The sequence below is a fragment of the Streptomyces sp. NPDC107562 genome (assembly GCF_055657325.1).
This window is the reverse complement of sequence record NZ_JBVKBE010000002.1, coordinates 735,071-792,016: the sequence shown is the minus strand read 5'-3', so window position 1 is coordinate 792,016 and position 56,946 is coordinate 735,071. Positions and strand designations below refer to the sequence as shown.

At 73.0% G+C, this 56,946-nt stretch carries 45 protein-coding genes (1 of these 45 running past the window's edge); 14 read left to right on the top strand and 31 right to left on the bottom strand.

From position 1 onward, the window contains the following. The 3 genes from ACZ7LV_RS09365 to ACZ7LV_RS09355 all read right to left on the bottom strand — a co-directional run. A protein-coding gene (locus ACZ7LV_RS09365) for a polyprenyl synthetase family protein (protein WP_471937393.1) crosses the window boundary here: on the bottom strand, positions 1–519 show its 5' portion. It extends 741 nt beyond the left edge of the window; 519 of the gene's 1,260 nt are visible here — the first part of the coding sequence; its start codon is at positions 517–519; its stop codon lies off the left edge, out of view. A gap of 115 nt (positions 520–634) precedes the next feature. Further along, positions 635–2,014, bottom strand: coding sequence for a cryptochrome/photolyase family protein (locus tag ACZ7LV_RS09360; protein ID WP_471937391.1), 1,380 nt, complete (start codon positions 2,012–2,014; stop codon positions 635–637). Between the two features lie 544 nt (positions 2,015–2,558). Then, positions 2,559–4,103, bottom strand: coding sequence for an SDR family oxidoreductase (locus ACZ7LV_RS09355; RefSeq protein ID WP_471937389.1), 1,545 nt, complete (start codon positions 4,101–4,103; stop codon positions 2,559–2,561). Positions 4,104–4,190: 87 nt separating this feature from the next. On the opposite strand from ACZ7LV_RS09355, the gene ACZ7LV_RS09350 reads away from it, so the two are divergent. Together ACZ7LV_RS09350 and ACZ7LV_RS09345 are read left to right on the top strand one after the other, a co-directional pair. Further along, positions 4,191–4,703, top strand: coding sequence for a MarR family winged helix-turn-helix transcriptional regulator (locus ACZ7LV_RS09350; RefSeq protein WP_471937387.1), 513 nt, complete (start codon positions 4,191–4,193; stop codon positions 4,701–4,703). 140 nt (positions 4,704–4,843) lie between these two features. Further along, complete coding sequence (locus ACZ7LV_RS09345; protein ID WP_471937385.1) at positions 4,844–6,931, top strand: MMPL family transporter; 2,088 nt, start codon at positions 4,844–4,846, stop codon at positions 6,929–6,931. 321 nt (positions 6,932–7,252) lie between these two features. On the opposite strand, the gene ACZ7LV_RS09340 is transcribed toward ACZ7LV_RS09345, so the two are convergent. The 8 genes from ACZ7LV_RS09340 to ACZ7LV_RS09305 form a co-directional block, all read right to left on the bottom strand. Continuing rightward, entirely contained in the window at positions 7,253–8,827 is a 1,575-nt protein-coding gene (locus tag ACZ7LV_RS09340; protein WP_471937383.1) for an FAD-dependent oxidoreductase, read from the bottom strand. Next, complete coding sequence (locus ACZ7LV_RS09335; protein ID WP_471937381.1) at positions 8,824–9,552, bottom strand: class I SAM-dependent methyltransferase; 729 nt, start codon at positions 9,550–9,552, stop codon at positions 8,824–8,826. The genes ACZ7LV_RS09340 and ACZ7LV_RS09335 overlap by 4 nt, the downstream gene beginning before the upstream one ends. Before the next feature lie 35 nt (positions 9,553–9,587). Further along, the gene (locus ACZ7LV_RS09330) at positions 9,588–10,811 is read right to left on the bottom strand and encodes a lycopene cyclase family protein (protein WP_471937379.1); all 1,224 of its coding nucleotides are present in this window, start codon (positions 10,809–10,811) and stop codon (positions 9,588–9,590) included. A gap of 111 nt (positions 10,812–10,922) precedes the next feature. Further along, positions 10,923–11,492 (bottom strand): sigma-70 family RNA polymerase sigma factor, encoded by a 570-nt coding sequence (locus ACZ7LV_RS09325; RefSeq protein WP_471937377.1) that lies wholly within the window; start codon positions 11,490–11,492, stop codon positions 10,923–10,925. Positions 11,493–11,672: 180 nt separating this feature from the next. Further along, a complete protein-coding gene (locus ACZ7LV_RS09320; RefSeq protein WP_471937375.1) occupies positions 11,673–15,953 on the bottom strand; it encodes an nSTAND1 domain-containing NTPase in 4,281 nt (1,426 codons plus the stop codon). A gap of 25 nt (positions 15,954–15,978) precedes the next feature. Then, on the bottom strand, positions 15,979–16,341 hold the full coding sequence (locus tag ACZ7LV_RS09315; protein ID WP_471937373.1) for a CU044_2847 family protein: 363 nt from the start codon (positions 16,339–16,341) through the stop codon (positions 15,979–15,981). Positions 16,342–16,412: 71 nt separating this feature from the next. Continuing rightward, positions 16,413–16,610 (bottom strand): DUF397 domain-containing protein, encoded by a 198-nt coding sequence (locus ACZ7LV_RS09310; RefSeq protein ID WP_471937371.1) that lies wholly within the window; start codon positions 16,608–16,610, stop codon positions 16,413–16,415. After that, positions 16,607–17,449 (bottom strand): helix-turn-helix domain-containing protein, encoded by an 843-nt coding sequence (locus ACZ7LV_RS09305; protein ID WP_471937369.1) that lies wholly within the window; start codon positions 17,447–17,449, stop codon positions 16,607–16,609. Before ACZ7LV_RS09305 ends, ACZ7LV_RS09310 begins: the two co-directional genes overlap by 4 nt. Positions 17,450–17,577: 128 nt before the next feature. On the opposite strand from ACZ7LV_RS09305, the gene ACZ7LV_RS09300 reads away from it, so the two are divergent. After that, positions 17,578–18,048 (top strand): ATP-binding protein, encoded by a 471-nt coding sequence (locus ACZ7LV_RS09300; protein ID WP_471937367.1) that lies wholly within the window; start codon positions 17,578–17,580, stop codon positions 18,046–18,048. Positions 18,049–18,071: 23 nt separating this feature from the next. Here ACZ7LV_RS09300 and ACZ7LV_RS09295 read toward each other — a convergent pair whose 3' ends face one another. The 8 genes from ACZ7LV_RS09295 to ACZ7LV_RS09260 form a co-directional block, all read right to left on the bottom strand. Further along, positions 18,072–19,784 (bottom strand): pyridoxal phosphate-dependent aminotransferase, encoded by a 1,713-nt coding sequence (locus ACZ7LV_RS09295; RefSeq protein WP_471937365.1) that lies wholly within the window; start codon positions 19,782–19,784, stop codon positions 18,072–18,074. A 155-nt stretch (positions 19,785–19,939) separates the two neighbouring features. Then, complete coding sequence (locus tag ACZ7LV_RS09290; protein ID WP_471937363.1) at positions 19,940–21,088, bottom strand: aldose epimerase family protein; 1,149 nt, start codon at positions 21,086–21,088, stop codon at positions 19,940–19,942. Between the two features lie 52 nt (positions 21,089–21,140). Then, positions 21,141–22,385 (bottom strand): multiple monosaccharide ABC transporter permease, encoded by a 1,245-nt coding sequence (gene mmsB / locus ACZ7LV_RS09285; protein WP_365451164.1) that lies wholly within the window; start codon positions 22,383–22,385, stop codon positions 21,141–21,143. Further along, entirely contained in the window at positions 22,382–23,932 is a 1,551-nt protein-coding gene (mmsA, locus tag ACZ7LV_RS09280; protein ID WP_471937361.1) for a multiple monosaccharide ABC transporter ATP-binding protein, read from the bottom strand. Before mmsA ends, mmsB begins: the two co-directional genes overlap by 4 nt. Before the next feature lie 35 nt (positions 23,933–23,967). Further along, the gene (gene chvE, locus ACZ7LV_RS09275) at positions 23,968–25,077 is read right to left on the bottom strand and encodes a multiple monosaccharide ABC transporter substrate-binding protein (protein WP_471937359.1); all 1,110 of its coding nucleotides are present in this window, start codon (positions 25,075–25,077) and stop codon (positions 23,968–23,970) included. 96 nt (positions 25,078–25,173) lie between these two features. Beyond that, entirely contained in the window at positions 25,174–26,142 is a 969-nt protein-coding gene (locus tag ACZ7LV_RS09270; protein ID WP_471937357.1) for a hypothetical protein, read from the bottom strand. A 109-nt stretch (positions 26,143–26,251) separates the two neighbouring features. Further along, positions 26,252–27,256, bottom strand: coding sequence for a zinc-dependent alcohol dehydrogenase (locus tag ACZ7LV_RS09265; protein WP_471937355.1), 1,005 nt, complete (start codon positions 27,254–27,256; stop codon positions 26,252–26,254). After that, a complete protein-coding gene (locus ACZ7LV_RS09260; RefSeq protein WP_471937353.1) occupies positions 27,253–28,416 on the bottom strand; it encodes a mandelate racemase/muconate lactonizing enzyme family protein in 1,164 nt (387 codons plus the stop codon). The genes ACZ7LV_RS09265 and ACZ7LV_RS09260 overlap by 4 nt, the downstream gene beginning before the upstream one ends. A 257-nt stretch (positions 28,417–28,673) precedes the next feature. On the opposite strand from ACZ7LV_RS09260, the gene ACZ7LV_RS09255 reads away from it, so the two are divergent. After that, a complete protein-coding gene (locus ACZ7LV_RS09255; protein WP_471937351.1) occupies positions 28,674–29,483 on the top strand; it encodes an SCO2400 family protein in 810 nt (269 codons plus the stop codon). 590 nt (positions 29,484–30,073) lie between these two features. Here ACZ7LV_RS09255 and ACZ7LV_RS09250 read toward each other — a convergent pair. From ACZ7LV_RS09250 to ACZ7LV_RS09240, 3 genes are all read right to left on the bottom strand, one after another. Continuing rightward, on the bottom strand, positions 30,074–31,246 hold the full coding sequence (locus ACZ7LV_RS09250) for a glycosyltransferase (protein WP_471937349.1): 1,173 nt from the start codon (positions 31,244–31,246) through the stop codon (positions 30,074–30,076). Between the two features lie 32 nt (positions 31,247–31,278). Further along, positions 31,279–32,547 carry a nucleotide sugar dehydrogenase gene (locus ACZ7LV_RS09245; protein WP_471937803.1) on the bottom strand — a complete coding sequence of 423 codons (1,269 nt, stop codon included), beginning with the start codon at positions 32,545–32,547 and terminating at the stop codon, positions 31,279–31,281. A 164-nt stretch (positions 32,548–32,711) separates the two neighbouring features. After that, on the bottom strand, positions 32,712–34,163 hold the full coding sequence (locus ACZ7LV_RS09240; protein WP_471937347.1) for a glycosyltransferase family 4 protein: 1,452 nt from the start codon (positions 34,161–34,163) through the stop codon (positions 32,712–32,714). Between the two features lie 38 nt (positions 34,164–34,201). Between ACZ7LV_RS09240 and wecB the strand changes: the two genes are divergently transcribed. From wecB to ACZ7LV_RS09220, 4 genes are read left to right on the top strand one after another with little or no spacing between them, the layout of a single operon-like run. Next, positions 34,202–35,290: a non-hydrolyzing UDP-N-acetylglucosamine 2-epimerase gene (gene wecB / locus ACZ7LV_RS09235; RefSeq protein WP_471937345.1), complete on the top strand. Its 1,089-nt coding sequence runs from the start codon at positions 34,202–34,204 to the stop codon at positions 35,288–35,290. Then, positions 35,283–35,912, top strand: a complete 630-nt coding sequence (locus tag ACZ7LV_RS09230; RefSeq protein ID WP_471937343.1) for a class I SAM-dependent methyltransferase — start codon at positions 35,283–35,285, stop codon at positions 35,910–35,912. The genes wecB and ACZ7LV_RS09230 overlap by 8 nt, the downstream gene beginning before the upstream one ends. Continuing rightward, on the top strand, positions 35,912–37,825 hold the full coding sequence (locus tag ACZ7LV_RS09225) for a hypothetical protein (protein WP_471937341.1): 1,914 nt from the start codon (positions 35,912–35,914) through the stop codon (positions 37,823–37,825). Before ACZ7LV_RS09230 ends, ACZ7LV_RS09225 begins: the two co-directional genes overlap by 1 nt. Further along, a complete protein-coding gene (locus ACZ7LV_RS09220; RefSeq protein ID WP_471937339.1) occupies positions 37,822–40,005 on the top strand; it encodes a glycosyltransferase in 2,184 nt (727 codons plus the stop codon). Before ACZ7LV_RS09225 ends, ACZ7LV_RS09220 begins: the two co-directional genes overlap by 4 nt. 5 nt (positions 40,006–40,010) lie before the next feature. On the opposite strand, the gene ACZ7LV_RS09215 is transcribed toward ACZ7LV_RS09220, so the two are convergent. Both ACZ7LV_RS09215 and ACZ7LV_RS09210 read right to left on the bottom strand, forming a co-directional pair. Further along, a complete protein-coding gene (locus tag ACZ7LV_RS09215; RefSeq protein ID WP_471937337.1) occupies positions 40,011–40,730 on the bottom strand; it encodes a class I SAM-dependent methyltransferase in 720 nt (239 codons plus the stop codon). A 106-nt stretch (positions 40,731–40,836) separates the two neighbouring features. Beyond that, the gene (locus tag ACZ7LV_RS09210; protein WP_401676826.1) at positions 40,837–41,277 is read right to left on the bottom strand and encodes a MarR family winged helix-turn-helix transcriptional regulator; all 441 of its coding nucleotides are present in this window, start codon (positions 41,275–41,277) and stop codon (positions 40,837–40,839) included. 122 nt (positions 41,278–41,399) lie between these two features. On the opposite strand from ACZ7LV_RS09210, the gene ACZ7LV_RS09205 reads away from it, so the two are divergent. Then, positions 41,400–42,422, top strand: a complete 1,023-nt coding sequence (locus ACZ7LV_RS09205) for an NADP-dependent oxidoreductase (RefSeq protein ID WP_471937335.1) — start codon at positions 41,400–41,402, stop codon at positions 42,420–42,422. A gap of 114 nt (positions 42,423–42,536) precedes the next feature. Further along, complete coding sequence (locus ACZ7LV_RS09200; RefSeq protein WP_471937332.1) at positions 42,537–42,956, top strand: organic hydroperoxide resistance protein; 420 nt, start codon at positions 42,537–42,539, stop codon at positions 42,954–42,956. A gap of 70 nt (positions 42,957–43,026) precedes the next feature. Here the strand turns inward: ACZ7LV_RS09200 and ACZ7LV_RS09195 are convergent, their stop codons facing one another. Both ACZ7LV_RS09195 and ACZ7LV_RS09190 read right to left on the bottom strand, forming a co-directional pair. After that, positions 43,027–44,175, bottom strand: coding sequence for a serine hydrolase domain-containing protein (locus tag ACZ7LV_RS09195; protein ID WP_471937330.1), 1,149 nt, complete (start codon positions 44,173–44,175; stop codon positions 43,027–43,029). Positions 44,176–44,225: 50 nt separating this feature from the next. Further along, on the bottom strand, positions 44,226–46,778 hold the full coding sequence (locus ACZ7LV_RS09190) for a M14 family zinc carboxypeptidase (RefSeq protein WP_471937328.1): 2,553 nt from the start codon (positions 46,776–46,778) through the stop codon (positions 44,226–44,228). 195 nt (positions 46,779–46,973) lie between these two features. Here ACZ7LV_RS09190 and ACZ7LV_RS09185 point away from each other — a divergent pair, with 195 nt between their 5' ends. Further along, complete coding sequence (locus ACZ7LV_RS09185) at positions 46,974–47,768, top strand: EI24 domain-containing protein (protein ID WP_471937326.1); 795 nt, start codon at positions 46,974–46,976, stop codon at positions 47,766–47,768. Next, positions 47,765–48,379, top strand: coding sequence for a LysE family transporter (locus ACZ7LV_RS09180; RefSeq protein ID WP_471937324.1), 615 nt, complete (start codon positions 47,765–47,767; stop codon positions 48,377–48,379). The genes ACZ7LV_RS09185 and ACZ7LV_RS09180 overlap by 4 nt, the downstream gene beginning before the upstream one ends. Here ACZ7LV_RS09180 and ACZ7LV_RS09175 read toward each other — a convergent pair. Further along, on the bottom strand, positions 48,351–49,604 hold the full coding sequence (locus ACZ7LV_RS09175) for a pyroglutamyl-peptidase I (protein WP_471937322.1): 1,254 nt from the start codon (positions 49,602–49,604) through the stop codon (positions 48,351–48,353). The genes ACZ7LV_RS09180 and ACZ7LV_RS09175 overlap by 29 nt on opposite strands. Before the next feature lie 96 nt (positions 49,605–49,700). Beyond that, the gene (locus ACZ7LV_RS09170) at positions 49,701–50,276 is read right to left on the bottom strand and encodes a TetR/AcrR family transcriptional regulator (protein WP_471937320.1); all 576 of its coding nucleotides are present in this window, start codon (positions 50,274–50,276) and stop codon (positions 49,701–49,703) included. A gap of 120 nt (positions 50,277–50,396) precedes the next feature. Here ACZ7LV_RS09170 and ACZ7LV_RS09165 point away from each other — a divergent pair, with 120 nt between their 5' ends. Beyond that, a complete protein-coding gene (locus ACZ7LV_RS09165) occupies positions 50,397–52,850 on the top strand; it encodes a glycoside hydrolase family 3 protein (protein ID WP_471937318.1) in 2,454 nt (817 codons plus the stop codon). A 77-nt stretch (positions 52,851–52,927) separates the two neighbouring features. Here the strand turns inward: ACZ7LV_RS09165 and ACZ7LV_RS09160 are convergent, their stop codons facing one another. After that, positions 52,928–53,896, bottom strand: a complete 969-nt coding sequence (locus ACZ7LV_RS09160) for an aldose epimerase family protein (RefSeq protein WP_471937316.1) — start codon at positions 53,894–53,896, stop codon at positions 52,928–52,930. A 10-nt stretch (positions 53,897–53,906) separates the two neighbouring features. Then, the gene (locus tag ACZ7LV_RS09155; protein ID WP_471937314.1) at positions 53,907–54,797 is read right to left on the bottom strand and encodes an SGNH/GDSL hydrolase family protein; all 891 of its coding nucleotides are present in this window, start codon (positions 54,795–54,797) and stop codon (positions 53,907–53,909) included. A 247-nt stretch (positions 54,798–55,044) separates the two neighbouring features. Between ACZ7LV_RS09155 and ACZ7LV_RS09150 the strand changes: the two genes are divergently transcribed. After that, positions 55,045–55,539, top strand: coding sequence for a DUF3145 domain-containing protein (locus tag ACZ7LV_RS09150; protein ID WP_401676804.1), 495 nt, complete (start codon positions 55,045–55,047; stop codon positions 55,537–55,539). 73 nt (positions 55,540–55,612) lie between these two features. Here the strand turns inward: ACZ7LV_RS09150 and fabF are convergent, their stop codons facing one another. After that, positions 55,613–56,884, bottom strand: a complete 1,272-nt coding sequence (gene fabF, locus ACZ7LV_RS09145) for a beta-ketoacyl-ACP synthase II (RefSeq protein WP_471937312.1) — start codon at positions 56,882–56,884, stop codon at positions 55,613–55,615. Positions 56,885–56,946 lie beyond the last annotated feature (62 nt).

Below are 56,946 nucleotides of genomic sequence, written 5' to 3'. Positions count from 1 at the left end.
GAGCATCGCGGCGGCCTCGCCGAGCCGTTCGGACCTGCCGTCCGGAGCGGTGCGCCGGTACTCGGCGGCGACGGCGGCGTGCAGGGCGGGACGGCCGCGCCGGGTGCGGGCGCCGTCCATCAGGTCGTCATGGGCCAGCGCGCAGGTCTGGATGAGTTCGAGGGCGGCCCCGGTACGCAGCGCCGCACGTGCGCAGAGGTCGTCGCGGCCACCGCAGGCGCGCAGCGTCCACCACACGATCCGGGAGCGCAGCCGCTTGCCGCCGTCCAGGGTGAAGCGGGCGACCCGGTCGGCGACGTCGCGGGCGAAGAGCGGGTCCAGTGCGCGGGCGCGGGCGAGGTGCTCGGACAGGACCTGCCCGAGCACCCGTCCGACGGCGGCGGAGACGTCCCGGTCGACGACGGCCGGCCGCAACCCGTCCGCCGGGCACGGCTCCTGCCGGTCGGCCGGGGCCGCGGGGGGCCGGTCGGCCGGGTCCGCCGCGTCGGCACGGTGGTCCGTGGGGTGGCTGGCACGCATGCCGGGGTCCTCTCCTCGGTGGCGCGGCACTGTGTCCATGCCTTCCGCGCGAGCGACCGGAACGGATGCGCCAATGGGGTACGTCCGCACCCGCGCCCCGCTCGGCACGTGCCGCTCAGCCGCGCTCACGGGCCCGCTTGAAGCGGGCGAGCCCCTCGGAGAGGTCGACCAGCGGCTCCGGATAGTCGAGCGCCGAGCGCTCGGGCCCCTTCAGCTTCCACGGCTCGTGCACGGCGGGGCCCTCGACGCCCTCCAGTTCGGGGACCCAGCGCCGCACGTACGTCCCGTCGGGGTCGTAGCGCTTCGCCTGGAGCACCGGGTTGAGGACCCGGTTGGGCCGGGTGTCGGTGCCGGTCCCGGCCACCCACTGCCAGTTGAGCTGGTTGTTGGCGAGGTCCCCGTCGACCAGCAGGGACAGGAAGTGCTCGGCGCCGATCCGCCAGTCGACGTAGAGCGTCTTGGCCAGGAACGACGCGGTCAGCAGGCGGCCGCGGTTGTGCATCCAGCCCTCGTGGCTCAGCTGGCGCATCGCGGCGTCGACGACCGGGTAGCCGGTACGGCCCGCGCGCCAGGCCTCGATGTCGTCGTGGGCCTCGCCGGCGTCCCGCCAGCGGTCGGCGCGGTCGCGGTAGTCGGCGGTGGCCGCGTCGGGCCGGGCGGCCAGGACCTGGCGGTGGAAGTCCCGCCAGGCCAGCTGTCGTACGAAGGCGTCGGCGCCGGCACCGCCCGCACCGCGGGCCCGGTGGACGATCTCGACGGGGGAGAGGGTGCCGAAGTGCAGATGCGGCGACAGGCGGGAGGTCGCGTCGCCCGCCAGGTCGTCGTGCCGGTCCTCGTAGCGGCGGACGGGCCCGTTCAGCCAGGCCGTCAGGCGCTTGCGGCCGTCCGTCTCCCCGCCGCGCGCCAGCCCCGGGGAGACTCCCGCGACCTTGCGGCGCGAGGGCAGCGGCTCGGAACCGAGGCCGTCGGGGACGCCCACCGCGCGCGGGGCGTCGAGCGGGCCGCGCAGCTTCTCGTCCGACCATCGGCGGAAGTACGGCGTGAAGACCGCGAAGTGGTCCGCGCCGGCCGGGGTGATCGCGCCGGCCGCCACGGCGGTGGTGACCGTGTCGTGCACGTGCAGGCGCCGGCCGTCCGCCTCCAGCGCGGCACGCAGGCGCTCCTCACGCCGGTGCGCGTAGGCGCTGGCGTCGGACGCCATGTGCACCTCGTCGGCGTCGGCGTCGGCCTCGGCGGCGACCTTGCACACCTCGCGCACGACGTCGCCGGAACGGATCACGAGGCGCCCGCCCCGGGCCCGCAGTCCGGCGTCGAGGTCGCCCAGGCAGTCGGCCAGGAAGGCCGCCCGGTTCGGCACCGCGAACCCGGCGTCCGTGATGCCCCGGTCGTGCACGAACAGGGGCACGACCTGACGGGAGCCGTCGAGCGCGGCCCGCAGCGGGGGGTGATCGTGCAGCCGCAGGTCCGCGGTGAACAGAACGACGGATACGTTCATGGGCGTGCTCCAGGGATGAGGACGGACGGCACGGACCGCGGCCTCACGGAGACGAGGCCGACGCGCACCCGGAGACGGTCGGTACACCCGGGCGCCGGGGGTCTCGCCGGGTCGGGGCGGGTGCGCGGCCGGTCCGCGGTGCGGTGCTGGTGGGCCGTGTCGGTGGCGGGGCGGGGGTGCGGGGGGCTTGCCGCGGGCCGGCGGGTGTGCGGGGGGTTCGCCTTGGGCGGGTGGGGGTGTGGCTGGGGCCGGAGGCGGTGGGTGTGCGGCCCGTCCGGTGTGCGGTGGTCGTGGGCCGTGCGGTCGGTGGGTGGCCCGGGGGCTGTGGTGGGGCGGGGGCGAGGGGGGTTCGCCGTGGGGCGGCGGGTGTGCGGCCCGTCCGGCGTGCGGTGGTCGGGAGCCGTGCGGTCGGTGTGCGGGTGGGCCGTCGGGCCGGCGGCTGGCTCGGGGGCTGTGGAGGGGCGTCGGGGTGTGTGTGGCTGCTGTTGGCTCGGGGTGGTCGGGGGCCCGCCGGTTCGGGGGTGGTGTGCCGTCGGGGCCCGGGTCATCGCCGCGCACCGCCCCGCGCGCTCGCCGCCGGTTCGCCCGGTGCGGCCGCGCTCCTCGCCGCCGCGCGCGCGATGTTGCGGGCCATGCCGCCGAAGACGGCCGCGTGGAAGGGGGAGATGCTCCACCAGTACAGGTGCCCGAGCAGCCCGTGCGGGTGGAAGAGGGCGCGCTGCCGGTAGCGCGCGCGCCCCTCGCCGAGCGGCTCGGCGTACAGCTCCAGCCACGCCAGCCCCGGCAGCCGCATCTCCGCCCGCAGTCGCAGCAGGCGGCCCGGTTCGACATCCTCCACGCGCCAGAAGTCGACGGCGTCCCCCACCCGCAGCCGGCTCGCGTCCCGGCGCCCGCGGCGCAGGCCCGCGCCGCCGACCAGCCGGTCCAGCCAGCCGCGCACCGACCAGGCCACCGGCAGGGAGTACCAGCCGTTCTCCCCGCCGATGCCCTCGATGATCCGCCACAGGGCCTCGCCCGAGGCGTCCACGGGCACGGTGCGCCTGTCCTGGTAGAGGCTGCCGCCCGCCCAGTCGGGGTCCGTCGGCAGGGGGTCGCTGGGTGCGCCGGGCAGGGCCGAGGACGACCAGCGCGTGGTGACCTGGGCGTCCCGGACGCGCTGGAGGGCCAGCCGTACCGCTTCGTCGAACTCGATCAACCCGCCGGGCGGGTCGGGAACGTACTCCGCGATGTCGTGCTCGCGGCAGATCACCTCGTGGCGCAGGGACTCCGTGAGCGGGCGGGCGAGGGACGGCGGCACCGGCGTCACCAGCCCCACCCAGTAGCTGGACAGCCGGGGCGTGAGCACCGGCACGGGCAGGATCAGCCGCCGGGGCAGCTCCGCGACCGCCGCGTAGCGGAGCATCATGTCGCGGTACGTCAGGATCTCCGGGCCGCCGATGTCGAACGCGCGGTTCACCGAGGCCGGCATGGCGGCGCTGCCCACCAGCAGCCGCAGCACGTCCCGCACGGCGATGGGCTGGATCCGAGTGCGCACCCAGCTGGGCGTGACCATCACCGGCAGCCGCTCGGTGAGATAGCGCAGCATCTCGAAGGAGGCGGAGCCCGAGCCGATGATGACGGCGGCCCGCAGCACGGTCGTCGGCACCCCCGAGGCGAGAAGGATGCGCCCGACCTCGGTGCGGGAGCGCAGGTGCGGCGACAGCTCGCTGTCGGGCACGCCCGCGGGTGTCAGACCGCCGAGGTAGACGATGCGGCGCACCCCCGCGGCCCGGGCCTGTTCCGCGAAGACGCGGGCGGCCCGCCGGTCGGCCTCCTCGAACCCGCCGCCCGTGCCCAGCGCGTGGACCAGGTAGTAGGCGACGTCGATCCCGCGCAGTGCCTCGGCGGCCGACGCGGGGTCCATGACGTCGCCGCGCGCCACCTCGACCTCGCCCGCCCAGGCGTGGTCGCGCAGCTTGTCCGGCGACCGGGTCAGACAGCGCACCCGGTGCCCCGTCTCCAGCAGCTCCGGGACGAGCCGCCCACCGATGTACCCCGTGGCCCCGGTGACGAGGCAGCGCGGCCCCGGTTCGGTGACGTGCTGGCCCATGGTCGTTCCTCCGTGTCGGCGCATCTCGGATACCTTCCACGCGGGCGGCCCGCTTGGATGCGGTGACGCTTCGCCTAGGCTGATCAGGTGGCCGGAGCAGACGTGCAGCACAGCGGGGCGGACGGGACCGACGAGGCGCCCGGGAGCCGGGCTCCGGGCGGCGGCCGGGACGTCGACCTGCAGGCCCTCGCCGTGGCGCTGCGCAGGATGCACGGTGAGATCGGCCGGGTGGTCCAGCGCTTCGCGGGGGAGCGGGGCCTGCACCCGACGGACGTCCAGGCGCTGGCGGCGATCCTGGACGCCGAGGAGCCGATGACGCCGGGCCGGCTGCGCGAGAGCCTCGGGCTGACCTCCGGTGCGGTCACCGCGTGCCTGGACCGGCTGGAGCGGGCGGGTCACATCCGCCGGGTACGGGAGAGCAGCGATCGCCGCGTGGTTCACCTGTACTACGTGCAGGACGCGCGGGCGGCGGCCCACACGCACTTCCGTCCGCTGGCCGACGCCACCCGGTCCGCCATGGACCGGTTCACCGACGACGAGCTGGCCGTGGTGGTCCGCTTCCTCTCCGTCCTCAACGAGGAACTCGCCGTGGGTCGGTGAATCCGAAGGGCCGCCGCCGGCGGAAGGAAGGGCGTCACCTACGATCACGAGCGGCCCGAAAAACTCAATGATTGAGATTCTTTATCGTTGAGTTGTTTCGCGCCGTCCGTCGTACCGCCGCCCTCGACGCCTGGAGAACCATGTCCGTGCACCCCCGACGAGCGCGCCTGCTCGTCCCCGTCCTCCTGCTGATCGCCTGGCTCGGCATCGGCGGCGCGCTGGGCCCGTTCGCCGGCAGGCTCGGCGAGGTGGCCACCAACGACCAGGCGGCCTTCCTGCCCCGCAGCGCCGAGTCCACCAAGGTCATCGAGGCGCAACGCGCCTTCAGCCAGGCGGAGACGCTGCCCGCGGTCGTCGTGTGGACGACCGGGGGCGAGGCCGCGGGCGCGCGGCCCGAGGCGACCCGGGCGCTGGCCTCGCTGGCCGGGGCGCCGGGCGTGACCGGACGGCCCTCGCCCGCGCTCCTCTCGGGGGACGGCGCCGCACTCCAGGGCGTCGTCCAGCTCCGCCCGGACCTCGGTGACGAACTGCCCGCGGCGCTCGACCGGATCCGCGCCGCCGCCGAGCGGGTGCCGGGGACCACGGTGGCACTGGCCGGTCCCGCCGCCACCCAGGCGGACCTGTCCGACGCCTTCGCCGGCATCGACGGACTGCTGCTGGTGGTGGCACTGATCACCGTCCTGGTCATCCTGCTGCTGGTCTACCGCAGCGTGCTCCTGCCCTTCGTGGTGATACTCGGCTCGGTCTTCTCCCTCGGGCTGGCCTGCGCGGTCGTCTACGCGCTGGCCGCGCACGACGTCGTGCGCGTCGACGGCCAGGTGCAGGGCATCCTCTCCATCCTGGTGATCGGCGCGGCCACCGACTACGCCCTGCTGATCACCGCCCGTTTCCGCGAGGAACTCGCGCTGCGCGAGGACCGCTTCGAGGCCGTGCGGGCCGCGCTGCGGCAGTCCTGGGGCGCGGTCGTCGCCAGTGCCGCGACGGTGGCGCTCGGCCTGCTCGCCCTGCTGCTCAGCGATCTGACGAACAATCGGGCCCTCGGGCCGGTCGGCGCGATCGGCATCGCGTGCGCCGTGCTCAGCTCGCTCACGTTCCTGCCGGCGGCGCTGGTCCTGCTGGGCCGTGCCGCGTACTGGCCCGCCCGGCCCCGTTCCGGCGGGGCGGCGGGCGCCGCGACCGGTGTGTGGCGCCGGATCGCGGACCTCGTGGACCGCGCGCCGCGCAAGGTCTGGGCGATCGCGCTGGCCGCGCTGCTCGCCTGCGCCGCCCTGGCGCCGACCCTGACGTCCAAGGGGGTCCCGCTGGACGAGATCTTCGTGGACGACGCCCCGTCCGTCGCCGCCCAGCGCACCCTCGGCGAGCACTTCCCCGGCGGCGCCGGCAACCCCGCGGTGGTCCTTGCCGACGCCGGACGCCTGGACCGGGTGGTCGCCGCGGCCCGGGCCACCGACGGGGTCGCGGGGGCGGCGGCCGTGAGTCGTTCCGGGCGGCCGGGGCAGGAGCCGTACGTGGTCGACGGGCGGGCGCGGGTGGACGTCACCCTGAAGGCCGCCGCGGACAGCGAGGCGGCCAAGGAGACCGTGGCGCGCCTGCGCACTGCCGTGCGGGCCGTGCCGGGCGCGGACGCGCTGGTCGGCGGTTGCACGGCCCAGCAGTACGACACCCTGCGCACGGCCGAGCGGGACCGCGCCGTCATCGTGCCCGTCGTCCTCGCGGTGATCTTCCTCGTCCTCGTCGGGCTGCTGCGGTCGCTGCTCGCGCCCGCGCTGCTCGTGGCCACCGTGGCGCTCAGCTTCCTCGCCACGCTGGGCGTCGCGTCCCTGGTCTTCACCCATGTCCTCGGGTTCACCGGCAGCGATCCCTCGGTGCCGCTGTACGGCTTCGTGTTCCTCGTGGCCCTCGGCGTGGACTACAACATCTTCCTCATGTCCCGGGTACGCGAGGAGTCACTGCGGCACGGCGTACGCGAGGGCATGCTGCGCGGACTCGTCACCACGGGCGGCGTCATCACCTCCGCCGGCGTCGTGCTCGCGGCCACCTTCGCCGCGCTCGGCGTCATCCCGCTGGCCTTCCTCGTGCAGATCGCCTTCATCGTGGCCTTCGGCGTCCTGCTGGACACCCTGGTGGTCCGTTCCCTGCTGGTGCCCGCGCTGGTACGCGACATCGGAGCCCCGGTGTGGTGGCCCGGCCGACTCGCCCGTCGCCTCACCCCACCCACCGCGGACTGACGCCCGCCGACCCGCCGACCGGCACCCGCCGGTCCGGCGTCCGCCGCTTCGGCGATCGTCGGCCGAAGCGGGCCGACCGACGTACGCCAGTCCGCGTCCGCCGGTTCAGTGATCATCGGCCGGCGCGGGCCGGTCGGCGCGGGCCGGTTGGTGCTTGCCGGTCCGGAGTTCGCTGCCGGTGGTCGGCGGGCGGTGCTTGCCGGTCCGGCGACCGCCGCTTCGGCGATCGCCGGCCGAAGCGGGCCGACCGACGTCCGCCGGTCCGCGTCCGCCGGTCCGGGGTTCGTCGGTTCAGTGATCGTCGGGTGGCGGCCGCTGGTTTCAGTGGATGTCGAGGAGGGCCGTGAGGGTGCGTAGGGTTGCTGAGCGGCCGCGGTCCGGCACGGTGCGCAGGGGCTCGGCCCGCACCCCCCACCGGCGCAGGAGCACATTGGCGGCCAGGAACCCGCTGGTCGCGGCGCGTTCCATGAGGGCGACGGGCAGGCCGGTGGCGACCATGTCCCCGGCCACGACGACCGCCGGGTCCGCGGTGCGCACCCGCGGGCGCCGGTCGTAGCCGCCGACCGCGAACAGCGGGCAGTCCTCGCGCCATTCGTCGCGGGAGTCGATCACCCCCGCGTCGCGGGTCTCCGGGTACACCCGGTGCAACTGGCTCACCAGCCGCTCCCGCACCTCCTTGCGGTCGGCGCCCGGCGGGACGGCGTAGGCGTGCAGCTCGACCACGGAACCCCCGGTGCGCAGCGCCCAGCGGTGGGCCTCGCCCTCCCAGCGGTCGAGGACGCTGATGTTGTCCAGCTCCGCGTACCCGCTGGTCCCCAGGAAGGCGGGGCGGTCCGGATGCACCGGCCGGTCCAGCCAGAGCCGGGACACGAGGAACGGCGGCGCGGTGCGCAGGCCGGCGACACCGGTACGCCAGGCCCGGTCGACCAGGTCGGGCGAGGCCGCCGCGACCTGCCGCAGGCCGGCGACGTCCGTCGCCAGCACCACGGCGTCATAGGCCCGCGTCCGGTCGGCGACGGTGACGCGCACCGTGCCGTCCGGGCCCGGGGCCACCGCCTCCACCGGGCTGGACAGCAGGATCGTCGCCCCGCGTTCCTGGAGGTAGTCCCCGAGGGGCTCCCACAGCGCCTGGGGGAACGGCTCGCGCGGCACGTCGAACAGCAGGCCCTCGCTGGAGCCGAGGAAGTAGATGTGGAACATCAGCGCCAGTTCCGCCGCCGACAGCTGCCTCGGGTCGGCGAAGAAGCTGCGCGAGAACACCTCGAAGGCGAGGTGCCGGGCCGCCGCCGGGAAGCCGATGCGGCCCAGGAAGTCGTGCGCGCTGATGTCGTCGAGCCGCTCGTAGACCCGCGGTACGCGGACGTCCAGCAAGGGCAGCGCGGAGCGCGCGTTCATGGCCATCAGGTCCCGCCAGCCGAACGTGGGACTCAGCGCCACGAAGCCGAGGGCGTTCAGCGGGGGAGTGCGCGGGACGCGGGCGAAGCTGTCGAGCAGCCCGTCGCTGTGGCGCAGCGGGTAGTCGGGCAGGGGGGTCAGCCCGTGCAGGCCCGGGTCGGTGCGCCGCAGCAGCGCTCGCAGGTTGTAGTACTGCCGGAAGAACGCGTGGAAGCCTCGGGTCATGGTGCCGGTCGACCCGTCGGCAAGGCGCACCTGCCACCCCGCCAGCCGCCCACCCAGGTCGGACTCGCGTTCGAGCAGCGTCACCCGTACCCCGCGCTCCGCCAGGACGGTGGCCGCCGCGAGCCCCGCGATGCCCCCGCCGACGACGGCGACCGACGGCCCGACGCCCTCCAGCCGCGGCACGCCCCTGCGATCCGTCAGCACGCGCGCCCTGCGGTCCCGTCCGTGGCCGTCGCCTGCCCGGGAGCCGTCGCCCACGAAGCCCGTCCTCCTCATGCCTGTCCCTCTCGTGTGGCGGGAACCCGTGCCACGAACGTGTGGGTGATCCCGGTCTGCCAGCCCGTCAGCGGCAGCGTCCGCACCTGGGCGAACCCCGCCCGCTCCAGGCGCGCGGCGAAGTCGCCCGCCGTGTCGAACTCCACGACGCTGCGCCACAGATGCGCGTACAGCGCGGCGTCCCCGGTGCGCCGGGCCACCGGGAGCACCAGGCCCTTGCACACGGCCGTCCACACCGCGCGGTGCGCCGTACGCCCGGTGAGGCTGTACTCGTGCACCGCGAGCCGCCCGCCGGGCAGGAGCAGGTCCCGCACCCCCGTAAGGACCCGGTCCGGATCGGCGACGTTGCGGAACAGGTAGGCCGCGAACACCGCGTCGAACGGGCCGGTGACCCCGGCGGCGGCCAGTTCCTCGGCGGGGGCGTGCACGAACTCGACCCGGGCCGGCCAGCGTTTGTCACGCGCCTTGGCGAGCATGCCCCGCGACGCGTCCACCGCCGTGATCCGGGCGCGCGGCAGGGCGGCCAGCAGGGCGGCCGTGGAGGCGCCCGTGCCGCAGCCCAGGTCCAGCACATGCAGGCCGCTGCCGCCGTCGGGCAGGGCCAGCCGACGGGCGGAGCGCCGCAGTTGGCCGTGGTATCCGGGGTTGGCGGCGACCATCCAGTCGTAGGACGGTGCCGCGTGGTCGAAGGCGGCCGAGAGTTCGGCGTCGCGCAGGAGTGACATGGGGGTGCTCCTCGGTACGGCGGTGGAGAGCCGGGTCACGGCCGGGGCGGGCGCCCGATGGGCACGGGCCGCCGCTCGGCCGGGCGCCGGGGCAGGAAGGGCAGTTCCAGGGCGGTGCGCAGCATCGGCCGGGCCGGGGTGCGCAAGCCCACCGCGACGTCCTCCAGGACGTTGGTCCGGCCGTCGAGGAAGCGCAGCAGCCGCGGTGCCGGCACCTTCCCGAACAGCCCGGTGAACAGGGCGGACCCGTCCACCCGCCCGGTGTCGAGGGCGCGCAGCAGCACGGCGTCCATGGCGCGGGACCGCGCTCCGTGCGGGTCGGGGGCGAGCGGCGTACGGCCCTCGGCGAGCGCCGCCGCGATCGCCCGCGACTGGCGCTGGGCGGCGGCGAAGGAGTAGCCGGTCGCGGGGCGGGTCGTCCCGCCCGCCACCCCGATCGGGAAGACGGAGCCGCCCGCCCGGCGGGGCAGGCGGGCGTCGGTCATCGCGATGACTCCTTGCTCCACCGCCGTCACCTCGTGGGCCCGGAGGCCGAGCACCTCGGCGGCGTAGAGCGTCAGCGCCCGGTCGTAGGCGTCGTCGTCGAGGACCTCGGCGGAGAACTCCGTGTACTCCACCAGCGCCTCGCGCCGGCCGAGGGGCAGGACGTACCCGAAGGCGAGGCCGTGCCGCGGCTGCGGGACGCGGAAGTCCATCAGGTCGGCCACGCCCGGTTCGAAGGCGGGGCGTGAGGTCCGTACGAACCAGCCGCGGAAGTGCTGCAGGAGCGTGGTCCTGGCCGGTCGCGGCCCGTGCGGCGGCCGGGAGTCGAACACCCAGCGGGCCCGCAGCCGCACGGGGGCGCCGCCGGCGTCGTATCCGCACACCTCGGCGCCGCCGGGAACGTCCCGTACGTCCTCGACCACGGCCTCGTACCGCAGGCATCCGGACCGGGCGAGTTCCTCGTCGGCCCACCGCTCGAAGTCGACGGACCGGATCATCTTGTAGCGCAGCGGACCGGGATCGCGCACCACGGCCGCGCCGTCCGCGCCCGTGACGCGCAGGCGCCCCCACTCGGCGTGGACGACACCGTCGTACTCACCGCCCGCCGCCTCCCAGTAGCACCACGTCCGCGGCGGCGGCCGTAAGGCGCCGGGCGGCGCGTCGACCAGGGCCACCGTCAGGGGCCGCCGGTCGCGCACCAGGGGCCCGGTGAGCCGCCGCGCCAGCGACAACCCCGCGGCACCGCCACCGATGACGACTACGTCTGCGTCCCGCACCAAGGCTCCCTCGCGGCCGTGCCCGGTCCCGGTGCGCAGTGCCGGGACGCGTACTCATGATGCTGTTGCTTCCGCGCCGGACCCGCTCCTGGATGCACCGCCCGCCCGAGTTCACGCGTTCGCCGTGCCCACGTCCTCGCGCAGGCAGCGGGCGAGGCGGTGCAGCCCCCGGCGGGCGTGGCTCTTGACCGTGCCCAGCGGCCAGCCGGTGACGTCGGCGATCTGCGCCTGGGAGAGGTCGTCGTAGAAGGCGAGGCGCAGCACCTGGCGCTGCGGTGAGGACAGCTTCGCCAGTTCGGTCGCCACCAGCACGCGGTCGATGGCCGCGTCCGGTTCCGCCGCCGCCCGCGCGGCCCGGCCGGCCAGCAGCGAACCGGCGACCTCGGCGAGCTCGGTACGCCGGTACCGGGCCGCCAGCGCGTCCGCCACCTTGCGCCGGGTGATGCCCACCAGCCAGGCGGACAGCGCGCCGCGCTCCGGGGCGAAGCCGGCCCGGCCGCGCCACGCCGCGAGGAACACCGCCTGGGTGACGTCCTCCGCCTCGCCCCGGTCCGCGAGCGAACGGCTGGCCAGCGCGTGGACGAGCGGCCCGAACCGCTGGTACATCGCGGCCAGGCAGTCGTCGTCCCCTTCGGCGAACCGCGCCTCCAGGTCCTCGTCGACGATCCGCTGTGCGTACATGCTGCGTGGCCCCCTCAGCCGAGCGGTACTCCTCCGTCGTCCCGCTCCCCACCGTGCGACCGGGCGCCGGGGGCCTTCAACTCGCACCGACTGTGCATCGTTTTTCTCGAGGAGAGTGCTGGAGGAGAGTGCTGGACGAGAGCGCTGGAGAGTGGGGGCGGGGCTGAGGGGTTCCGGGCCTCAGTCCGGGCAGATCTCGTCGGGCAGGGTGCCGGGCAGTCCGGCGCGTTCGTCCGCCGTGAGGTCCCGGCCCAGGACCTGGCACAGGTGCCGTTTCCACAGGGCGGGGTCGAGGCGGATCAGGCTCAGAGTGCCCGGTTCGTACGCGTCCCAGGAGTAGCTGGACAGCACGGGAGAGCCGAGGAGGGCCGTGCCGTCCCGTGTCGCGGCCACGAACCGCTGGTTCACGTCGAAGTCGTACGACTCGCGGTGGGCGGGCTCGTCCGCGTCGAGGAAGACGACCGAACTGTCGGTGGCCACGAAGTACTCGCCGCCCCCCGCGCTGCCCACGGCCCACCGGTTCGGGCGCAGGGGGCCGAGGGCACCGATCACCTTCCTCGACGGCTGCCCCGGTGCGACCGACCACAGCTCCACGATGCGTCCGGTGGTCAGCACGGCGACGTACCGGGTGTCCTTCAGGAACGTCGCCACGCGGAGGTTGTCCGCGAGCCGGATGCGCAGGGCCTTGTTCTCCTCGCCGGTGCGCAGATCCACCGCGTGCAGGTCCGGTTCGCCGGCCACGGTGACCCCCACGTGTCCCGGCTCCCGGTGGGGGCGCACGGAATAGTCCGGCCGGTCCTCGGTGGTCAGCCGCAGGTCCTCCAGGTCGATCGGGGGTGACAGACGGCGTCCCTCGCGGGCGTCCCAGCTCTCGACGCGCGTCCCGGCGACCGTCACCAGCCGCTCGTCGTCCAGGAACTCGAAGTGCAGGAGCGCCTGCTGTCCTTCCGCGTCCCGTGGGGGTGCCGCCGTGGTGAAGTCGGCGACGCGACGCAGCGAAGGCAGCGCCCGGACGGTGATCCGCCGCAGGTCCGAGACGTCGGCCACCAGCGTCTGGGAGCCGTTGACCGCGAGCGCCTGATCCTCCGCCGAGGGAGGGGTCCGCGCGTCGACGTCCGCCTCGGCCAGGGTCCGTCCCGCACCCTCGGTCTCCACGATCCGCAGGCTCTCGCCGTGCTCGCCCACCCGGACCAGCATGCGGCTCCCGTCGCCCAGCAGCCGTGGCGGACCGTAGGCCGTGTGGCCGGCGGCCTCCGTCAGCTCGTGCACGTCGACCGAGGTCTCGCCCACGACCGGGATCGCGGGCTCGCCCGCCGAGCCCAGCAGGGGCAGGTCGGAGCCGTCGTCGTACGAGGAGACCATGGGGCCGGTGAACTCTCTTGCCTTGCGGTCCTCGGAGAGGGGCACGAGGTGCCATGCGTGGTCTCCGGCGTACTGGGCGAAGCGCTCTCCCCGCTCGTCGAGGAGGGGCGTCGAGCAGGCCGCGTCGCGGCCCGTGTCGTGGCGGCGCAGCACCTTCCCGTCCGTCAGCCGGACGGCCTCGTAGCGGGCTTCTCCGAGACCGGAGTCACCGAGGCGCCGGCAGGTGATCGCCACGCCGCCGTCGCGCGAGACCCGGGTGCCGTTCGCGTCGAGGCCGTCGGCCAGCTCCCGTACCCTGCCGGTCCGGACGTCGACGGTGATCAGTGAGACGGGCCCGAAGAGCGGGAAGCCCTTGGTGGCCACCAGGGTGTCGTCGTCGGGCCCGAACCAGATCCCGCCGAGGTCGGCGACCCGGTCCGGCAGCACGCGCGGCCGTCCCGTCTCCAGGTCCCACACCCGTACCGGGAGCGACTTCGAGTACGCCGACATCTCGACCAGAAAGCGCGCGTCCGGGGAGAAGGCGACCACCTTGTCGTTGCCTTCCTCGGTCGCGGCGGTGCGGCCGTCGAGCGCACCGGTCAGTTCGTGCGCGGGCCCGATCATCCGCTTTCCCCGTGGCGTGACGTCGTGCCAGACCGTCACCGCGTCCTTGTCCCGGACGTAGGCGATCCGCCGCCCGTCCCGGCTGACCACCGGGAGGATGACGTTGGGCCCGAGCGCGAGGTTCTCCTGCCGGACCCGGCCCGCACCGTCGCGCAGGTACAGGGTCGCCCGGCCGCCTTCGGAGATCACCAGCGTCACCCGGCCGTCCACGCTCATGGCCGTGGCGTGGATGCTCCCTTCGACGCCCGTGAGCGTCCACTTGACCTGCCTCAGCTCCGCGTACCGGCGCAGGAGGGCGCTGCGCGCCTCCTGCGTCGCGGCGATCTCGTAGGCGGCCATCGCCGCCAGCGCGGCATGTCCGGGGTTGGTGTCCGTCAGTTCGTCCGACTGCACCGCGAGCGTCCTCGACCTCCCCTCGGCCGCCCGCTGCTCCCCGGTGCGCGACGCCTGCCACCAGAAGGTGCCCAGACCCACGATCACCGCGAAGGCCAAGGCCGCCGCGCCCCACTTCGCCCGGGTCCGCCGCGCCCGCGTCCGGCGCAGCTGCCGCGCCAGGCCGAGGAATTCGCGCTGCTGCTCGGTCAGTTCCTGCAAGCGCCCCCGCAGCCGGGCCTCCACGGTGGCGAGTTGGGCCGACCGGGGCAGCAGGGCGGCGGGACGGTCCGCCTTCCGCCACCGTTCCAGGTCGTGCTGCACCTCGGCCCGTGCTGCCAGGAAGTCGGCGTCGTCGCGGACCAGTTCGGCCAGGACCGGCCACACCGTGATCAGCGCCTCGTGCGCCAGCTCCACGCTCTCCGGGTGTCCGTCACCGCCGGACAGCACCAGCAGGCGCCGCCCGGCCAGTGCCTGGGCCAGCCGCCAGCGTTCCTCCCCGGCCTCCTCGCGGGGCAGTGCCCGCCGCAGGGTGACGTCGCCGCCCGGCACCACCCGCACCAGGCCCGCCAGCAGTCGCCGTCCCGCCGCCTCGCCGCCCGGCGGGACGCACTCCCGCCAGGCCTCCTCGGCATGGCGTCGCAGGGCGCCCGACACTCCGCCGATGTCCTGGTACGTCGCCGCCCGCAGCCGGCCGGCGCTCTGCTGCTCCCACAACTGCTCCAGCACGAAGCCGAGGAGCGGGAGGATCCCCGGCTCGCCCCCCGCGTCGTCGAGGATGCGCCGGTCGAGCCCCGGGTCGTAGTCGACCGCCGGGACGCCCTGGACCGGCCGGGTGATCACCGCGTGGAGCTGGTCCCGGCCCATGGGCGTCAGCGGCAGCGTCGCCCCGCGGCGGAGCGCGGGTCCCAGGTGCGGGTGGTTCAGGGCGGCGTCCATGCAGTCGGCCCGCAAGGTGGCCAGGACCCGCAGGCCGGGTGGCCGCCGCTGGGGGAACAGCAGGTCCAGGGCGCCGGTGAGTTGTGCCTCGGGCGCGTTCAGCAGCGCCTCGGCCTGGTCGAGGACGACGAGCAGACGCGCGGCCGGACGGCCCGTGACACGGTGGAACGTGTCGGCGAGGCCCAGCCTTCCCAGCCACGCCTCCACCTGGTCGGCGCCCTCGGCCCGTGCGGGCCCCGATCCGTCGGCCCCGGACAGTTCGAACAACTCGGTCGCGAGGGCCGCGCGCAGCGACTCGACGCGTCCGCAGTCGACGACCAGCACGTCGTGCCCGTCCCGGCGCATCCTGGGAACCACGCCGGCGAACGCGAGCGAGGACTTGCCGCATCCGGAGGGCCCGTAGACGGTCACGCCCGGCTGGTCGCCGCGCAGCGCGGTGACCGCCCTGTCGACGTCCTCCTCCCGGCCGAAGAAGACCTCGGCGTCGGCCTCCTGGAAGGGCTTCAGGCCCCGGAAAGGCGTCTTCGGCAGCAGAACGGCGCCCAGTTCGGGTATCTCCCGCACCAGCGCCCCGGTGCGCAGCACGAACGCCTGCTGCGCCTCGCGCACCGGCTGGGCCGCCACGACCACGCCGACGGCTGCGCCGAGTTCGTCGTCCCAGACCGGGCTCCCGCTGAAGCCGGGTCTGACGTGGACCGCCTGCCCGTCCGCCCGCGACAACTGCACCCAGCCGCGCCCGGTGGGACCGCGGAAGCGGCCCTCGTGCCAGATCCCGTCCGGGTGGTCGTCGGGGAACCCGACGGCCCGGGTCTCGTGGTCCCAGACGTTGCGGGCGTCGGCCATCGGCAGCGGGTGCGCCCCGGGCAGCGGGCCGGCCAGCCGCAGCACGGCGGCGTCGCCGCTCTGGTCGTCCCTGGTCGGTACCCAGTGCAGTACTTCCGCCGTCGCGGCCGGGACGTCGTCCGCGAGCGGCAGGTCGACGGTGACCCGGGCGCCCGGGGCGACGGCGGTGTCACGGGGCAGGGCGAGCGCGTCGGACACCACATGGGCGCAGGTGACCAGCAGTTCGCCGGTCACCAGGAAGCCGGCGCCGGCGATGGTGCCGTCCTGTCCCCTGACCCGGACCACCGCCGACGCCATCGCCGACTCCGGCTCCCCGGTGCCGATCAGTTCGTGTCCCGTCACCGACGCCCCCGTCGTGGTCCTGGCCCTAACCCTGGCCCTCGATGCCGTGCTGCGCGTGCCAGGTCAGGCTGACGGAGAAGTTCGCCGCCGCCGACGAACCGGCGATCAGTACCTTGGCGTCCGCCGAGAGGGACATGCCGAACTCCAGGGTCGCCTCGTCCGGTGGCCGCGTCATCTCCCGGCACTGGCCGACGAACGCGTCCGCCACGGGCCGCACGACCTCCAGGATCTGGTCGAGCGACTGCTCGGCGCGCGCCACCGCGCGACCGCCCCGGCCCACGCGTACGAGGCTGTCGTCGACGTCGTTCACCTGGACGCGGACGACGTCGCCGCCGTCGTTCGTGGGCACTTCCACGGTGCACAAGGGCTGCCGCTCGCTCAGGGACATGCAGTTCCCCTCAACTCGTGTACCGCACAGTCAGGTTGACCGGGCGAGCCTAGCCAATGAGGGCCGTGGGATCACGGGGTTGGGGGAGTGTCGTCGATGCGGGACACGAATCCGGTCCAGGCCTGCGGAGAAAGGGCCAGGTGAGGGGCCTGGTGGTGCTTGGAGTCCCGGACGTGGACGATGGAGGGGGTGAGGGCGACCTCGACGCAGTCGCCGGAACCGCCGCTGCTGTAGCTGCTCTTGAACCAGGCCAGATCGCTGGTGCTCATAGGTCTCCTCGCATCAGATGCAGAAGGCTCATCGAGTCTTTGAGGGTGAGAGCCTGTGAGCGCATCCTGGCATACCGCATCTGAAGCATGCTGACCCTCTTCCGGTCGGCGATGAACTGGCCGTTCTCCTGCCCCTCGCAGTACGCGAACCACTTGTTCTCCGGCGTCTCCAACAGCTGCATCGGACCGTCCAGACCCGCGTGGGTCTCCTGTTCCGTCGGCATGATCTGCACTTCGACGTTCCGCAGCGCGGCCAGCTCCAGCACGTGGTCGAGGAGGTGCCGGGTGACCGCCGCTCCGCCGGTCCGGCGCCGGAAGAGGTGCTCCTCCAGGATGAAGCTGAACGCCGTGTTGGGCCGCCGCCGCAGCAGTTGCTGACGTTCGGCCCGCGCGGCCCACTGGGCCTCGATCTGCTCGTCGCCGAGGGGCGGCAGTTGGTTGGTGAACAGGGTCCGCGCGTACGGCTCCGTCTGCAACAGCCCGGGAACCAGCCGGCACTCGTACGTGGACAGCGTGATGGCCGCCCCCTCCAGTCGCGCCCACTGCCGGAACCACGCCGCGAGCCCCGGCTGCCGGGCGACGCACGGCGCCGCCTTGCGCAACGCCCCCGTGTTCCCGAGGACGTCCTCCGAGCGCTCCGCGAATCCCGGATCCGGCATGCGCCGGCCCAACTCGATGGACGCCACGGTGTGTTTGGACAGCCCCACCCGGGACCCGAACTCCTCCCTGCTCAAGCCCGCATGCTCCCGTAATGCCTGGACGACCGCCCCGAACGTCCGCAGACTGTCCGACGCCTCCGGCTCGCCACCCTGCCCGGCAGCGCTCACGCCATGACCCATGGCACACCTCCCACCCGCCATGCTCACGTTCGGTGACGAGTACTGTCCAGTTGGTGACCGCGTACGCTTGCGCAGCGTACGCGCCGCCGACCTGGTGAACCGGTCCGCCCGGGCGTCAGATTGGGCGCATGACCGCACCTTCCGCCCCGCAGAACCCGGTTACCGTACGTGTGTTCACCCAACGGCTGCGTTCCACACCCCGGGGCGCCCGGCTCGCCCGGCACCTCGCGCTGCGTCAGCTCGCCGTCTGGGGAGTCCCGGACGACACCGCCGCACTCGACTCCGTGGCCGTCGTCGTCGCCGAGCTGGCCGCCAACGCCGTGACCCATGGCAGGGTGCCGGGACGGGACTTCGAACTGCGGCTCTCGCTCGTCCCCGGCAGCGTCCGGATCGAGGTCACGGACACGGGCCCCGGGCCCCGGCCGCCCGGCCCGGGTGACGTGCGGCCACCGGCGCCGGGGGCCGAGTCCGGGCGGGGCCTGGTGCTCGTCGAGGCCCTGGCCGACCGATGGGAGGTGCTGGAGCGGGATCCCGCGCCCGGAAAGACCGTGCGGGCCGAGGTGGACCTGCCGGGCCGGCTCCGGCCGTTGTGGGCCTGACGGTCACGGGAGGCCTGCGGCCCTCACCCCACCTGCCCCATGCCCGCCGGATTCGGCCATGTCGTTGGCGTCGGCCAGCCCGTCGCCGCCGGGGCGAGGCCGGCCGGCGGGACCGGGGCGCCCGGTCCCGTGGTGCCCCGGACCTGCGCCGCGGTGAGGCCGCCCCGCGCGGGGACGCCGGGCGGCGTGGGCGCGGGCAGGGGCTGCGGGGCGGCCTGGGCCACCGCCGGCTGCGGCACGGCGGGCTGGGGCACGGCCGGCTGGGGGACGGGGGGCTGCTGCATCGGAGCCTGCGGGAGGTGCTGAGGCAGCTGCGGTGGGGGGACCTGCTGGGGGACATGGGGATGCGGCAGCTGCGGTGAGGGCAACTGTGGTTGCGGGATCTGCTGCGGGATCTGCTGGGGGATCTGCGGTGGCGGCATCTGCTGCTGCGGCGGGGGATACGCCTGTGCCGCCGCCGGCATCGGCATGCCCGCGCCGGCCCCCGGCATGGCCGCCGCGACGGCCTGTGCGGCGATGCCCTGCATGCCGGCCCCGTTGGTGGCGCCGACCAGCCGGTCGACCGCCGCCGTGCCCGAGCTGTAGCTGGTCCCGGTGCTCGGCTCGGGCACGGCGGCTCCCCTCCTGGTCCCGTAGAGCACCTGTTCCAGGCCGGACACCAGGCGACGCACATCCACCTGGGGGCGCACCACGAGACGCAGGAAGCGGCTGGAGGATCCGATCTTGTTGCCGCACTCGCGGACCAGGATCCGGTGCTCGGTGAGCAGCCGGTCCCGGACCACGGTCCCCTCGGCGCCCACCGGCAGACGCACGAAGAGGAAGTTGCCCTGCGAGGGGTAGACCGTGAGGCCGGGGAGGGAGGAGAGCTGGCTGGCCATCTCCAGCCGGTCCCGGCGGACCTGCTGGAGGCTCTGCGCGTACTCCTGGCCGTGTTCCTTCAGCATGAACACCACGTGTTCGGCGAAGGAGTTGAGGTTCCACTTCGGCAGCATGGAGCGGATCCGGCCCGCGAGGGCCGGGTTGGCGACCAGGTAGCCGAAGCGGATGCCGTGCAGGCCGAAGTTCTTGCCGAGGCTGCGCAGCACGACGACGTTGGGGCGGATCATCGCCTCCTGCACGACGCTCGGCTCGGCTTCCGCGTCGGCGAACTCCAGGAACGACTCGTCGACGACGACCAGGTCTCGGTCCGCCATCGCGTCCATGAACTGCACGATCGCGTGCTTGTGCACGAAACCGCCGTCGGGGTTGTTGGGGTTGCACAGCACGGCGACCCGGGTGCCCCGGGCCCGGATGAACTCGGCGTACTGCGCGAGGTCGAGGGCGAAGCCGCTGGACTCCTGGAGCGGGAACATGTCGACCCGCTTGCCGGTCTCCATGGGCTGGTCGGTCCAGCGGCCGAAGGTGGGGACGGGGATGGCGAGGGACTCCCGGACGAGCAGATGGTCGATCCAGGTGATCAGCTCGGTCGAGCCGTTGCCCATCGCCACGCACTGCGGCGGAAGCTGGAGCAGGCTGCACAGTTCGGCCGTGATGGTGTCGGCGCTGCTCGGGTAGTACGTGACGATCTCGCGCAGCTTGCCCGCCATCTCGTCGAACATCGCCGGGGTCGGGAAGTACGGGTTGCAGGGGATGCAGAAGTCCACCGGACCCGACCCGTCGCTCTCCCGCGTCAACGCCGCCATCGACGGGCTGTGCGCAGCGGTACTGCGAAACAGCGAGGTGACGTTGTCAGGCAAGGAGACCTCCGGCTGGGGCGGACCCGGCGGGGAGGACCGGGTCCGTCGTGCGGGTGGCCCGTGCGGGGGAGCACGGGCCGCCCTTACATACGGAGGTTGCGGTGGCTCCGTTCAATGGATGTGACGGAAGTGTGGAGCACCGGGCCGGGAAGCGGTCACGCGCCGAACGAGTGCACCGTCGTCGTGCGGTACGTCTGCCCCGGTCGCAGCACCGTCGAGGGGAACGACGGCTTGTTCGGCGAGTCCGGGAAGTGCTGCGTCTCCAGGCAGAGCCCGTCGCCCTGCCGGTAGACGGTCCCTCCGGAGCCGACCAGCGTGCCGTCGAGGAAGTTGCCGGAGTAGAACTGCAGACCCGGCTCGGTGGTCGCGATCCGCAGGGTGCGGCCCGACGACGGGTCCCTGAGCGTGGCGACGTGCTCCGGGCGGGCGGTGCCGCCCTTGTCCAGTACCCAGTTGTGGTCGAAGCCCTGGCCGTACAGCAGTTGTCCGTGCGCCACCCGGATGTCCTCGCCGACCGTCTTGGCGCGGCGGAAGTCGAAGGGGGTGCCCGAGACCCGCGCCTGTTCCCCCGTGGGGATCAGCCCGGAGTCGACCGGCGTGTAGCGCGAGGCGGCGAGGGTGAGTTCGTGGTCGTGGATCGAGCCGCTCGACTCGCCGGCCAGGTTCCAGTAGACGTGACTGGTGAGGTTCACGACGGTCGGCCTGCTGGTGGTGGCCTCGTAGTCGACGCGCCAGTCGCCGTGCCGGGTGAGGGTGTAGGTGACCTTGGTCCTGAGCGTTCCGGGGTAGCCCATCTCGCCGTCGACGCTGGTGCGGTACAGATGCAATCCGACGTCCGAGCCCCTGGTGAACGGTTCGACGTCCCAGACGTGCTTGTCGAAGCCCTGGGCGCCGCCGTGCAGGCTGTTCTCGCCGTCGTTGACGGAGAGCTGGTGGGTCGTGCCGTCCAGGGTGAAGCGGCCCTTGCCGATGCGGTTGCCGTAGCGGCCGATCAGCGCGCCGAAGTAGGGGCTCTTCGCCACGTAGTCCTCGACGGTGTCGAAACCCAGGGAGACGTTGGCGTACCGCCCGCGCCGGTCCGGGATGCCGAGGGACTGGACGATCCCGCCGTAGGAGAGGACCTTCAGCCGGGTGCCGCCGTTCTCCAGCGCCCAGCTGTACACCTTCGTCCCGTCGGCGAGCTTCCCGAAGAGCGACTTCACCGGCTTCCCGTCTCCCGTCGCGTGCGCGGTGCCGCCGGCGGTGGCGGCGGTGACACCCGCGGCCGCCGCTCCGGCAAGGACTGTACGTCTGCTCAGTTCCATGTGCGGCTCCTGCAAGGGAAGGGGCCCCGCCGTGCGGCGGGGCCCGGTTGACCTACGAACCGACCTTGCGCTTGTTCCACACGTCGAAGCCGACCGCCGCCAGCAGCACCAGGCCCTTGATGACCTGCTGCCAGTCGGTGCCGATGCCGACGAGGTTCATGCCGTTGTTCAGCACGCCCAGGACCAGACCGCCGATGATCGCGCCGAGCACGGTGCCGACGCCGCCGCTCATCGACGCGCCGCCGATGAACGACGCGGCGATCGCCTCCAGTTCGAAGTTGAGGCCGGCCTTGGGCGAGGCCGCGTTGAAGCGGGCGGCGAAGACCAGACCCGCCAGGGCCGCGAGCATGCCCATGTTCAGGAAGACCAGGAAGGTGACCTTCTTGTCCTTCACGCCGGACAGCTTGGCCGCGGGCAGGTTGCCGCCGATGGCGTAGATGTGCCGGCCGACGATCGCGTTGCGCATCACGTAGCCGAAGCCGACGACCAGGACGCCGAGGATCAGCAGCACGATCGGCGCGCCCTTGTAGCTGGCCAGCAGCAGCGTGGCGACCAGGACGGCCGCGACCAGGGCGACAAGCTTCAGCAGGAAGAAGTTCCGCGGCAGCACCTCCAGCGAGAACTCCTGCTGGCGCTTGCGGTCGCGCACCTCCTGAAGGACCACGAAGGCGATCAGCGCGAAGCCCAGCAACAAGGTGAGATTGTGGTAGTTGGTCTCCGGTCCGACCTCCGGCAGGAAGCCGTTGGCGACCTTCTGCAGGCCTTCCGGGAACGGGCCGAGGGTCTGGCCCTCCAGGAAGATCTCGGTCAGACCGCGGAAGATGAGCATGCCCGCGAGGGTCACGATGAACGACGGTATGCCGCCGTAGGCGATGAAGAACCCCTGTGCGGCACCCGCGACGGCGCCCATGGCCAGGCAGAGGATCACCGCCAGCGGCCACGGTATGTCGTTCCTGACCATGAACACGGCGGCCATCGAGCCGATGAACGCCGTCAGCGAGCCGACCGAGAGGTCGATGTGGCCCGCGATGATGACGAGCATCATGCCGATCGCGAGGATCAGGATGTAGCTGTTCTGGAGCACCAGGTTGGAGACGTTGCGCGGCAGCAGCAGGTCCCCGTCGGTCCAGACGGCGAACAGCACCACGATCAGGCCGAGGGCGATCAGCATGCCGTACTGCCGCATGTTGCGGCGCATCCCGTCCAGCACCATCTGGAGCAGGCCGCCCCCCGCGCCCGCTCCGCCCTTGCCCGCCGGCGCGGGGGCCGGGGTCTTGGCGGTCACATCCGTGCTCATCGCGTTACCTCTTTGTCCTTCGTCATCTGACGCATCAGCGCTTCCTGGGAGGCCTCCGCCCGGGAGAACTCGCCGGTCAGCCGGCCGGCGGCCATCGTGTAGATGCGGTCGCACATGCCGAGCAGCTCCGGCAGTTCGGAGGAGATGAAGACGACCGCCTTACCCTCGGCGGCGAGTTGGTCGATGACCGTGTAGATCTCGTACTTGGCGCCGACGTCGATGCCGCGCGTCGGCTCGTCCAGGATCAGCACCTCGGGACCCGCGAAGATCCACTTGCTGAGGACGACCTTCTGCTGGTTGCCGCCGGACAGCTTGCCCACCGGCTCGAAGACCGTCGGTGCCTTGATGTTCATCGACCTGCGGAAGCCCTCGGCGACCTGCCGCTCCCCGTGCTCGTCGACCACACCGCGCTTGGCGACCTTCTTCAGCGCCGTCAGCGAGATGTTCCGGTTGATGGTGTCGATGAGGTTCAGGCCGTAGTGCTTGCGGTCCTCGGTGACGTAGGCGATGCCGTGTTTCACGGCCTCCGCCACCGTCTTCGTACGGATCTCGCGGCCGTCCTTGAGGACCGAACCGCCCGCGTAGCGGCCGTAGGTGCGCCCGAAGACGCTCATCGCCAGTTCGGTGCGGCCGGCGCCCATCAGGCCCGCGATGCCGACGATCTCCCCGCGCCGCACCGCCAGCGACACGTCGTCGACCACCTTGCGCTGCTGGTCGATCGGGTGGTGCACGGTCCAGCCCCGGATCTCCAGCGCGGGCGCGGCACCCTCTTCCGGCCGGTGCGGGGTGCGCTCGGGGAAGCGGTGTTCGAGGTCGCGGCCGACCATCCCGCTGATGATCCGGTCCTCGGTGGTCTCCGCGGCCTTCACGTCGAGCGTCTCGATGGTCCGTCCGTCGCGCAGGATGGTCACCGAGTCGGCGACCTTGCGGATCTCGTTCAGCTTGTGCGAGATGATGATCGAGGTGATGCCCTGGTTCTTCAACTCCAGGATCAGGTCGAGCAGTTTGCCGCTGTCCTCGTCGTTGAGAGCGGCCGTCGGCTCGTCCAGGATGAGCAGCTTCACCTTCTTGGACAGCGCCTTGGCGATCTCGACGAGCTGCTGCTTGCCCACGCCGATGTCCGCGACCCGGGTCTCCGGGTGGTCGGTCAGCCCGACCCTGCGCAGCAGCTCGGTGGCGTGCCGCAGGGTCTCGGTCCAGTCGATCCGGCCGCGCCTCGCGTGCTCGTTGCCGAGGAAGATGTTCTCCGCGATCGACAGGTACGGCACCAGCGCCAGCTCCTGGTGGATGATCACGATGCCGTGCTGTTCGCTCGCCCGGATGTCCTTGAACCGGCAGGCCTCCCCTTCGAAGAGGATCTCCCCGTCGTAGGTGCCGTGCGGGTGGACGCCGGAGAGGACCTTCATCAGGGTCGACTTGCCGGCGCCGTTCTCCCCGCAGATGGCGTGGACCTCGCCCTGGCGGACGGTCAGCGTGACGTCCGACAGCGCCTTGACGCCGGGAAAGGTCTTGACGATCGAGCGCATTTCCAGGACGGGTCCCGCCATGGTCGTGCCTTCCAATCCCTAGGTACGGCGGTTTGCTAGAGGTCGCTTTCCTTGATGTAGCCGGAGTCGACCACGGTCTCCTGGTAGTTGGCCTTGTCGACGCTCACCGGTTCCAGCAGGAAGGCGGGCACGACCTTGGCGCCGTTGTCGTACGTCTTGGTGTCGTTGACCTCGGGCTTCTTGTCGTTGAGCAGCGCGTCGACCATGTTCGAGGCCACCTTGGCGAGTTCGCGGGTGTCCTTGTAGACGGTCATCGCCTGCTCGTCCGCGATGATCGACTTCACCGAGGCGACCTCGGCGTCCTGGCCGGTGACGATCGGCAGCGGCTTGCTCCCCGAGCCGTAGTCGTCCGACTTCAGCGCCGAGAGGATGCCGATGGAGATGCCGTCGTAGGGCGAGAGCACCGCGTCCACCCGCTCGGACTTGTACGCCGAGGTCAGGATGTCGTCCATGCGCTTCTGCGCGGTGCCGCCGTCCCAGCGCAGGGTGGTGACCTGGGTCAGCTTGGTCTGGCCGGAGCGGACCACCAGCTGCTTCTTGTCGATGTAGGGCTGCAGGACGTTCATCGCGCCCTGGAAGAAGTAGCGGGTGTTGTTGTCGTCGTTGGAGCCCGCGAACAGCTCGACGTTGAAGGGGCCCTTCTCGCTGCCGTCCTTCAGGCCGAGCTTGTCGACTATGTAGCCGCCCTGGAGTTCGCCGACCTTCTCGTTGTCGAAGGAGGCGTAGTAGTCGACGTTCTCGGTGCCGAGGATCAGTCGGTCGTAGGAGATCACCGGGATGTCGGCGTCCTTGGCCTGCTGAAGGACGTTGTTCATCGACTTGTTGTCGATGGCCGCGACGATCAGGGCCTTCACGCCCTGGGTGATGAGGTTCTCGACCTGGGAGACCTGCTGGTCGGGGTCGTCCTCGCCGTAGACGAGCTTGGTCTTGTAGCCCTTGGACTCCAGGTCCTTGACGACGTTGTTGCCGTCGGCGATCCAGCGCTCCGAGGACTTGGTGGGCATCGCGATGCCGATGGTCGCGCCCTCGGCGCCGCCCGAGTCCTCCTTGCTGCCGCCCTCGCCGCTCTGACCGCAGGCGGAGAGGGTGAGGGCGAGAGCGGCGGCGGCGGCCGTCGCGGTGAGTGCGGCTCTGCGGTTACGCATGATCATCATCCTTGATGTGTGCGGTGAGGGACCGAGACGAGGTGTGTGGGATTGTGCGCGGCTGTGTCTTCTTTTGAGAAGCAATTTTCCGGAACGTTATGACGAGATCTCGAACCGGCGGAGGGCGCCCGGCAGTCGGGAGCCGAGCGGCGCCATGTCGCCGTCCGCTCCGTGCCGGGCCAGCAGGTCGAGGGCGAGCCGGCCGCGCCGCACCCGCTCCCTGGCGGTGGCCAGGGTCAGCTCGCGCAGATGGTGCCCGTAGGGGTAGATCCCGGGCGCCTTGGAGAGGCCGAACTTCAGATAGAGCGGTGCGCCGCGCCGGATCAGCTCGGCGACCTCGTACATCCGCACATAGCCGCCGAGGTCGTCGGGGGCCTCGATGTACATGTCCATGGGGGCGCCGGACACCCGGCGGATCTCCGTGAGGTGATCCAGCGTCAGGTCGCTGGGCACGTTGACGGAGTCGGCGCCCAGCCGCTCGTACACCGCGAAACTCGCCGGGTTCACGGGCCCGATCAGCGCCGACACCTTGAGCGTGGTGTCGGCCGGGAGGATGCCCTGGGTGCGTGCCCGGTGCAGTGTCCACAGCACGCCCTCGTCCGCGACGAGCAGGCACTTCACCCCCAGCTCGGTCGCCCGCACGGCGTCCTCGACGCAGCCGGCGACGGCGTCGTGGCCGCGCGCCCGCGCTCCGGCGCCCCGGGAGTCGCTGCGGGTCGACCCGCCGATGTCCCAGGTGCCGCGCGGTCCGGTGAACAGGCAGAGTTCGATGTCGCGTGCGGCGGTCGCCTCGACCATCTCGGTGATCTCGGTGTCGGTCAGCATCCACACCCCGCTGCCCTGGCTGATCCGGTGGATCGGCACGTCCAGGCGCGAGGACTCCTTGAGGACGACCGCCAGCGCCTCGGGACCCTCGCACGAAGGGATCTCGGTGCGCCAGCGGCCGCCACCCGGGAAGGTGTGCGGTGAGGAGTCGGCGGGGTCGGGGGCGGGCACGCCCAGGCCGAGCGCGGTGAGTGCCTGCTCACCGGGCCTGCGGGCGGCCGTGGCGGAAGCGTCGGTCACAAGCTGTCCTTAGTGTTCGATATTTCGGACGAGGTTCGCGGCTTCGGGGACGCGGGGGCCGAGTACGCCGGTACGGGGGCCGTCAGGTCGCCCCCGTACCGGCGTACGCTCACGGGCGGAGCAGCACCTTGCCGACCTTCGGGTCGCCGGCGCCGACCAGCTCGATGGCGTGCGGGAACTCGGTCAGCGGCAGCTCGTGGGTGACCAGCGGCAGCGGATCCAGCAGCCCGGCGCCGAACATCCGCACCGCGTGCGCCCAGGCGTCCGGCGGCGCCCCGAAGACGGTGTGCACCTCCAGTTGCCGTACCACCAGGTCCGTCGGGTCCAGACCCTCGGCGCCCGGCGCCGGGATCCCCGTCAGCACCAGCCGGCCACCGCGCCGCAGCAGCGCGGCGGCGTTCCGGGCGGCGTCGGCCGACCCGGCCGTCTCGATCACCACGTCGAAGTCGCCGGGGAGGTCCTCATCCTTGGTGCGGAAGTCGGTGGCGCCGAACTCCCTCGCCAGGGCGGCGCGGTCGGAGCGGGTGCCGACGACCAGCAGGTCGGCCGGAGAGACGGCCCGCAGGAACTGCGCGGCGAACATGCCGAGGGTGCCGGTGCCGACGACGGCCACCCGCTCGCCCGGCCTCGCGCCCGCCTTGAGGGCCGCCGCGGCGACACAGGCGGCGGGTTCGAGCAGCGCGGCGGCGGTGAGGTCGGCGTCGTCGCGAAGGACGTGCAGGAGACGGGCCGGCAGGGTGAGGGTGGTCGCCATGGCGCCGGGCAGGGTGAAGCCCGTCTCCTCGTACCCGGCCGTGCACAGCGTGGTCTCGCCCGCGTGGCAGCGGTCGCACACCTGGCAGTTGCGAAAGCCCTCGCCGACCACCTTGCGGCCGGCCAGCGACTCCGGGACCCCGGCGCCGGTCTCCGTGACCGTCCCCGACCACTCGTGGCCGGGGGTGAGCGGATAGCGGACGTAACCCTCGGGCCGGTTGCCCTGGTAGACCTCGCGGTCGCTGCCGCAGATGCCGACGGCGTGCACCCGGACCTGCGCCTCGCCGGGGCCCGGCGGGCGGGGCGTGTGCGCGACGAGCCGGTGCGCGCCGGGCGCCTCGACGACGACGGCCGTGCTCACCGCGTCCCCTTCGGCTTGCGCTGCTCCCAGCCCTCGGCCCACAGGTCGAAGCGGGCCTGCTGCTGCGGGAACTCGGCGGCCGCGTCGGTGTCCAGCTCGACGCCGAGGCCGGGGGCGTGCGAGAGGTGGAAGCAGCCGTCCTCCGGGTCCACCTGGGGCGCGCCCTTGACGACCTTCTTGATCTCCGCGTCCGCGAAGTCGTTGAAGTGCTCCAGGATCTTGAAGTTGGGGGTGGTGAAGCCGACCTGGAGCGAGGCGGCGGTGAGCACCGAGCCGCCGACGTTGTGCGGCGCGATCAGCGTGTAGTGGGTCTCGGCGGTGGCGGCGAGCTTGCGGGTCTCCCAGATGCCGCCGATGTGGCCGACGTCCGGCTGGATGATGTCGACGGCCTGGCTCTCGAACAGCTCGCGGAACTCGATCCGGTCGTGGATCCGCTCGCCGGTGGCGACCGGCATGTCCACCTTCGCGGCGACCTTCTCCAGGGCCTTGAGGTTCTCCGGCGGGACCGGCTCCTCCAGCCAGGCCGGCCTGAAGGGCGCCAGTTCGTGGGCGAGCCGGACGGCGGTGGCGGGGGAGAAGCGGCCGTGCATCTCCAGCATCAGCTCGGCCTCGGGACCGATGGCGTCCCGGACCGCCTCGATCAGGGAGACGGCGTAGCGGGTCTGCTGGTGGTCCAGCTCGAAGTGCCCGGTCCCGAAGGGGTCGATCTTCAGGGCCCGGTAGCCGCGCGCCATGACCTCCTGGGCGGCCTTGTGGTACGCCTCCGGCGTCCGCTCCGTGGTGTACCAGCCGTTGGCGTACGCCTTGACCTTGTCGGTGACCTTGCCGCCCAGCAGCTGCCAGACCGGCACGCCGAGGGCCTTGCCCTTGATGTCCCAGCAGGCCATCTCGACCACGGCGATGCCCGACATCACGATCTCGCCGGCCCGCCCGTAGTCGCCGTACTTCATGCGGCGCACCAGGTCTTCGAGGGCGAAGGGGTCCGAGCCGGCGATGTGGTTGGCCTCGGCCTCCCTCAGATAGCCGAGGAGAGCGTCGGTGCGGCCCAGCATCCGGGTCTCCCCGACGCCCGTGATTCCCTCGTCGGTGTGCACCTGGACGTAGGTCAGGTTGCGCCACGGCGTCCCGACCACGTGCGTGCTGATTCCGGTGATGCGCACGGCAGTTGCCCCTCGTGAAGGTCGGCTCTGTTCGATATTTCGTCACACGTTCGAAATGTTGGCGTGACAGTAAGGACGGGGCGGTGGGGGTGTCAATGGGGTGGGCGGGTAACGGTTTCGAGACTTTCACTGACCGGTTTCGGCATGATGCGCGCGGGTTGCCCTCAAGCCGACGCGCCGGAGGAGCTTGTTCCGCACAGAACCTTCACAGCGACGACTATGAACGTTACCGATCAAAAACTTAACCTTCCCGCGTCATGGACTACTGCCACCCGTGCCGACGGCACCTGAATGGCGCGCTCGCCTGCCCGGGGTGCGGCACACCTTCCGATCAACTTCGCGCCTACGCGGAGGAAACCGTCGTGCGCACCGTCGTACGGACGGATGTGCGTACGGACGTCGTCACGGTGGTCCGGGCCGCGGAGCCCGGCGAACCGCGCGGCGCCGACCGCGACGACAACGATGCCGACGACGCCGACGAGATCGACGACGACGATGCCGAGTTCGAGGAGGACGACGGCCCCGGGCGGGAGTCCAGGCGCCGCCGCCAGTCGAACGTCAGCCGTCGCGACCGCAAGGCCGCGGCCCACCGCCGCAGGCGGCGCCGCACCCTGCTGATCGTCGCGGGGTTCCTGCTGGCCGCGGGCGCCCTCAGCCTCGCCGAACTCGGCCTGGACGCCCCGGGCTCGGCGCCGAAACCGGCCGCCGCCGGGGACGCCTCGGCGGACGGCGGCGCGGAGGACGAGTCCGAGGAGTCGGAGGACCCCGGGGCAGACGCCTCCACGGGCGCCACACCCACGGCCTCCTCGTCCTCCTCCGCGTCCGCCTCCCCGTCCGAGTCGGCCAAGGACGAGGACGAGAAGGAGGACAAGGAGTCGGCGAGCCCGACGGCGGAGGAAGGCTCCGCCCCGGCGGACACGGCCCCGGACCCGACGGCCTCCGCCCCGGCGCCCCCACCCGCCCCGGACCCGACCCCCACCCCGACGGCGGACCCCCCGACCCAGGACCCGACCCCCAAACCGACCCCCACCCAAACCTGCGACCGCTTCCTGTGGTGGTGCACCTAGCCCACCGGCCGTAGCAGCCGGTCGCCCTGCGACAGGAGCGGGGCGGCCCACCGCAACGACTGCCCCGCCCAAGCGTCCGGGGGCTCGGTCCGGGTGGGCCCGAGGCCGGCCGCCCTCGGCGGGTTCGCGTGGCGGCGCACCGCACCGGAACGGCCGCTCTGCGCAGGCGTTCGGCGGGTCCACTCGGGTGGGTCGCGACGCGAGTCGCCCCGTGGCGCGCCCGGTCGCTTCGCGTGGCGGCGCACCGGAACGGCCGCTCTGCGCAGGCGTTCGGCGGGTCCACTCGGGTGGGTCGCGACGCGAGTCGCCTCGTGGCGCGGCCGGTGGCTTCGCGTGGCGGCGCACCGCAACGGGCCGCCCCGCGCAGGTGCCCGGGGGTGCGCGCTCGGGTGGGTCCGGAGGCCGGTCGCTGGTGGCACGGCCCACCGGTTCGCGTGGCGGCGCACCGTAACGGGGGCCCCGCGCAAGCGTCCGGGTGGGGTCGGAGGCCGGGCGGGGTCGTGTGACGGCGGGTCCGACGGCGGTGCGGCGCGGCGGCCGACGGGTGGGGCCGTTTGTGTCGGCCCCGGGGCCGCCGGGCCGTCGTTCCCTCACCCTCCGGCGTGGATCGCCGGTTCCTGGGGTGGTGGGTCGAGGTTCGGTGGGGTGCGGTCGGTGGCCGCCTCCTTCGCCCAGGTCTCCAGGACGTCCGTGAACTCGGCGGCCCGCTCCGCCCAGTCGAGCTCCGCCAGCGCCGCCGCGCGGCCGCGGACGGCGGTGTCCCGGCGCAGCCGCGCGTCGGTGCGCAGCCGGCGTACCGCCTCCGCGGCCGCCGCCGGGTCGCCGTAGGGGACGACGAGACCGCAGCGGTGCCGCTTCACCAGGGCCGCCGCCAGCGGGTTCGGCGTGGTGACGACGGGGACGCCGTGGGCCATGTACTCGACGACCTTGGTGGGCCGCGAGTGACGGTAGTTGGGCTGGTCGTGGAGGAGGGACAGTCCCGCCGTCGCGCCGGAGAGCAGCGCGAGCGCACGGTCGTTGGGCAGATAGCCGTGCCAGTTGAGGACACCCTCGCGGTCGGCCTCGGTCAGCGCGCCGCGCACATCCACGTCGGCCGCGCCGATCGCGTCGACCCGGACGTCCGGCGCCAGCAGCCGCGCCGTCTCGATGAGGTCGAGCGCGCCGCGCGCCCGGGACAGGTGCCCCAGATAGACGACCCGGTCCGGGCCGGGCGGTTCGGGCGGCGCGGCGGGCACCGCCGTGAGGTTCGGCACGACGGGGTGGAGCCGGCGGAACCGCTCCCGGTACGCGTCCTCGGCGAGCAGCAGCCGCACATGCCGTTCGGCCAGACGTTCCGCCGCCCGCACCGCCAGCTTCAGCGGCGGCCGCAGCGCCGTCGGCACCCAGCGCTTCATCGTGAGCGCCGCCGCCGTGTCCTCGTGCACGTCCCACACGGTCACCGGGGCCCGGCCGCCACGCCGCCAGCGGCGCATGGTGCCGGGCAGGGCGAGCAGCAGCTCCGGGTCGTGCAGCAGCACCACGTCCGCGTCCGGTCCGCGCTCCACGAGCAGCGCGCGCGCCGCCCGCAGCGCCGCCCGGCGTTCCCGGCCGGCGGCCCGGGGGAGGTCCACGCCCTCGACACCCGGGCGCGGCTGCACCCCACGGGCGCCGAAGGGGGCGGCGTACACGATCCGGTGGCCGCGTTCGGCCAGCGCCGCGATCTGCCGGTGCAGTATCCGCGCGTCCTCCGGATGGTGGACGACGGTGACCACGAGTATCCGCATCAGAACAGCACCTTTCGGCTCCGCCCGGCCCGCTACAGCACCTCGACACCGGGGCGGAATATCCGCCCCCGGGTGTCGAAGAGCAGGCGGGCCGCGTCGGCGAGGGCGGGCAGGTCGTAGGAGGAGTGGTCCTGGAGCAGGATCGTCAGGTCGTGCCCGGCGGCGGCGGCCGTCGGGTCGTCGACGCGGGGGACCGGCACACCGTCGACGGACCACTCGTCGACATGCGGGTCGTGGAAGAAGATCTCGGCCTCCCGCTGCCGCAGCAGCCGGGCCACCGGCACCGCCGGGCTCTCCCGCTGGTCGGCCACGTCGGGCTTGTAGGTGACGCCGAGCATCAGCACCCGGGAGCCGTGCAGCGGCCGGCCGGCGTGGTTGAGCAGGTCCTGGGCGCGGCGGACGACGTACTCCGGCATCCGCCGGTTGATCTCCTGGGCGAGCTCGACGAACCGGAACTCGTAGCCGAGCGACGAACGCACCTTGTAGGAGAGGTAGTTCGGGTCGATGGGTATGCAGTGCCCGCCGACGCCGGCGCCCGGCCGGAACGCCTGGAAGCCGAACGGCTTCGTGCCGGCGCAGCGGATCGCGTCCCACAGGTCGACGCCCAGCTCATGGCTGATGACGGCGAGTTCGTTGACGAGGGCGATGTTGACGTGCCGGTAGGTGTTCTCCAGCAGCTTGGCCATCTCGGCCTCGCGGGTGCCCTTCGCCTGCACGACCGTGTCGACGAGCTTGCCGTAGAAGCCGACCGCGCGGGCGGCGCACGAGGGGGTGCAGCCGCCGACGACCTTCGGGGTGTCGCGCAGCCCGTGCCCGGTGTTGCCGGGGTCGATGCGCTCCGGTGAGAAGGCGAGGGCGAAGTCCTGCCCGGCGCGCAGCCCGGAGACCTCCTCCAGCAGCGGCCGTACGACCTCCTCGGTGGTCCCCGGGTAGGTGGTGGACTCCAGCACCACGAGCTGTCCGGGCCGCAGCCGGCCCGCCACCGCCCGGACGGCGGCGGTGACCGCGCTGAGATCGGGCCCGCCGTCCCCGTTGAGGGGGGTCGGCACGCAGATCACCACTGTCTGGACGCGGGCGAGGCAGCTGTCGTCGGTCGCGGCGCGGAACCCGGCCGCCAGCATCGCGCGGACGTCCTCGTCGGAGACGTCGTCGACGTGGGAGCGCCCGGAGTTGAGCCCGGCGGCGATCCGGGGGTTCTTGTCGAGGCCGACGACCTTCAGGCCGACCGCCGCCGCCTCCCGCGCGAGCGGCAGCCCGACGTAGCCGAGCCCGATCACCGCGAGTTCGGCGGTGCCGGCCATTTCTGATTCCCCGAGCTGTGCGTTCTTGTCCCCGAGCGGTTCGGACTGGTCGACCTGCATAGGGCTGCTCCCGTCCCGTGGGCGGACTCGGATCTGAAGTTGTGCGGTCCGGTCCGCTCCCGCGAGGCAGCCGGACGGCTCCTCGCGGACGGCCGAGCGGTTCCTCAGAGACAGCCGAGGGCGCGGTACGCCTCCCGGGTGGTCGCGGCGACCCGCGTCCAGGTGCGGTCGCGCGCCACGATCTGACGAGCGGCCGTACCCCATTCGGACCGCTTTCGACTGTAAAGAAGGAATTCGATCGCATCTGCCCAAGCCTGTTCCGATGCGGGCGGAACGAGCTGCCCGGTCACTCCCGGCTTGACGAGCTCCCGCAGCGCGGGGAGATCGCTGGCGGCCACCGGCAGCCCGCTCGCCATCGCCTCGACCGGCTTCAGCGGTGTCACCAGCCGGCAGACCCGGGCGTCGGTGCGCGGCACCGCGAACACGTCCAACACGGCGTGGAAAGCGCGGACTTGGGCGTACGGGACCTGGCCCGTGAACAACGCCGTCCCGTCGTCCAGACCCAGCAGGCAGGCGAGCCTCGACAGCGCCGGCCGCTCGGGTCCGTCCCCCACGATCAGCAGCCGCAACGGCACCCCACGGCGCCTCAGCTCGGCACCCGCATGGAGCAATGTGCCGATTCCCTCGTGTGGAGTAAGGCTGCTGACCGTGCCGACCACGAAGTCGTCCGGCGCGATGCCGAGCCGGGCCCGCAGCGGCGCCCCGTCCGGCGGCGGCGTCAGGAACTCCTCGTCCACCGCGTTCGGCACGATCAGCACCCGCTCCTCGGGCACCCCGCGGGCCACGATCTCCGCCTTCATCGCCGCCCCCAGCGTCAGCACCAGGTCCGCCTCCCGCATGCAGTGCGTCTCCAGCTCGCGCCGGGCCCGGTACGTCGGGTCGTCCGGCGTCCGTCCCGGTGCCTGGGTCAGCCAGGTGTCCTCCAGGAAGCCCCGCACCTCGTAGACCACCGGCAGCCCGTAGGCCGCGCGCAGGGCCAGTGCCACCCGCCCGTTGCCGTGGTCGGTGGCCGGGTGCAGCACGGCAGGCCGCAGCCGCTCCACCAGCCGCCCGGCCAACTCGGCGTTGCGGGCCAGCACCGCCGCCTGCCCGTACGGCAGCCAGGACGGCAACAGCCGGTGCTGCGGCACTCCGTCCACCGTCTGCACCGCACGGGCGTCCAGCACCCCCTGCGCCACCGGGAACCCGACCCGCGTCACCACGTGCGGATCGAGCCCGGCGGCCCGCTGCGCCGCGGCGATCTTCTGGGTGCGCACGGTGTAACCGGCGTGCTTGAACGGCAGTCCGTTGGTGACCAGATGGAGCACCCGGCCCGGCACCGGCAGCAGGGCCGTGCGGGCGGGCGGCGCGGGCACGTGTACCCCGGATGGAGCAGCGGCCGGACCCGCTGTCCGGGCCCGGCCGGCCAGGCGCCGTTCCAGCGGACGGACCCGGCGCCGCACGGGCGACGGCAGCAGCCGTACCCCCAGCAGCGCGGCCCTCAGGGGGTCATGGCGCAGTTCGCCCCACGCCACGGATGCGGCCAGACTGAGCGCACGGGGGATATGACGCGACATGCCGTCACGTTAGGCGGCGAGAGCGGAGAAAGTACGACATGAACGGCCGCATACTTCACGTCGTCGGCACCCGACCGAACTTCGTCAAGGCCGCCCCGGTCGTCGCCGCACTGCGCACCGCGGGCTGCGACCAGGTGCTCGTGCACACCGGCCAGCACTACGACGAACGGATGTCGGACATCTTCTTCCGGCAGCTCGGCCTGCCCCGACCGGACACCGATCTCGGTGTCGGCTCCGGCAGCCACGCCCGGCAGACCGCCGACCTGCTCGTCGCCCTGGAGGCCGAGCTGACCGCCCGCGACCCGGCCCTCGTCATGGTCTACGGGGACGTCAACTCCACGCTGGCGGCCGCCCTGGTCGCCGCCAAGCTGGGGATGCCCCTCGCCCATGTGGAGGCGGGACTGCGCAGCTTCGACATGACGATGCCGGAGGAGGTGAACCGGCGCCTGGTCGACCAGCTGGCCGATCTGCTCTTCGCCACCAGCCCCGAGGCGATCGGCCACCTCGCCCGCGAGGGCGTCGACCCCGCCCGGGTACATCTGGTCGGCAACCCCATGATCGACACCCTGCTCACCCACGTGGACCACTTCGACCCGGCCGCCGCCCGCGCCGCCCACGGGCTGCCCGAGCGCTACGCCGTGGTCACCCTGCACCGACCCGCCAACGTCGACGACCCCGATGCGGCGAAGGCGGCCGCCCGGGTGCTGACCGAGGCGGCCCGCCTCCTCGACCTGGCCGTCCCCCTGCACCCGCGCGGCCGGGCGGCGCTCGGCGAGGCCGGCCTCGACGGCGCACCCGGCGTCCACGTCCTCGACCCGCTGGGATACGTCGAGTTCATGAGCCTGGTGCGCGGCGCGGCGGCGGTGATCACCGACTCCGGCGGCGTCCAGGAGGAGACCACCGTGCTCGGGGTGCCCTGCCTGACCCTGCGCACCACGACCGAGCGGCCGGTCACCGTCACCCACGGCACCAACCGGCTCGTCGGCCACGCCGAACTCGTCCCCGCGCTGCGCAAGGTGCTGGACGGCGGCCGGCCGGCGCCCGACGAGGGACCTCCCCTGTGGGACGGCCGCGCCGGAGCCCGGATCGCCACCGAAGTCGTCCGCCGGCTGGACCACCATGTCTGAGTCCACCCGCCTCTACTGGGACACCCGCCACCGCGAGCACGACGACCTCGCCTCGGGCGGTCACATCGGCCTGGACCGCGCGGGCAACGAGATCTTCTACGCCCAGCGGCTCGGCGCCCTGCTGCCGCTGATCGGCGACCTGGCCGACGAGTCGGCCCCCCTGTTCGTGCTCGACGCGGGCTGCGGCAAGGGGCACTTCGCCCGCGCCCTGGCCCGCTGCGGGCACCGCGTCGACGCCTTCGACACGAGCGAGGAGGCCGTCGCGCACGCCCAGGCCGAGGGCGGCGGCCCGCGCTACGCCGTCGCCGCCCTGGACGAGTGGCGCAGCCCCTGGCAGTACGACGTCGTGCTCTGCCTCGACGTCCTCTTCCACGTCCTCGACGACGCGGAGTGGGCGGCCGGGCTGGGCAACCTGGCCTCGCTGGTGCGGATCACCGGACGGCTGATCCTGACCGACGAGGACATCACCTCCCGCCGGCCGCGCGGCGACTACATCCTGCACCGCCCGGCCGACGAGTACACCGCGCTGCTCGAACCCCTCGGCCTGCGGCACACCCTGTTCACCCCGTACGGCTTCCGCGAGAACGAGGTCGGCTTCCACGTCTTCACGAGGACCCGCTGATGCGCCTGACCGATCTGCTCCACCCTCACCTGGACGGCGTCACCACCGTCGTGGACGCCACCGACGGCGGGCTCGACCTGGAGCCCTACCTCCATCTGCCCGACGACGTCGCCATGCACCACGGCGAACGCGACATCGGCGAGAACGAGCTGGTGATCGTCTCGTTCGGCCCCGACCCGGCGCTGCACGGCACCGAGACCGACTGTCTCGCCGTGCTGCGCCGCATGCGCCCCGGCGGCCGCGGCCTGATCCTCTTCGGGCACCGCGGCCCCGAACTCCCCTACCACCGGCTGCTCGACGCCCTGGTCGCCCACCACTGCCAGGTGCTGCGCGCCGCCCCCCTCGACTACGTGCACCTGCACGCGGCCGCGGTGATCGTGCGCACCGACGAACTCCGGCCGCCGCACGACTGGTTCGGCAGGGCCGTCCCGGCGGAGGGCTTCGCCACCGCCCTGCGGATCGCCGACGAGTACGTCCTCGCCGATCTGGTGTCCCGCTCGCTGCGGGCCCGGGTGCTGGACCTCGAACGCGACGCCGAGGAGGCGGAACGCGCCCGCGGCCCCGTCCACGAGGAGGGCCTCGCCGAGCGCCTGGCCGCCGCCGCGCGGGACAAGGACCAGCTGGCGGCCGCCCTGCACCGCGCACGCGACCGCGTCGGCCTGCTGGAGGCGCGGGTGGCCATGCTGGAGGGCTCGACCTCCCTGCGGGTCGGCCGGGCCCTGGTGTCGGCCGCCCGCTCCCCCCGGCAGGAGGCGCCCCGACTGCCCCGCGAGCTGTACGGACTGTGGCGGGGACGGGTGAAGCCCCGTGCCCTGTCCGCCTCCTCGCGCGCCGCCACCGAGGCGGGGCTGCGGGAGCTGTACGGGCGATGGCGGGGGCGCCTGAAACCGGGCACCGTGGTCACGGGCGCGGCGAGCCGCGCGACGGCGCGTCCGGCGCCGTCCGGTCCCGTGCCCCAGGTCGCGGTGCCCGACGGGCGGATGCACCTCGCCCACCGGGCGTTCACCTCGACGCCCCGCGACCGGATGGTGCTCGTCGGGGTGCTGACCGATGAGACCGCCGCGGACCTCGCGGCGGACGCGGTGGTCAACCGCGCGCTGCCGCACGACGGCCGGCTGGTCGTGCAGCGCACCGACCCGGACGCCCTGGTCGTCCAGCTCAGCGCCTGCACCGGCGACGGCCCCTGGTCGCTCACCGGCACCGGACTCGCCCCCGACCTGGACCGGAAACTGGCCGAACTGCTCACCGAGACCCGCGCGGTGGGCCGCCGCTGCCTGCTGTGGCGGGACGGCCCGGCCTCCGCCGCCCCCGGCCTCACCCGGCTCGCCTGGGACGCGGTCCTCGACGCCGACGCCGGAGTGCGGCTGACGGCCCTCGACCCTGCCGTCGCCGGCCGGCAGCGACTGCGCGAGGTGTTCCGGGCGGAGAGCTCCCGGGTACGGCTGTCGCAGCTGGCCCGCCGGATCGGCGCCCCCGACCCGCTGGACCGGCGCCGGATCTGCGTGCTGGCCGACCCACGGGACCGGGCCGGCGTCGCCCGTCTCACCGAGCAGGTGCTGAGCCAGCGTCACCGGCCCGCCGAGGTCGTCGTGCCCGATCCCACCGGGCTCGACGAACTCGCCGCCGCCGGCGTCACGGTGCGCACCGGCGAGCCCCTCGCGCCCTGGGTCGTCGACTGGACGGACCTCACCGAGGAGCGCCCGGACACCCTGCTGCTCGACCTGATGTGCGCGCAGGAGTACTCCGGCGCCGACGCGGTGGGCTCCACGCCCGCCGCCGACGACTACCTCTTCGTCCCCGAACTGCGCCCCCTCCTGGTGCGCCGGTCGCTGCTGACCTCCGGCGCGCCGCCCGAGACCTGGGCGCGCCAGGGACACCGCCTGTTCGCCTGGTGCGGGAAGGAGCCGACATGAGCCGGACACTGAACGCGCTCGTCTACGGCGACGTTGACCTCAATCTCATCGACGGCTCGGCCGTCTGGGCCCAGTCGACGGTGCAGGCACTGTCGCGGGCCGGCTGCCGGACCCGGCTGGTCCTCAAGGCCCCCGTGCTCACCGGCCGGCTGATCGACCCGCTGGCCGGGCTGCCCGGGGTCACCGTGGTCAGCCCGCACGAGCAGCGGCTGCTGTCCGGGCTGTCCGACCGGCCGCTGTCGCCGGTGCAGGCCTCCCAGGCGCTGACCCTGCTCGACCAGGACGAGCCCTGCGACCTGCTGGTGCTGCGCGGCCGGCGGCTGGTGGGGCGGATGGTCACCGACGGCCTCTTCGAGGGGCGGATCTGGGCCTACCTCACCGACATCCCGCAGTCGGCCGCCGAGATGACCGAGGGGGCGCGCGCGGAACTCACCCGGATCGCCGAGGCCTCCCAGCGTCTGCTGTGCCAGACCGAGGAGCTGCGCTGCCTGCTGGAGACCTCCGTGCCCGAGGCCTGCGGCAAGTGCGTGCTCAGCCCGCCCGCCGTGCCCGAGCCGGGCTTCCCGCTGCCGGAGCGCGAGCATCCGCACGACCCCTTCCGGCTCGTCTACACCGGCAAGTTCGCCCCGCTGTGGAACACCCTGCCGATGACCCGGCTGCCGGCGCTGCTCGCCGAGGAGGGGGTGCGGGCCGAGCTGCACACCGTCGGCGACAAGATCCACGAAGACCCCTCGCACCCGGAGTTCCAGGAAGCCATGGCGCGGGCGCTGGCCGGCACGCCGGGGGTCGAGCACCACGGCGGGCAGCCGCGCGAGGAGGCCATGCGCATCGCCGCCGAGTGCGACCTCGGCATCGGCTGGCGCGAGCCCGCCCTGGACGCGAGCCTCGAACTGTCCACCAAGGTGCTGGAGTTCGGCGCCCTCGGGCTGCCGGTCGTCCTCAACCGCACCCCCGCCCACGAAGCGCTGCTCGGCGGCGACTACCCCCTGTTCGTCACCGGGCACGCCGGACTCGACGACGCCGTCGAGACCGTCGCGCGTGCGGTGCGGGAGCCGCAGGCCCGGCGGACCGCCGCCGAGCGCTGCCGTCAGGCCGCCTCCCGCTACACGCTCCGGGCCGCCGCCGCGCGCTGGCGCGCCCAGCTGGACCAGGCCTTCCCCGAGGCGCCCGCCGCCGTGACCGCCCGGCCGCGACCGCTGCGGGTCGGCGTCGCCGGCCACGACCTGAAGTTCCTCTCCCGGCTCCTCGACCACTTCCGCACCGTGCCCGGTCTCGACGTGCGCGTCGACGCCTGGCCCGCGCTGGCCCGGCACGATCCGGCGGCGAGCCGGGACCTCGCCGGATGGGCCGACGTCGTGGTCGTCGAGTGGTGCGGCCCGGCCGCGGTCTGGTACAGCCGCCACAAGCGGCAGGACAGCCGGCTGATCGTCCGGCTGCACCGCTTCGAACTGGACGCCGACTGGCCCGCGCAGGTCGACATCGACGCCGTCGACCAGGTCATCTGCGTCAGCTCGTACTACGCCCGCCGCACCCTGGAGGAGACCGGCTGGCCGGAGTCCAAGGTGACCGTCGTCCCGAACTGGGTCGACACCGACCAGCTCGACCGCCCCAAGGCGTCCGGCGCCCGCTTCCGGCTCGGCATGATCGGCATCGCGCCCAGCCGCAAACGCATGGACCTGGGCCTGGACGTGCTGGAGGCGCTGCGCGCCCGGGACCGTCGCTGGCACCTCTCCGTCAAGTCCAAGCCGCCCTGGGAGTACTGGTGGATCTGGAACAAGCCCGAGGAGCGCGCGCACTACGACGCCGTACTGCGCCGTATGCAGACCTCGCCGCTGCTCGACGGTGCGGTGGTCTTCGACGACTTCGGCGCGGACGTGGCCGGCTGGCTCCGCCGGATCGGGAACGTGCTGTCCACCAGCGACGACGAGAGCTTCCATCTCGCCCCGGCCGAGGGCATGGCTTCCGCCGCGGTGCCCGCGCTGCTGCCGTGGCCGGGGGCCGACGAGATCTACGACCGGCGGTGGATCCACCAGGATCCGCAGGCGATGGCGGAGTCGCTGGCCGGGCTGGGCGAGGAAGGCTGGCGGGAGGCCGGGCAACTGGCCCGCACCCAGGTGCGGGAGCAGTTCTCGCTGCACCGGGTGGCCCGGACCTGGACGGATCTGCTGGTGTCCCGCTGACGGGATCAGGCAGCGGGCTCCGGTTTGGCGACCCGGAACACGAACTGACCGCAGAACATGAGCTTGCGCAGGTTCACCAGCGCCGTCCGCCGCCCGGTCTGCTGCGCCCAGCTGTCGATCTCGACGTTCAGCGGGGACTCCTCGCTCCAGTAGCGCCCGTACTTCTGCTTGCCGCCGTCCCCGTAGGACCGCATGATCAGCGTCACCCCGTCCAGGGACGGCCGGATCTCCTCGAGCGCCAGCCCGGCCTCCTCGACCAGCACCCGGAAGCCGTACGGCGTGTAGTTCCACAGGCTGAAGGAGTGGTACGGCTCGAACTGGGACGTGCTGCCGATGAACAGCCCGCCCGGCCGCAGCACCCGGCCGATCTCCGCGAGCAGCTCACGCGGGTGCGAGACGTGCTCGAAGACCTGGTGCGAGTAGATCAGCGGGACGGTGTCCGAGCGGAACGGCAGGCGGACACCGTCGAAGTGGACCAGCGGATCTCCGTTCGGCCGGTACTGCCGCGACTCCGGGGAGTCCTGGATGTCCACCCCGATCCATCGCACCTTCGGATCGTGTCGGCGAAAGAGGGCGACGGACGCGCCCCGCCCGCACCCGAGGTCGACCACCCGGTCCGGTGCGCCCGGCGCGGTCATGACCTCGTCCAGGTAGTAGCGGGACGTGACCTGGCGTGCGTGGTCGTCGGGGATGCAGTCGCGCATGAGGTCCCACAGGGTCGCCATGCGCCGAGGCTAAGGAGATGCCGCACGCGCGCCCCGCAACCCCCCGGCGGTTCGCGCGCCCCGCCACCCGGAAGGCGTGATGCCACAGCCCCGCGGGTGGATACACCTAGCCCTCCACCGCCACCATGCGCTGCAGCAGGTCCCGCAGTGTCCGCCGTTCCTCCTCGCTCAGCCCCGCGAGCGGCTCGCGGGCGAAGCGCAGCGACTCGCGCAGACTGCGGGCCACCCGGTGGCCTTCGTCCGTCGCCGCCGCCAGCTTCACCCGGCGGTCGGCCGGATCCGGGCGGCGCTCGGCCAGGCCCCGCGACGCGAGGCGGTCGACGATGCCGGTGACGTTCGACGGCTCGCACTTGAGCTTGTGGGCCAGCTTGCGCATGGGGAGCGGCTCCAGCGAGAGCAGGCTGAGCAGCTTCGCCTGGGCGCCGGTCAGCGCGTGCTCGGCGGCCGCCTCCTCGTACTCCTCGTGGTACCGGGCCACGACCGAGCCGATCAGGTCGACGACCTCCATGGTCAGCGCGTCGGGGCGGGTGCGGTGAGGTGTGGCCATGCCGTCCAGGGTACCCCGTTACTTGACAGCATGAAATGTTCAAGCGCATCGTTGTTTCAGGTACTGAAGTATCAGTATCGGCCCCCGCACGAGTCCGAAGCCCGAGGAAAGGTGCCCGCCCCATGACCGCCACCCCCGCCCTGCCCGACGTCTCCCGCGAGTGGCACCTGGCCGCCCGTCCCGTCGGCTGGCCCAAGCCCGAGGACTTCGCCCTGGTCGAGGCCCCGATGCCCACGCCGGGTGAGGGCCAGGTCCTGGTACGGAACCTGTACGTCTCCGTCGACCCCTACATGCGCGGCCGGATGAGCGCCGCCAAGTCCTACGCCGCCCCCTACGAGCTGGGCAAGGCCATGCAGGGGGGCGCCGTCGGCGAGGTCGTCGCCTCGCGCGCCGAGGGCTTCGCGGTCGGCGACCACGTCCTGCACTTCTTCGGCTGGCGCGAGTACGCCGCCTTCGACGCCAAGAACGCCGTCAAGGTCGACCCGCAGGCCGCGCCCCTGTCCACGTACCTGGGCGTGCTCGGCATGACCGGGCTCACCGCCTACGCGGGCCTGCTGCGCACCGCCTCCTTCAAGGAGGGCGACGTCGTGTTCGTCTCCGGCGCCGCCGGTGCCGTCGGCAGCCAGGTCGGGCAGATCGCGAAGCTCAAGGGCGCCTCCCGCGTCATCGGCTCCGCGGGCTCCGACGAGAAGGTGAAGCTGCTCGTCGAGGAGTACGGCTTCGACGCCGCCTTCAACTACAAGTCCGGGCCGGTGAGCGAGCAGTTGCGCGCCGCCGCCCCCGACGGCATCGACGTCTACTTCGACAACGTCGGAGGCGACCACCTGGAGGCGGCCGTCGGCTCCCTGAACCTGGGCGGCCGCATCGCGGTCTGCGGCATGATCTCGGTCTACAACAACACCGAGCCCGCCCCCGGCCCGCGCAACCTCGCCCGCCTCATCCAGACCCGCGGCCGCATCGAGGGGTTCCTGGTCGGCGACCACTACGACCTCCAGCCGCAGTTCGTCCAGGAGGTCGGCCCCTGGATCGCCTCGGGCGCCCTCAAGTACCGCGAGACCGTCGTCGAGGGCATCGAGAACAACCTGGAGGCCTTCTTCGGTGTGCTGCGCGGCGACAACACCGGAAAGATGATCGTCAAGCTCTGAGGTCCGCCGCCCGCCCGGCCTTCCTTGACTTTCCGGTATGCGGTAACTTCTTTCCGAAATCCTCCCGGGATCGTGGGCGCGAGTCCCGGGTGGACCGAGGAGGAAGACCACCGCATGCCCATTCAGCAGTCCGACGTCCTGTACACCGCCGTCGCCACCGCCCAGGGCGGCCGCGACGGCCGGGTCGCCACCGACGACGGCAGGCTCGACGTCGTGGTGAACCCGCCGAAGGAGATGGGCGGCAGCGGCTCCGGCACCAACCCGGAGCAGCTGTTCGCCGCCGGCTACAGCGCCTGCTTCCAGGGTGCCCTCGGCGTCGTCGCCCGCAAGGAGAACGCCGACATCTCCGGTTCGACCGTCACCGCGAAGGTCGGCATCGGCAAGAACGACGACGGCTTCGGGATCATCGTCGAGATCTCGGCGCACATCCCGGGCGTCGACGAGAGCACCGCGAAGGCGCTGGTCGAGAAGGCGCACCAGGTCTGCCCGTACTCCAAGGCGACCCGCGGGAACATCACCGTGACGCTCGCCTGACGGCACCCGTCGCGCACGGCGAAGGCCGCACCCCGGGACGTGGGGTGCGGCCTTCGTCCCTGCGCCGGGTTCAGACGGCCGCCCGGTGCGCGGCCCGGACGAACCTCTCGTTCTCCGGCGCCGCCCCGCCCGGGAACGCGCAGCGCCGCCGCGTGTACCCGTACGCCAGCCCGCTGCGGGGGTCCGCGAAGGCCTGCGAACCGCCCGCCCCGCTGTGCCCGAAGGCGCCCGCGCCGAGGAACGGGTACCAGTTCTCGGCCGTCGCCTGGAAGCCGAGCCCGTACGCCTTGTGGGTCCGGCCCACCAGGTCGTGGCCGACGGAGTGGATCTGGCCGACCTCGGCGACCGTGTCCGGCTTGAGCAACGGCGGCCGCCCGGCCACCTCGCTGATCGCCGCCGCGTACATCCCGGCGAGGCCGCGCGCCGACGCCACTCCGCCCGCCGACGCCGGGCCCTTGGCGCGCACCAGCGGGGAGTTGGCGTGATCCACCAGCTCGCCCGGCCCGCCCACATGCGCGTTGTAGGCGATCGCGGTGAGCGTGTGCGGCCCCGTCGGCCGGGCGTCCAGCACGGCCTGCTGCTCGGACGTCGGCAGCATCGGCTGCACGGTCCGGAAGCGGACCTCCTCGGCGGCGGGCAGCCCCAGGAAGAAGTCCAGCCCGTAGGGGGCCCGCACCCGCTCCTCGTACACCTCCTGGAGGGTGCGGCCGGTGGCCCGCCGCACCACCTCACCGGCGAGGGCGCCCATCACCAGCGCGTGATAGCCGAACGCCGTCCCCGGACGCCAGAACGGCCGCTGGTCCGCGAGTCGTTCGGCGATCATCCGGTCGTCCGCGAGCTCCTCCTCGGTGAACCCGGCGTCGAGCCCGATCAGCCCCGCCCGGTGCGTGAGCAGCTCCCGCAGGGTCAGCGCGCTCTTGCCTTCGGCGCCGAACTCCGGCCAGTAGTAGGTCACCTTCCGGTCCAGTTCGAGCGTGCCGTCCTGGACGAGCAGCGCGACGACGAGGTGGGCGGCGCCCTTGGTGGACGAGAAGACGCCGTGCAGCGACTCGGCCGAGGCGCCGTCCGGGCCCGCCCACAGGTCGACGACCCGCCGTCCGTGCACGTAGGCGCACAACTGTCCCTCGTAGTCCGCCCGCTCCCGGGCCACGAAGGCGGCGAACTCCGCGCGCACCTCCTCGTAGCCGTCGGCGACGGTGCCGTGGATCTCCTGCGTCATCCGATCTCCTTTTGCCTCCTCGGCCGTCCGCTGCTCGCGTGTGCCGTGGTCTACCTGGTCGCCAAGGTGAACAATGCCCGTCCGACCTGAGCGAATTCCCCCTTGGGGTGATCACGGAAGAGTGGTTCCGTCCCGAAGAGCACCGCGTGCGGACCACTGATCACCGACGCCCGTCCCGCCGCGGCTCCGGGCCCGCCGCTGCCGTCCGGCAGCGCCCGCCAGTGCCCCGACACGAGCGGCTTGCCCGTCGCGTACGACTGTTCCACACGCACCCCGCGTCCGAGATCCGTGAACCACAGCGGCGCGTAGACGAAGGAGTGCTCCGGCGCTCCCGCGGTGATCCGGCCTCCCGCGTTCACCACCCGCACCACCCCGTTGGCGTCCCCGTTGCCCTCGACGGGCTTGACCGGCAGCAGCCCGGCGCCGGCGTTGAGCTCCGCCCCGACCGCCCCGCGCCCGACCAGACCGTGCCCGTCGAGGAAACGACCGAGGGCCTGGCGCGCCGCCGGGTTCAGGTCGTCGTACGCGAGCCCCGCGGACACGAACAGCACGTCCACCCCCGACCAGTCGAACCCGGCGTTGAGCACCCCGGCCGACACCGGCGTCACCTCGAAGCCCATCTCGCGCAGCGCGAACAGCTCCCCCGAGGTGACGGCTGCCGCCACCCGCACCCGGGTCAGCCCGGTGCCGCCGGTCAGCCGGGTCGCCGTGAAGGCGACGTCGTGGGCGCGCGCCGCGGCCGCCGCCTGCGCTCGGGCCGAACCCGGCACGAGCACGCTGCCGTCGGCCGCCTGCCGGACCCGTACGCCCTGCGCGAGCAGGGAGTTGAGGGCCGCGACCTCGCGCGGGTCGTCGAGGCGCAGGCGCAGATCGCCGCGCGGGGCCACGTACGCCACGCGCGCCGCCTCGCGCACCGGGCGCGACGGCACGGAGGGCAGCCCGCGCACCGGCTCGACCGAGGCGCCCCACAGCCGGCCGAGGCTCCAGCCGGAGATGTCGTACATCGCCGACACCTTGGCGCTGATGTCCCGCCCGTCGGCGAGCAGCACGTTGGCGAGACCGCGCTTGGGCTGGCGCATGTCGACGACGTACGAGCCCTTGGCGTACCAGCGGCCGGAGAGCCGGAAGGAGTGGTCCGCCCGGCCGACGCGGACGTCGTTGTCCAGCAGATGGCCGACCAGGCGCGCGGCGGCGGTGGCGGAGCGCTGGGCGTCGCCCGCCGCGATGACGTAGGCGCGCGGGAAGGTGGTGGTGTAGACGTCCTCGGGGCCGATGCCGGGCACGCCGGGCACGGTCTCCTCGGACACCGGCACCTGCGCGGCCCCCGCGGCGCCCCGCCGGAAGACCTCGATCTGATCGGCGACCAGCGTGCGGCGCTTGTCCCGTACGTAGTCCAGGGTCGCGGTGAGTGCGGCGCCCGCGACGTCGACGTTGATCGCGGACCGGCGGCGCAACTCGCCCTGCGGCAGGGTGTCGTAGGCGCTGTTGTTCACCTGGAGCGGGATCTCGACGGTGTGCGCGGCGACCGCGCCGTGGAAGGCCGCGTACTGCGGGGTGAAGATGGGCGGCCAGTCGTCCCAGCCCTCCTCCTGGTCCCGGAAGGGGATCTGGGCGGGCTCGACGCCGTCCTTGGCGGGCGTGTGGCCGAGGCCGTTGACGGCGGCCTCCATGCCGAGGGCGTTGGCGTAGGTGTGCTTCAGGAAGAGGTCGTACTCGTAGTTCTCGCCGTGCGGTGGGGTGGTGGGCTCGATGAGGGTGCCGTTGACGTAGCCGTGCAGGTCGAGCAGGACGGCCGGCTGCTTGTCGACCATGATCTGCCGCATCGCCCGCGCCTCGGGCTGGGAGGCGGTGACGAGGTCCCGGTTGAGGTCGAACCCGCTCGCGTTGGCCCGGGTTCCGGCGACCCGGCCGTCGGGGTTGGCGGTGATGTTGAAGTACAGGCGGCTGTGCGCGAGCAGGTCCCTCGTGGCCGCGTCGTCCGCCGTCGCGAGCCTTTCGACGAGCCTCAGGGAGGCGTCGGTGCCCTCCCACTCGTTGCCGTGGATGTTGTTGTTGAAGAAGACGGGCGTCTTGTACGAGGCCTTGACGCGCGCGTCCTTCGCGGCCACCGCCGGCGCGTTCTCGATGAGCTCCCGCATCCGGGTCTGCTCACGGGCCTGACGGGCCGTCTCCGGTGCGGTGACGGTGACCAGATAGAGCCGCCGCCCACCGGCCGAGCGGCCCGCGACCTCCACGCTCACCCGGTCGCCCAGGCGCTGCAGCGCGTTCAGCTTCGGCGCGAGGGCGTGGTACGGGGTGAGGCCCAGCTTGAGCGACTTGTCGCCCGGGTCCACCGGGTCCGGGGCCAGCCGCTGCTCGCGCGGGTAGCCACGGGAGGGGTCCGACAGATCGGGAAGGGGCTCGGCGAACGCCCGACGGGCGGTGTTCGCAGGGGAGTTGGCGAGGCTGGAGTCGAGGGCGGGACCCTCCGTGTCGGCCCTGGTGACGGCGTCGTCGTCCGCGCCTGCCGGGCCGGGGACGGCCAGCAGGAGCGAGCCGGCCGTACCGAGGGCGACAGCGGCGGTCAGGACGGTTCTCGCAGAGGTCGTTCTCGTGATGCGCACGCGTACCTCCTGAGGGGTTCCTGAGATCGGTACGGCGAGGTGTACCTGTTCGACTCAACCGCAACAAGAGGGTCTTGGTGTCGCCGCGGCCCGCCGTTGCCCCGGATGGCGCACGGCGGGTGCGCGGCAGGACGGCGGTCCCGGCCGTCACACCTGCGTGACCGCCCCCGTGGAGGGCCCCGATAGGGTTCCCCCATGCGCGATCTCGGGGTGGGTTTCAGCTATCTCCTGAAGGGCCAGCGCTGGGTGGCCCGGCACGGCAAGAAATACGGTTTCGGGCTGCTTCCCGGCCTGATCACCCTCGTCCTGTACGCGGCGGCCCTGGTGGCGCTCGCGGTGTGGGGCGAGGACTTCGTCGGCTGGTCGACCCCCTTCGCCGACGACTGGTCGAGCCCCTGGCTCGGGCTGTTCCGCGGCTTCCTGACGGCCGTCCTGTTCGCCCTCGCCCTGCTGCTGGCCGTCCTCACCTTCACGGCCGTCACCCTGCTGGTCGGCCAGCCCTTCTACGAGGCCCTGTCCGAGTCGGTCGACCGTGACGTCTCGCCGGACGGCACCGCGCCCGTCTCCGACCTGCCCCTGTACCGGGAGCTGTGGATCTCGGCGCGCGACAGCCTGCGCGTCCTGGCCCGCGCCGCGGTCTGGGGGGTGCTGCTCTTCGCCCTCGGCTTCGTCCCGCTGGTCGGCCAGACCGCCGTCCCCGTGATCGGGGTCTTCGTGACCGGCTTCTTCCTCACCCAGGAGCTCACCTCCGTCGCCCTCCAGCGACGGGGCGTCGAACTCCGTGACCGGCTCGCCCTGCTGCGCTCGCGCAAGACCCTGATCTGGGGCTTCGGCACCCCCCTCGGCCTGGCCTTCCTCGTCCCCTTCGTCGCCGTGTTCCTGATGCCGGGCGCGGTCGCGGGTGCCACCCTGCTCGCCCGCGACCTGCGGGGCGAGGAGATCGCCGAGGGGGCCGTCGGCAAGGACGGTGCCCGGGAGGTCACCCGGTGACCGAGGTGCTCGCCGTCGCCGTCATCACCGTTCTCGCGGTGATCGCCCCCGGCGCCGACTTCGCGATGGTCGTCCGCAACAGCTATCTGCACGGCCGCCGCACCGGCCTGCTCGGCGCGGTCGGCGTCGCCGCCGGGGTCCTCGTGCACGTCACCTACACCATGCTCGGCGTCGGTCTGCTGATCGCCTCGTCGACCTTCCTCTTCACGGTCATCAAACTGGTCGGCGCGGCCTACCTCGTGTACATCGGCGTCCGCACCTTCCGCACCCGTGGCGAGCTCCAGGTCGACCTGGAGCACGGCGGTGGCCTCACCCCGTTCGCGGCCCTGCGCGCCGGCTTCCTCACCAACGTCCTGAACCCGAAGACGACCCTGTTCGTCGTCTCGACCTTCGCCCAGGTCGTCGGCCCCGGCACGCCGATACCCCAGCAGGTGGGCTACGGCCTGTTCATGTCGCTGGCCCACCTGCTGTGGTTCGGCGTCGTCGCCGTCTTCTTCTCCCAGGACCGGATGCGCACCCTGATGCTGCGCGGCCAGAAGGTCCTCAACAGGGTGATCGGTGCCGCCCTGGCAGGCCTGGGCGTCAGCCTCGCGTTCGCCCCGTCGCACTAGCCTCGAGCGCGACGGTCACGATCGCCCGTACCTGCGCGATGATGTCGAGCCGGTTGCGGACGAACTCGGGGTCGGTGACCTCCGTGGTGTTGCCCGCGGCGAACTGGAGCACCGGCGTGTGCACATGACCGCCCGGCAGCCGGTCGTGCAGCCCCAGCCGGTCCCGCAGCAGCGTCGCGCGGTAGGCGATCTCGTTGGAGAGGTAGTCGCCGCCGCCCCCGGCGCGCGCCGTCGACCCGGGGGTCGGCCCGTCCGGCCGCACGACGGCCTGGGTGCCGCCCGCCGGGATCTCGGTGACCGAGGTGTTGTCGTACACGGGGAAGCCCCCGGTGCCGGCGGCCACGATCGCCGCGTACGGCAGCGTCGTCGACGTCCACTGCGGCTGCGAGGCCGGGTCGGTGACGGGGACGGTCTCCGTCCGGCCGATGTTCTCGTTGTCCGCGAACCCGCCCCGCCAGGCCCCGTTGGTCCGCTCGACGTCGAACCGCCCGACGCGGCCCTGACTCACCGTGGTGAAGAGATCGACCTTCGGCAGATGCGGCCGCAGCGTCCGCTCCACCGTTCCTTCGGCGAAGTCCTGCCAGCGCACCGGGAACACGGCGGTCTCCACCCGCGCCGGCCCGTCCGCGGTCCGGATCACCGTGCCGTCGAGCGCGAGAGCGGTGGCGCCGGACGGATTGGAGATCCGCACGTCCCGGTCCAGGGTGAACGGGTCGAACCCGGTGACCAGGACCCGCTTCAGGCCCTTGCCGCGCGAGGGGTAGGCGATGTCGCTCTGTCCGCGCGAGGTCCGCTCCAGCACGTCCAGCAGCGCCCCGCGCTGCCGCTCGTCGAGCCCGAACGCCGGCACCCAGCCGCGTACTTCCCGCGTCATCCCGAGCCGCGCCCAGTACAGCGGCCGGTCGTCGTCACGGCTGAGATCACCCACGGCCGGCCCGCGTCCCTGCGCCCGTTCGACCGCCCGCCGCCACAGCGCCGACCCTTCCCGTACGACGATCCGGTGGGCCTGCCCGTAGGAGCGGGCCCGGTTGAGCGCCTCGGCGAACCCGGGGGCCACCGCGTCGAATCCGGACCGCCGCAGGATCTCCTGCGGCGCGGCGCGCTCCAGCCGCTGTTCCTCGACGGTGACGGTGACCGCGGGTCCGGCCGAGGCGGTGGCGGGGGCCGCGAGGGAGGCCAGCAGGGCGACTCCGAGTGCACCGATGCCAACACGTAGGGAGTTCAAGGGAGTTCGGGTCCTTCCGTCGCAGTGGGGTGCGGGAACGGCCGCAGTATCCCGTGACGGAAGTGGTCCACGCCATGGTGTGGGGCGCGACGGGTGTCAGTTCTCGCCCAGCAGCGTCAGGAAGTCCTGGAACGCCGCGGGCATGTCCACCGACTCCGGGTCCAACAGCCACTGGTACTGGAGCCCGTCCATCACCGCCACCAGCAGCGGCGCGGTGCGCTCCGGCGTGAGCCCGTTCGGCAGCCGGCCGCCGTACTCGGCGCGCAGCACGGCCGCCATGCTCTCCCGCACCCGCGCGTACCGCTCCGTGAAATAGGCCCGCGCCGGATGTCCCTCCGTGACGCTCTCGCCGAGCAGCGCGGAGAAGGTCTGCACGATGCCGGGCCGCATCGCGTTGTACTCGACCAGCGACGTCAGCAGCTCCAGGCGCCACCGCCCGTCCGGCACCGCGTCCCACTGGTCGCGCTCCTCCAGCACGGCGACGAGCAGCGCGTCCTTGGTCGGGAAGTGGTGCAGCAGCCCCTGCTGGGTCAGCCCCACCCGCTCCGCCACGGCGGCCAGGCTCGCGCCCCGGTAGCCGCGCTCGGCGATCACCTCCAGGGCGGCCCGCACGATCTCGGCCCGCCGCTCCTCGCTCCTGACCCGCGCGCTCATGGCGTCACGGTACGACATGGACCACCGTGGAAAGTAACGGAGAGATGACGAAACCTACCGGTCGCCAGGTGGCCGATGCACGATGGAGGCACCGCACGGACATCAGCCACCGCACGGACCTCGACGAGGAGACACCCCATGGCGGGATCCCCGCGCACCACCCCGGCCGACCAGGCCCGTGAGGCAGCCGTCGAGGCCGCCCTGGGAAAGCTGGACCTCGATGCCAAGGCGCGCCTCCTGGCCGGCCAGGACTCCTGGACCCTGCCCGCCCTCCCCGCGATCGGCCTCGGCTCCCTCGTCATGTCCGACGGCCCGATCGGGGTGCGCGGTGTGCACTGGAGCACCGAGGACCCGTCCGTCGCCCTGCCCTCGCCCACCGCGCTCGCCGCCACCTGGGACCCCGCCCTGGCCCGCCGGGCCGGCGTCCTGCTCGCCCAGGAGGCCCGCCGCAAGGGGGTCCACGTCCTGCTCGCCCCCACGGTCAACCTGCACCGCTCCCCGCTCGGCGGCCGCCACTTCGAGGCGTACAGCGAGGACCCGTACCTCACCGGGCGGATCGGCAGCGGCTACGTCCAGGGGGTGCAGTCGGGCGGTGTGGCCACCACCGTCAAGCACTTCGTCGCCAACGACGCCGAGACCGACCGCTTCACGGTGGACAACGTCGTCGGCGCACGCGCGCTGCGCGAGCTCTACCTCGCGCCCTTCGAGGCCATCGTCGTGAACGCCCGCCCCTGGGGCGTCATGACCGCCTACAACGCGGTCAACGGCACCACCATGACCGAGCACCACCATCTGGTGAACGAGGTCCTGCGCGGCGAGTGGGGCTTCGACGGCGTCAACGTCTCCGACTGGACCGCCGCCCGCTCCACCACCGGCGCCGTCGAAGGCGGACTCGACATCGCCATGCCCGGCCCGAGGACCGTCTACGGCGAGGCCCTCGCACGGGCCGTGCGCGAGGGCAGGGCCGACGAGGCGAGGGTCGACGACGCCGTGCGCAACGTGCTGCGCCTCGCCGCCAGGGTCGGCGTCCTGGACGGCGCCGACCCGGCGGTCGGCGACCTCCCGGCCCCCGTCGACGGCACGGCCCTGGCCCGGGAGATCGCCCGCCGCTCCTTCGTCCTGGTCCGCAACGAGGGCGCGCTGCCCCTGCGGCCCGGCACGGTGGCCCTGATCGGCGCCGCCGCCCGCGACGCCCGGGTGCTCGGCGGGGGCTCCGCCACCGTCTTCCCCGACCATGTGGTCTCCCCGCTCGACGGCCTCACCGCCGCGCTCCCCGAGGGCACGGTGCGGTACGCCGTGGGCGCCGACCCCAACACCGAACTGGCCGTCGCCGCCAAGGGCTTCACGCTGCGCGCGATCTGCCGCGACGCGGACGGCGAGGTCGTCGGCACGGCCTTCGCCCCGGACGGGCAGATCCACTGGATGGGCACCGACCTGCCCGAGGGGGTCACCCCCGAGCGGCTGCGCTCCGTCGAACTGACCGGCACCTTCACCCCCCGCGACACCGGCACGCACAGGTTCGGCCTGAAGGGCGTCGGCGCCTTCACCCTCACCGTCGACGGCACCACGTACTACGACGACGTCCAGCGCCCCGCCAAGGAAGGCGACCCCTTCGGCGCCTTCTTCGGCGCTCCCGTCCCGCGCGCCCGGGCCGAACTCACCGCGGGCGAGCCGGTCGAGGTCTCCCTCACCCATGTCCTCGACCTGCCCGACGGCATCCCCCTGAAGGCCGTCACCTTCGCCCTCGCCCACCAGGAGCCGCTGCGCGACCCGGACGAGCTGATCGCCGAGGCCGCGCACGCCGCGGGCGCCGCCGACACGGCCGTCGTCGTGGTCGCCACCACCGAACGCGTCGAGTCCGAGGGCTTCGACCGCACCGACCTGCGCCTGCCCGGCCGCCAGGACGATCTGGTGCGCGCCGTCGCGGCCGCCAACCCGCGCACGGTCGTGGTCGTCAACGCCGGCTCCCCGGTGGAGCTGCCCTGGCGCGACCAGGTGGCGGCCGTGCTGCTGACCTGGTTCCCCGGGCAGGAGGGCGGCGCCGCGCTGGCCGACGTGCTCACGGGGGCGCACGAGCCGGGCGGCCGGCTGCCCACCACCTGGGGCCCGCTGGCGGACGCCCCGGTGACCGAGGTCGTCCCCACCGACGGCGAACTCTCCTACGCCGAAGGGCCCTTCATCGGCTACCGCGCCTGGGAGAGGGCGGGCAGGACCCCCACGTACCCCTTCGGGCACGGCCACGGGTACACCGAGTGGGCCTACGAGTCGCTGGAGATCGACGGCACGACGGTGAGGGTGCGCGTGCGCAACACCGGCGAGCGGCCCGGCCGTGAGGTCGTGCAGCTCTACGTCGCCCCGGTCGAGCCGGCCGCCGGAGCGGGTGCCGAGCGCCCGGCGCGCTGGCTGGCCGGCTTCGCGGGCGTCGAGGCGGGGCCGGGGGAGAGCGCCGAGGCCGTCGTCGAACTGCCGCGCCGGGCGTTCGAGATCTGGGACGAGGCCACCGCGGCGTGGTCGTATGTGAAGGGTTCGTACGAGATCCAGGCGGGCCGCTCGATCGCGGACCGCAGGATCACGCTGAGGACTACTGTCTGATCCAGGGCGATTCGTCCCGCAGAGCAGCCCCGGCCCGGGACCTGACAACCGGGCCGGGGCTCGGGGGACCGGCGGGCTCAGCGCGCCGAGAAGCCGTACACCGTCTCCGAGCGGAACACCTCGCCCGGCCGCAGCACGGTGCTCGGGAACTCCGGACGGTTCGGCGAGTCGGGGAAGTGCTGCGTCTCCAGCGCCACTCCGTCCCCGGGCGCGAACGGCCCGCTCAGGTGCTCGGCCGTGTAGAGCTGCATCCCCGGCTCGGTGGTCGCCACCGTCAGCACCCGCCCCGACGCCGGTTCGTACAGCTCCGCGACCTCGACCGGTGTGCCGGTCACGCCCTTGTCGAGGACGAAGTTGTGGTCGTACCCGGAACCGGTCTTGCGTGCCGTGCGGAAGTCGAACCGGGTCCCCTCGACCGGTTCGATCCCCGTCGGGATCGCGTCGCCGTCCACCGGTGTGTAGCGCCCGGCGGCGATCCGCAGCTCGTGGCCGCCCGCGTTGCCGGAACCGTTCAGGTTCCAGTACGAGTGGTTCGTCAGGTTCACCACGGTCGGCGCGTCGGTGACGGCCTCGTACGCGATCCGCAGCGCGCCGGCGTCGTCGAGGCGGTAGACCGCCGAGACCTCCAGCCGCCCCGGGAAGCCCTCCTCGCCGTGCCGGCTGACCCTGCCCAGGCGCACGCCGTGCTCGACCGGCGTCACGTCCCACACGCGCTTGTCGAAGCCGCGCTCCCCGCCGTGCAGCGAGTTCGGCCCGTCGTTCTGCGCGAGGGCGTACGTCAGTCCGTCGAGCGGGAAGCGGCCGCCCGCGATCCGGTTGGCGTACCGCCCGACCAGGGCGCCCAAGTACGGCCCGGGGTGCTCCAGATAGCCGTCCAGGCCGGCGAACCCGAGCACCACGTCCGCCGTCCGCCCGTCCCGGTCCGGCACCTCGACCGACTGCACGATCCCGCCGTACGACAGCACCCGTACCCGTACGCCCGCGCGCTCCAGGGTCCAGCGATGTACGGCCGTCCCGTCGGAAAGTGTCCCGAAGTGTTCGCTCATGAGCGGAACTTTAAGGCTTGTTGCCGGTGACCTTCCGGTAGGCGATCTCCGCCAGCCGCGCCTGTCCGTCGGTGCTCGGGTGGAACCAGTCCCAGTGGCTCAACTGCGCGGTCCCGAACCGGTACTCGTACACGGCGCCGCCGTCGTAGCGGCAGCGCTCGTCCGCCCCGCAGACCTCCGCCAGCACCGCGTTGTAGTCCTCGACCCGCTGCTGCACCGTCGCCCGGCGCTCGTTGGCCGCCGCGTCCAGGTCGTCCGCGTCGCCCAGCATCGACGGGCAGATGCCCAGCTTCCACACCTGCTTGCCGAGCGGATTCGTACGGCCCTCCGACCACAGCCGCATCAGATCCGGGATGCTCGCCACATACACCTGAGCCTTGGGCAGAGCCTTGCGCAGGGTGCGCATCGCGTCCCGGAACTCGGCCCGGAAGTCGTCGACCGGCGTCATCGCCGAGGTCGAGGACCGGCAGGCGTCGTTCGCCCCCGTCATCACCGTCACCAACTGCGGTGCACGCCCCGCCGCCCGCGTCATCTGCGCCGGCAGGTCCTTCATCATGGTCCCGCTCTCGGCGTAGTTCCAGCTGTGCGAGGCCACCCGCGCGCGGCCCAGCAGCCGCGTGGCGAGGCTCTTCACCTCCGGGCTGCTGCCGGTCGCCCAGGACACCTCGGGACAGTCCGACAGCACCAGGCAGGTGTTGAAACCCCGTGTGATGGAGTCGCCGACGGCGGCGATCGAGGCGGGACTCGTGTCCCACACCACCGCCGGAGGCGCCTTGCGGTGCCGGCCGAGGCCCGCCTCGTCCGGCGGGTCGCCGCCCACGACGTCGCAGCCGGTCAGTCCCACCAGGGCAGCCGTGAGCACGGCCACCGTCGTCCGCGCCCGCTGTCCGGTCTTCCGCATCGTCCGCCTTCCCCCTCGCTCGCCTTCTCCCCTCCATGACAACCGGGAGGGTCCCCGCCCGCTCGCTGGGCGACGGGTTACGCCCGTACAAGCGTCCCCATGGGTGAATGGCGGCACTTTCCGGGCCCTGGGACCGACGGTACGTCACACTCCTTGCGCCGCCGCACGGTAGCCTCGCCATCAACGAGGCCGACCGGCCACGACCGCCCTGCCAGCCGTAACACGCACGCTCAGCCCGGAGGTCCCGGTGACGACACGTGGAGTCCTGTACGTGCACTCCGCGCCGCGCGCGCTGTGCCCGCACGTCGAGTGGGCCGTCGCCGGGGTGCTCGGCACGCGCGTCAACCTCGACTGGATCCGGCAGCCGGCCGCGCCCGGCACCTGGCGCTCCGAGTTCTCCTGGCAGGGCGAGCCGGGCACGGCCTCCCAACTCGCCTCGGCGCTGCGGGGCTGGCACCTGCTCCGCTTCGAGGTGACCGCCGAGCCCTGCCCGACCGCCGAGGGCGAGCGCTACAGCTGCACCCCCGACCTGGGCATCTTCCACGCCGTCACCGGCATCCACGGCGACATCCTGATCCCCGAGGACCGCCTGCGCGCGGCCCTGGTCCGCGCCCAGCAGGGCGAGACGGACCTGGAGGCCGAGATCGCCAAACTCCTCGGCAAGCCCTGGGACGACGAACTGGAGCCCTTCCGCTACGCGGGCGAGGGCGCCCCGGTCCGCTGGCTCCACCAGGTTGTCTGAAACGCGCCTGAGAACGGCGATGGCCCGGCCCCCCCTGACGGGGGTCCGGGCCATCGCCGTAGCCGGGAAGGGATCAGACCGTCCGGAACGCCAGCACCACGTTGTGCCCACCGAACCCGAACGAGTCGTTCAGCGCCGCGATCCGCCCGTCGGCGGCCAGCTTGCGCGCCTCGCCCCGCACCACATCGGCGTTGGCCTCGGCCTCGGGGTCGAGGTTCTCGACGTTGATGGTCGGCGGAGCCACCCGGTGGTACAGCGCGAGCACGGTCGCGACCGTCTCGACACCGCCCGCGCCACCCAGCAGATGCCCGGTCATCGACTTCGTCGCGGACACCGCCATGTGGTCGGCGTCGTCACCGAACACCTTGCGCAGCGCCTTCAGCTCGGCGATGTCACCGGCCGGCGTCGACGTCGCGTGCGCGTTGACGTGCATGATCTCGGCCGGGTCCAGGTCGGTCCGGTCGAGCAGGTTCTGCAGGGCGTGCGCGATGCCGCGGCCCTCGGGCTCCGGCTGCACGATGTCGTGGCTGTCGGCGGAGATGCCCTGGCCGACCGCCTCGGCGTACACCCGCGCGCCGCGCTTCGCGGCGTGCTCGGCGGACTCCAGGACGACGACACCGGCGCCCTCACCGAGGACGAAGCCGTCGCGGTCGACGTCGTAGGGACGCGAAGCGCCCTGCGGGTCGTCGTTGTTCTTGGACATCGCCATCATGTTGCCGAACGCGGCGATCGGCAGCGGGTGGATCGCCGCCTCCGTGCCACCGGCGACGACGACGTCGGCGCGGCCGGAGCGGATCATCTCGATGGCGTAGCCGATGGCCTCGGCGCCGGACGCGCACGCGGAGACCGGGGTGTGCACGCCCGCCCGGGCGCCCACGGCCAGACCCACGTTCGCGGAGGGGCCGTTCGGCATCAGCATGGGGACGGTGTGCGGGGAGACGCGGCGAACGCCCTTCTCCTTGAGCACGTCGTACTGATCCAGCAGCGTCGTCACGCCGCCGATACCGGAGGCGATGACCGCGCCGAGCCGGTCCGGGTCGATCTCGGGGTCCTCGCCGGCCTTGGCGGTGAAGCCGGCGTCGGCCCACGCCTCCTGCGCCGCGATCAGCGCGAACTGCGCCGAGCGGTCGAGGCGACGGGCCTGCGGCCGCGGGATGGTCTCGGTGGGCTCCACCGCGACCGGCGCGGCGATGCGGACCGCCTGGTCGGTGGCCCACTCCTGCTCCAGGGGCTTGACGCCGGAACGTCCGGCGACCAGGCCCTCCCAGGTAGAGGCTGCGTCGCCACCCAGCGGTGTGGTTGCGCCGATACCGGTGACGACCACGGTGCGATTGGTCGGGCTCACGGGAATTCTTTCTCCAACGGATACGAGGATTCAGCGGCGCCACCGCCGGGTGGCGGGGCCGG

Bases quoted from the DNA above. Each gene is read 5' to 3' on its own strand.
- ACZ7LV_RS09220 (WP_471937339.1), top strand. From the start codon at position 37,822: ATGAGCCGGACACTGAACGCGCTCGTCTACGGCGACGTTGACCTCAAT.
- ACZ7LV_RS09355 (WP_471937389.1), bottom strand. From the start codon at position 4,103: ATGGGCCAGCACGTCACCGAACCGGGGCCGCGCTGCCTCGTCACCGGG.
- chvE (WP_471937359.1), bottom strand. From the start codon at position 25,077: ATGCGTAACCGCAGAGCCGCACTCACCGCGACGGCCGCCGCCGCCGCT.
- ACZ7LV_RS09250 (WP_471937349.1), bottom strand. From the start codon at position 31,246: ATGCGGATACTCGTGGTCACCGTCGTCCACCATCCGGAGGACGCGCGG.
- wecB (WP_471937345.1), top strand. From the start codon at position 34,202: ATGAACGGCCGCATACTTCACGTCGTCGGCACCCGACCGAACTTCGTC.
- ACZ7LV_RS09335 (WP_471937381.1), bottom strand. From the start codon at position 9,552: ATGTCACTCCTGCGCGACGCCGAACTCTCGGCCGCCTTCGACCACGCG.
- ACZ7LV_RS09185 (WP_471937326.1), top strand. From the start codon at position 46,974: ATGCGCGATCTCGGGGTGGGTTTCAGCTATCTCCTGAAGGGCCAGCGC.
- ACZ7LV_RS09360 (WP_471937391.1), bottom strand. From the start codon at position 2,014: ATGAACGTATCCGTCGTTCTGTTCACCGCGGACCTGCGGCTGCACGAT.
- ACZ7LV_RS09195 (WP_471937330.1), bottom strand. From the start codon at position 44,175: ATGACGCAGGAGATCCACGGCACCGTCGCCGACGGCTACGAGGAGGTG.
- ACZ7LV_RS09210 (WP_401676826.1), bottom strand. From the start codon at position 41,277: ATGGCCACACCTCACCGCACCCGCCCCGACGCGCTGACCATGGAGGTC.
- ACZ7LV_RS09305 (WP_471937369.1), bottom strand. From the start codon at position 17,449: ATGGGTCATGGCGTGAGCGCTGCCGGGCAGGGTGGCGAGCCGGAGGCG.
- ACZ7LV_RS09240 (WP_471937347.1), bottom strand. From the start codon at position 34,163: ATGTCGCGTCATATCCCCCGTGCGCTCAGTCTGGCCGCATCCGTGGCG.
- ACZ7LV_RS09310 (WP_471937371.1), bottom strand. From the start codon at position 16,610: ATGAGCACCAGCGATCTGGCCTGGTTCAAGAGCAGCTACAGCAGCGGC.
- mmsA (WP_471937361.1), bottom strand. From the start codon at position 23,932: ATGGCGGGACCCGTCCTGGAAATGCGCTCGATCGTCAAGACCTTTCCC.
- ACZ7LV_RS09205 (WP_471937335.1), top strand. From the start codon at position 41,400: ATGACCGCCACCCCCGCCCTGCCCGACGTCTCCCGCGAGTGGCACCTG.
- ACZ7LV_RS09315 (WP_471937373.1), bottom strand. From the start codon at position 16,341: ATGTCCCTGAGCGAGCGGCAGCCCTTGTGCACCGTGGAAGTGCCCACG.
- ACZ7LV_RS09230 (WP_471937343.1), top strand. From the start codon at position 35,283: ATGTCTGAGTCCACCCGCCTCTACTGGGACACCCGCCACCGCGAGCAC.
- ACZ7LV_RS09345 (WP_471937385.1), top strand. From the start codon at position 4,844: ATGTCCGTGCACCCCCGACGAGCGCGCCTGCTCGTCCCCGTCCTCCTG.
- ACZ7LV_RS09165 (WP_471937318.1), top strand. From the start codon at position 50,397: ATGGCGGGATCCCCGCGCACCACCCCGGCCGACCAGGCCCGTGAGGCA.
- ACZ7LV_RS09200 (WP_471937332.1), top strand. From the start codon at position 42,537: ATGCCCATTCAGCAGTCCGACGTCCTGTACACCGCCGTCGCCACCGCC.
- ACZ7LV_RS09215 (WP_471937337.1), bottom strand. From the start codon at position 40,730: ATGGCGACCCTGTGGGACCTCATGCGCGACTGCATCCCCGACGACCAC.
- ACZ7LV_RS09155 (WP_471937314.1), bottom strand. From the start codon at position 54,797: ATGCGGAAGACCGGACAGCGGGCGCGGACGACGGTGGCCGTGCTCACG.
- ACZ7LV_RS09160 (WP_471937316.1), bottom strand. From the start codon at position 53,896: ATGAGCGAACACTTCGGGACACTTTCCGACGGGACGGCCGTACATCGC.
- ACZ7LV_RS09290 (WP_471937363.1), bottom strand. From the start codon at position 21,088: ATGGAACTGAGCAGACGTACAGTCCTTGCCGGAGCGGCGGCCGCGGGT.
- ACZ7LV_RS09245 (WP_471937803.1), bottom strand. From the start codon at position 32,547: ATGGCCGGCACCGCCGAACTCGCGGTGATCGGGCTCGGCTACGTCGGG.
- ACZ7LV_RS09255 (WP_471937351.1), top strand. From the start codon at position 28,674: ATGGACTACTGCCACCCGTGCCGACGGCACCTGAATGGCGCGCTCGCC.
- ACZ7LV_RS09225 (WP_471937341.1), top strand. From the start codon at position 35,912: ATGCGCCTGACCGATCTGCTCCACCCTCACCTGGACGGCGTCACCACC.
- ACZ7LV_RS09340 (WP_471937383.1), bottom strand. From the start codon at position 8,827: ATGAGGAGGACGGGCTTCGTGGGCGACGGCTCCCGGGCAGGCGACGGC.
- ACZ7LV_RS09325 (WP_471937377.1), bottom strand. From the start codon at position 11,492: ATGTACGCACAGCGGATCGTCGACGAGGACCTGGAGGCGCGGTTCGCC.
- mmsB (WP_365451164.1), bottom strand. From the start codon at position 22,385: ATGAGCACGGATGTGACCGCCAAGACCCCGGCCCCCGCGCCGGCGGGC.
- ACZ7LV_RS09170 (WP_471937320.1), bottom strand. From the start codon at position 50,276: ATGTCGTACCGTGACGCCATGAGCGCGCGGGTCAGGAGCGAGGAGCGG.
- ACZ7LV_RS09300 (WP_471937367.1), top strand. From the start codon at position 17,578: ATGACCGCACCTTCCGCCCCGCAGAACCCGGTTACCGTACGTGTGTTC.